General features: G+C 71.0%; 44 protein-coding genes and 3 pseudogenes. 27 read left to right on the top strand and 20 right to left on the bottom strand.

What is annotated here, in order from left to right; genetic code table 11:
* Window positions 1-148: 148 nt before the first annotated feature.
* The 4 genes from ACZ56E_RS28645 to ACZ56E_RS28630 form a co-directional block, all read right to left on the bottom strand.
* The gene (locus ACZ56E_RS28645) at window positions 149-658 is read right to left on the bottom strand and encodes a flavoprotein (protein ID WP_468562495.1); all 510 of its coding nucleotides are present in this window, start codon (window positions 656-658) and stop codon (window positions 149-151) included.
* A gap of 50 nt (window positions 659-708) precedes the next feature.
* Window positions 709-1944, bottom strand: a complete 1236-nt coding sequence (locus ACZ56E_RS28640) for a helix-turn-helix domain-containing protein (RefSeq protein WP_468562282.1) — start codon at window positions 1942-1944, stop codon at window positions 709-711.
* Window positions 1945-2242: 298 nt separating this feature from the next.
* The gene (locus ACZ56E_RS28635; protein WP_471218835.1) at window positions 2243-2677 is read right to left on the bottom strand and encodes a ComF family protein; all 435 of its coding nucleotides are present in this window, start codon (window positions 2675-2677) and stop codon (window positions 2243-2245) included.
* A 461-nt stretch (window positions 2678-3138) separates the two neighbouring features.
* Window positions 3139-4092 carry a DNA-processing protein DprA gene (locus ACZ56E_RS28630; RefSeq protein WP_468562280.1) on the bottom strand — a complete coding sequence of 318 codons (954 nt, stop codon included), beginning with the start codon at window positions 4090-4092 and terminating at the stop codon, window positions 3139-3141.
* Window positions 4093-4467: 375 nt separating this feature from the next.
* On the opposite strand from ACZ56E_RS28630, the gene rlmN reads away from it, so the two are divergent.
* From rlmN to ACZ56E_RS28605, 5 genes are all read left to right on the top strand, one after another.
* Window positions 4468-5574: a dual-specificity RNA methyltransferase RlmN gene (gene rlmN / locus ACZ56E_RS28625; protein ID WP_365364085.1), complete on the top strand. Its 1107-nt coding sequence runs from the start codon at window positions 4468-4470 to the stop codon at window positions 5572-5574.
* Window positions 5575-5811: 237 nt separating this feature from the next.
* Window positions 5812-6906 carry a thiamine ABC transporter substrate-binding protein gene (locus tag ACZ56E_RS28620; protein ID WP_471218537.1) on the top strand — a complete coding sequence of 365 codons (1095 nt, stop codon included), beginning with the start codon at window positions 5812-5814 and terminating at the stop codon, window positions 6904-6906.
* A complete protein-coding gene (locus tag ACZ56E_RS28615) occupies window positions 6882-8570 on the top strand; it encodes an ABC transporter permease (protein ID WP_471218535.1) in 1689 nt (562 codons plus the stop codon). Before ACZ56E_RS28620 ends, ACZ56E_RS28615 begins: the two co-directional genes overlap by 25 nt.
* Window positions 8570-9598, top strand: coding sequence for an ABC transporter ATP-binding protein (locus tag ACZ56E_RS28610; RefSeq protein WP_471218534.1), 1029 nt, complete (start codon window positions 8570-8572; stop codon window positions 9596-9598). Before ACZ56E_RS28615 ends, ACZ56E_RS28610 begins: the two co-directional genes overlap by 1 nt.
* 124 nt (window positions 9599-9722) lie before the next feature.
* Window positions 9723-10550: a maleylpyruvate isomerase family mycothiol-dependent enzyme gene (locus ACZ56E_RS28605; RefSeq protein ID WP_471218532.1), complete on the top strand. Its 828-nt coding sequence runs from the start codon at window positions 9723-9725 to the stop codon at window positions 10548-10550.
* A gap of 63 nt (window positions 10551-10613) precedes the next feature.
* Here ACZ56E_RS28605 and ACZ56E_RS28600 read toward each other — a convergent pair whose 3' ends face one another.
* The 6 genes and pseudogenes from ACZ56E_RS28600 to ACZ56E_RS28575 form a co-directional block, all read right to left on the bottom strand.
* Entirely contained in the window at window positions 10614-11819 is a 1206-nt protein-coding gene (locus ACZ56E_RS28600; RefSeq protein WP_471218530.1) for an LOG family protein, read from the bottom strand.
* Between the two features lie 36 nt (window positions 11820-11855).
* On the bottom strand, window positions 11856-12260 hold the full coding sequence (locus ACZ56E_RS28595) for a VOC family protein (RefSeq protein ID WP_468611415.1): 405 nt from the start codon (window positions 12258-12260) through the stop codon (window positions 11856-11858).
* Window positions 12261-12392: 132 nt separating this feature from the next.
* A complete protein-coding gene (locus tag ACZ56E_RS28590) occupies window positions 12393-13625 on the bottom strand; it encodes a hypothetical protein (RefSeq protein WP_471218529.1) in 1233 nt (410 codons plus the stop codon).
* A 299-nt stretch (window positions 13626-13924) separates the two neighbouring features.
* Window positions 13925-14647: pseudogene (locus tag ACZ56E_RS28585) on the bottom strand (ABC transporter ATP-binding protein); the annotation flags it as partial.
* Between the two features lie 198 nt (window positions 14648-14845).
* Window positions 14846-16225: an aspartate aminotransferase family protein gene (locus ACZ56E_RS28580; RefSeq protein WP_404754710.1), complete on the bottom strand. Its 1380-nt coding sequence runs from the start codon at window positions 16223-16225 to the stop codon at window positions 14846-14848.
* Entirely contained in the window at window positions 16210-16755 is a 546-nt protein-coding gene (locus ACZ56E_RS28575) for an Lrp/AsnC family transcriptional regulator (RefSeq protein ID WP_398308633.1), read from the bottom strand. The genes ACZ56E_RS28580 and ACZ56E_RS28575 overlap by 16 nt, the downstream gene beginning before the upstream one ends.
* Before the next feature lie 165 nt (window positions 16756-16920).
* Here ACZ56E_RS28575 and ACZ56E_RS28570 point away from each other — a divergent pair, with 165 nt between their 5' ends.
* The 3 genes from ACZ56E_RS28570 to ACZ56E_RS28560 all read left to right on the top strand — a co-directional run bounded on the left by ACZ56E_RS28570 (window position 16921) and on the right by ACZ56E_RS28560 (window position 22443).
* Window positions 16921-18360: a gamma-aminobutyraldehyde dehydrogenase gene (locus ACZ56E_RS28570; RefSeq protein WP_468611413.1), complete on the top strand. Its 1440-nt coding sequence runs from the start codon at window positions 16921-16923 to the stop codon at window positions 18358-18360.
* A gap of 171 nt (window positions 18361-18531) precedes the next feature.
* Window positions 18532-21135: an MXAN_6230/SCO0854 family RING domain-containing protein gene (locus ACZ56E_RS28565; protein WP_471218526.1), complete on the top strand. Its 2604-nt coding sequence runs from the start codon at window positions 18532-18534 to the stop codon at window positions 21133-21135.
* A gap of 144 nt (window positions 21136-21279) precedes the next feature.
* Complete coding sequence (locus tag ACZ56E_RS28560; protein WP_471218524.1) at window positions 21280-22443, top strand: polyamine ABC transporter substrate-binding protein; 1164 nt, start codon at window positions 21280-21282, stop codon at window positions 22441-22443.
* A gap of 13 nt (window positions 22444-22456) precedes the next feature.
* Here ACZ56E_RS28560 and ACZ56E_RS28555 read toward each other — a convergent pair whose 3' ends face one another.
* The 3 genes from ACZ56E_RS28555 to ACZ56E_RS28545 all read right to left on the bottom strand — a co-directional run bounded on the left by ACZ56E_RS28555 (window position 22457) and on the right by ACZ56E_RS28545 (window position 24657).
* Window positions 22457-22930, bottom strand: a complete 474-nt coding sequence (locus ACZ56E_RS28555; RefSeq protein ID WP_471218522.1) for a hypothetical protein — start codon at window positions 22928-22930, stop codon at window positions 22457-22459.
* Window positions 22931-22974: 44 nt separating this feature from the next.
* On the bottom strand, window positions 22975-24138 hold the full coding sequence (locus tag ACZ56E_RS28550; protein ID WP_471218520.1) for a serine hydrolase domain-containing protein: 1164 nt from the start codon (window positions 24136-24138) through the stop codon (window positions 22975-22977).
* A 147-nt stretch (window positions 24139-24285) separates the two neighbouring features.
* Window positions 24286-24657 carry a winged helix-turn-helix transcriptional regulator gene (locus ACZ56E_RS28545; RefSeq protein WP_471218518.1) on the bottom strand — a complete coding sequence of 124 codons (372 nt, stop codon included), beginning with the start codon at window positions 24655-24657 and terminating at the stop codon, window positions 24286-24288.
* Window positions 24658-24735: 78 nt separating this feature from the next.
* On the opposite strand from ACZ56E_RS28545, the gene ACZ56E_RS28540 reads away from it, so the two are divergent.
* Window positions 24736-25374, top strand: coding sequence for an NADPH-dependent F420 reductase (locus ACZ56E_RS28540; RefSeq protein WP_471218516.1), 639 nt, complete (start codon window positions 24736-24738; stop codon window positions 25372-25374).
* Between the two features lie 31 nt (window positions 25375-25405).
* Here ACZ56E_RS28540 and ACZ56E_RS28535 read toward each other — a convergent pair whose 3' ends face one another.
* Together ACZ56E_RS28535 and ACZ56E_RS28530 are read right to left on the bottom strand one after the other, a co-directional pair.
* Window positions 25406-26089 carry a glycerophosphodiester phosphodiesterase gene (locus ACZ56E_RS28535; RefSeq protein ID WP_471218514.1) on the bottom strand — a complete coding sequence of 228 codons (684 nt, stop codon included), beginning with the start codon at window positions 26087-26089 and terminating at the stop codon, window positions 25406-25408.
* A 21-nt stretch (window positions 26090-26110) separates the two neighbouring features.
* Window positions 26111-27264: pseudogene (locus ACZ56E_RS28530) on the bottom strand (adenosine deaminase); the annotation flags it as partial.
* A gap of 107 nt (window positions 27265-27371) precedes the next feature.
* Here ACZ56E_RS28530 and ACZ56E_RS28525 point away from each other — a divergent pair.
* Window positions 27372-28034: a DUF4190 domain-containing protein gene (locus ACZ56E_RS28525; protein ID WP_471218512.1), complete on the top strand. Its 663-nt coding sequence runs from the start codon at window positions 27372-27374 to the stop codon at window positions 28032-28034.
* A 141-nt stretch (window positions 28035-28175) separates the two neighbouring features.
* Here ACZ56E_RS28525 and ACZ56E_RS28520 read toward each other — a convergent pair whose 3' ends face one another.
* Window positions 28176-29495: an aminotransferase class I/II-fold pyridoxal phosphate-dependent enzyme gene (locus ACZ56E_RS28520; protein ID WP_471218510.1), complete on the bottom strand. Its 1320-nt coding sequence runs from the start codon at window positions 29493-29495 to the stop codon at window positions 28176-28178.
* A gap of 143 nt (window positions 29496-29638) precedes the next feature.
* On the opposite strand from ACZ56E_RS28520, the gene ACZ56E_RS28515 reads away from it, so the two are divergent.
* Window positions 29639-30880, top strand: a complete 1242-nt coding sequence (locus ACZ56E_RS28515; RefSeq protein ID WP_471218508.1) for an MFS transporter — start codon at window positions 29639-29641, stop codon at window positions 30878-30880.
* Window positions 30881-30892: 12 nt separating this feature from the next.
* Here the strand turns inward: ACZ56E_RS28515 and ACZ56E_RS28510 are convergent, their stop codons facing one another.
* Entirely contained in the window at window positions 30893-31450 is a 558-nt protein-coding gene (locus ACZ56E_RS28510; protein ID WP_471218506.1) for an NADAR family protein, read from the bottom strand.
* 207 nt (window positions 31451-31657) lie between these two features.
* On the opposite strand from ACZ56E_RS28510, the gene ACZ56E_RS28505 reads away from it, so the two are divergent.
* The 7 genes from ACZ56E_RS28505 to ACZ56E_RS28475 all read left to right on the top strand — a co-directional run bounded on the left by ACZ56E_RS28505 (window position 31658) and on the right by ACZ56E_RS28475 (window position 39659).
* Window positions 31658-33160, top strand: coding sequence for a gamma-aminobutyraldehyde dehydrogenase (locus ACZ56E_RS28505; RefSeq protein ID WP_471218504.1), 1503 nt, complete (start codon window positions 31658-31660; stop codon window positions 33158-33160).
* Between the two features lie 69 nt (window positions 33161-33229).
* Window positions 33230-34480 carry a polyamine ABC transporter substrate-binding protein gene (locus ACZ56E_RS28500; RefSeq protein WP_471218502.1) on the top strand — a complete coding sequence of 417 codons (1251 nt, stop codon included), beginning with the start codon at window positions 33230-33232 and terminating at the stop codon, window positions 34478-34480.
* Window positions 34481-34624: 144 nt separating this feature from the next.
* A complete protein-coding gene (locus ACZ56E_RS28495) occupies window positions 34625-35794 on the top strand; it encodes an ABC transporter ATP-binding protein (protein ID WP_471218500.1) in 1170 nt (389 codons plus the stop codon).
* Window positions 35791-36726, top strand: a complete 936-nt coding sequence (locus ACZ56E_RS28490; RefSeq protein ID WP_471218498.1) for an ABC transporter permease — start codon at window positions 35791-35793, stop codon at window positions 36724-36726. The genes ACZ56E_RS28495 and ACZ56E_RS28490 overlap by 4 nt, the downstream gene beginning before the upstream one ends.
* On the top strand, window positions 36726-37529 hold the full coding sequence (locus ACZ56E_RS28485) for an ABC transporter permease (RefSeq protein ID WP_471218496.1): 804 nt from the start codon (window positions 36726-36728) through the stop codon (window positions 37527-37529). The genes ACZ56E_RS28490 and ACZ56E_RS28485 overlap by 1 nt, the downstream gene beginning before the upstream one ends.
* A gap of 64 nt (window positions 37530-37593) precedes the next feature.
* Window positions 37594-39012, top strand: a complete 1419-nt coding sequence (locus ACZ56E_RS28480; protein WP_471218494.1) for an NAD(P)/FAD-dependent oxidoreductase — start codon at window positions 37594-37596, stop codon at window positions 39010-39012.
* A gap of 167 nt (window positions 39013-39179) precedes the next feature.
* The gene (locus ACZ56E_RS28475) at window positions 39180-39659 is read left to right on the top strand and encodes a hypothetical protein (RefSeq protein ID WP_468611390.1); all 480 of its coding nucleotides are present in this window, start codon (window positions 39180-39182) and stop codon (window positions 39657-39659) included.
* 43 nt (window positions 39660-39702) lie between these two features.
* Here ACZ56E_RS28475 and ACZ56E_RS28470 read toward each other — a convergent pair whose 3' ends face one another.
* Together ACZ56E_RS28470 and gabT are read right to left on the bottom strand one after the other, a co-directional pair.
* The gene (locus ACZ56E_RS28470; RefSeq protein WP_471218492.1) at window positions 39703-40365 is read right to left on the bottom strand and encodes a phosphatase PAP2 family protein; all 663 of its coding nucleotides are present in this window, start codon (window positions 40363-40365) and stop codon (window positions 39703-39705) included.
* Between the two features lie 495 nt (window positions 40366-40860).
* A complete protein-coding gene (gabT, locus tag ACZ56E_RS28465) occupies window positions 40861-42195 on the bottom strand; it encodes a 4-aminobutyrate--2-oxoglutarate transaminase (protein WP_471218490.1) in 1335 nt (444 codons plus the stop codon).
* A gap of 332 nt (window positions 42196-42527) precedes the next feature.
* On the opposite strand from gabT, the gene ACZ56E_RS28460 reads away from it, so the two are divergent.
* The 4 genes from ACZ56E_RS28460 to ACZ56E_RS28445 all read left to right on the top strand — a co-directional run bounded on the left by ACZ56E_RS28460 (window position 42528) and on the right by ACZ56E_RS28445 (window position 50684).
* Window positions 42528-44933, top strand: coding sequence for a type IV secretory system conjugative DNA transfer family protein (locus ACZ56E_RS28460; protein WP_471218488.1), 2406 nt, complete (start codon window positions 42528-42530; stop codon window positions 44931-44933).
* Between the two features lie 213 nt (window positions 44934-45146).
* Window positions 45147-46844, top strand: a complete 1698-nt coding sequence (locus ACZ56E_RS28455) for a PucR family transcriptional regulator ligand-binding domain-containing protein (protein ID WP_471218486.1) — start codon at window positions 45147-45149, stop codon at window positions 46842-46844.
* Between the two features lie 225 nt (window positions 46845-47069).
* Window positions 47070-48515, top strand: a complete 1446-nt coding sequence (locus ACZ56E_RS28450; RefSeq protein ID WP_471218484.1) for an aldehyde dehydrogenase family protein — start codon at window positions 47070-47072, stop codon at window positions 48513-48515.
* 225 nt (window positions 48516-48740) lie between these two features.
* The gene (locus tag ACZ56E_RS28445; protein WP_471218483.1) at window positions 48741-50684 is read left to right on the top strand and encodes an acyl-CoA dehydrogenase family protein; all 1944 of its coding nucleotides are present in this window, start codon (window positions 48741-48743) and stop codon (window positions 50682-50684) included.
* Between the two features lie 12 nt (window positions 50685-50696).
* Here ACZ56E_RS28445 and ACZ56E_RS28440 read toward each other — a convergent pair.
* Window positions 50697-50969: pseudogene (locus ACZ56E_RS28440) on the bottom strand (alpha/beta hydrolase fold domain-containing protein); the annotation flags it as partial.
* Between the two features lie 153 nt (window positions 50970-51122).
* On the opposite strand from ACZ56E_RS28440, the gene dxr reads away from it, so the two are divergent.
* From dxr to ACZ56E_RS28415, 5 genes are all read left to right on the top strand, one after another.
* Complete coding sequence (gene dxr / locus ACZ56E_RS28435) at window positions 51123-52400, top strand: 1-deoxy-D-xylulose-5-phosphate reductoisomerase (RefSeq protein WP_468611382.1); 1278 nt, start codon at window positions 51123-51125, stop codon at window positions 52398-52400.
* Entirely contained in the window at window positions 52397-53698 is a 1302-nt protein-coding gene (locus tag ACZ56E_RS28430; protein WP_471218480.1) for a M50 family metallopeptidase, read from the top strand. The genes dxr and ACZ56E_RS28430 overlap by 4 nt, the downstream gene beginning before the upstream one ends.
* Window positions 53699-53902: 204 nt before the next feature.
* Window positions 53903-55060, top strand: coding sequence for a flavodoxin-dependent (E)-4-hydroxy-3-methylbut-2-enyl-diphosphate synthase (ispG, locus tag ACZ56E_RS28425; protein WP_468611380.1), 1158 nt, complete (start codon window positions 53903-53905; stop codon window positions 55058-55060).
* 1056 nt (window positions 55061-56116) lie between these two features.
* Window positions 56117-56965: a GNAT family N-acetyltransferase gene (locus tag ACZ56E_RS28420; protein ID WP_471218478.1), complete on the top strand. Its 849-nt coding sequence runs from the start codon at window positions 56117-56119 to the stop codon at window positions 56963-56965.
* Window positions 56966-57048: 83 nt separating this feature from the next.
* Window positions 57049-57591: a GNAT family N-acetyltransferase gene (locus tag ACZ56E_RS28415; protein ID WP_471218476.1), complete on the top strand. Its 543-nt coding sequence runs from the start codon at window positions 57049-57051 to the stop codon at window positions 57589-57591.
* Window positions 57592-57671: the final 80 nt, after the last annotated feature.

The raw sequence follows: 57671 nt of genomic DNA, 5'->3' as shown, positions 1-57671 counted from the left end.
GCGAGTTCGGCGGGAGTGAGATTCCCTGCTTCGTTCCGTCGCTCGTTGGTCCCTGGCATGACACTGAGCATGTAGCCACAGACAGAAGAGGACCCGGACAGAGTGTCCGGGTCCTCTTTCCTTACAGGTCAGCAGCATTGACGAGTCGTCATCGAGCCACTTCGTCCACAGCCTTCAGCACAGCCGACCACGGCAGCTCCCGCCCTGATGGAGCGTCGCGCGGCTCGTACAGGGGCCATACGTCCGGCCCGTATACGAGGCGGACATCAGCCTCGCGCAGTGATTCGATGTGGCGTCGCCAAGCCGGGTGACGCACGTGCGCCGCGTTCACGCGAGGGAAGACGACGACCGGCAGGTCCACCGTTCCAATCGCCTCGCCCACCTGCGTCAGCGCCTGGTTGTCCATCAGGCCGCTAGCCAGCTTCGCGACCATGTTGGCCGATGCAGGAGCGACCACGTAGCAGTCGACGCGAGGGTGCGGGCGTGCCTCGCCGGGGAGCCGCGGTTCATCTCGTACAGGCAAGCCGGTCAGCTTCTCCAGCCGCTCAGCCTCGCCGTTCATCCGGAGCCAGCGCCCCGCGGTCGGCGTCAGCGTCACAGCCACTTGCCATCCGCTATCCAGCGCGGGTTCGACCAGGCCTGTACGCAGGGTCTCCACCCCGCCGGCCGCTGAACCCACCACTCCCAGCACCCCGCGCCTGCCTGAATTCACTGCACCGCCCTGCAACGCTGAGCCATCACGAACACTTCGGACGAACGCGAGCCGCCGCTGACAGGCGCCTGTTTGATCAGGTCCCGCAACGTCTCGCGCACCCTCGGATTGTTGCGTACGAGCTGCGGGGAGGTGCGTTCGGCCTTGCGTAGTTCCGCGAAGGCTTCGTCGCTGTGGCCGGCGAGTGAGAGGGCCCGCGAGTAGTCGATGCGATGGGAGACGCTGCGTTCCTGCGGCATGTGATCCACGTTGATCTGCCCGTGCTCCACCACGTACGAGATGTTGTCCAGGTCCAGCTCGATGGACAGGCGGTGCAGGAGCACGTTCGTGGGCCCGAACCCGGTCTGCCAGTAGTTCTCATCGGAGCCGAGATCCTCCGCCAGCAATTCGGCACGGCTCAGGAGCTCGGTCGCGGTCGGACGGTCCTGGTGCCTCGCGGCGGCGACGGCAGCCCGTAGGTGGATCATTCCGAGCAGGCTCAGGGCGGCCGGGTCGCTGGCTGCCACTTGAGACGCCAGCCACCTGGCTGTGGTGTTCCCGAGTTCCATGGCCGCCTCGTAGCGACCATTGGCAAGCAGTGCGTGTGTGCCGGACCGCGCAGCCGAAGCGAGAACCAGAGGATCGTCGGACTCGTCAGCCGCTCGCATCGCGCGTTCAGCGGCCAGCCACGAAACATCGGACTCACCGATCTTCGCGAGCGTTGTGGCCGCAAGGTGGTGGGCGCGGGCGGACACCGTCCAGCAGTCGCGCCGATCCTCGCCGCGGCGCCCGGCTCGGTCCTCCAGTTCCTGAGCGGCTTGGAGTAGGCCGGGAAGAGCCGCAATCACACTGCCGAGACGACCACCCTGGTAGTCGTTCCACGCTTGCTCCACCCTCACGGCCACGGACGCGGGCATCGGGAGCTGCACGTCAGCTTCCGGGCCGAAGAGCAGGCGAGAAAGTCGCCGCGGGCTCATGAGCGCGTCGCGCACCGCCGGGACGTCGTCCCGGTGCTGTTCGTCCTCCATGAGCACTGTCTGACCAAGCAGATCCCCGAGCGGGACGCGCAGGATGCGAGCCAGCTCCGTGAGCATGTCGATACGGGGTGCTTTCCTGCGGCCCGTCTCGATCTTCGCGAGCCAGTCGGTGCTGCGGCCCACCAGTCCGGCCAGCACCTCTTGCGTGTGCCCGCGGCGCTTCCGGTAGAACGCGATTCGTTCGCCGATGCTCAGGTGATCTCCGAGACCACGCATTGGGTGCGACCTCCGCTGGTGGTAGGGGCGCTTTCACGTTACTGACCGTGTTGGCCGATGGGCGAGAGGCGTCTGAACGCCGCTTGCAGCAGCTTGGAGGACCGAACAGGGCAGAACCCGGACAGACTGTCCGGGTTCTCAGCAAGGTGCAGAAGGCGAGCAAGCGATTAGTGAAACTCCTTCCGCCCGAGGCCCTGTGTACTAGGCAACCCCGCCCGTGTCTGCATGCGCGTACTTGGCCTGACGTCGGGCAGGAGGTGCGGAAACGCGCGAACATGCATGCGATCAAGGCAACTGGCTACCCGGACTGTTGGAAGGTTAGGTCGAAGGGATCTTCCATCTTGCGCTTATGTACAACGCAGTGGTTGAGTTCAAGGCCGCGGCCAGATAGTCCGGAAACGAAATCCCGAGAATTGCTCCAGTCGGCTCTCAACTGACGACCGAGAGTTAACCCGATGACTGACCTAGCGCCTTGCGCCTTCAGTGCGTGAGCTGCGCTCCCCATAGTTCCACCAGTGGTGAAGGTGTCGTCCAGAATAAGTATTCGCTTGCCCCTCACTGTGGGGCTAGCGGCGAATAGATTTGGGACTATCTGACTTCGCCTGGAGCCTGCCGGAGAGGCGTGCACTTTCGTGAGAGCGCCTTTGGTCCACTGGGCGGAGAAGTCGCTGACTCTATTTACCACTTCATCCAGATGGCTTATGCCATCTCGGGTAGAGGAGTGTGAAGGCATCACTATCTGGAGGTCGAACTTACCCCCATAGCGGTTTTCGATACATGATAAGTGCGTGTGCATGAAGTTCCAAAGTAATGAACCTAAAGGCACACGCAACCATGACTCGGCTGGCTCATTTTTTGCCCGCCATAGGACGCCCTCGAATCCGTCGTGTAGCGAGTAGCATATAGGGACGAGTCCGTCGAGAACTTTTGACAGGTTGAAGCGACAGGCGTGACAGAAATCATAAGGTGTTCCTAGTGGCCCAACCGGGGTGGGAGTTCTGCACAGGGAGCATGTGCCGCTATCGCTATCTAAAACGGATGGAGCCACCTGCTGCTCTTGCAGCCACCGCACCCATCCCGCAGTACCCCAACCCTCACCGCGTGGACGTACGAAACGACGGTATGACAACCCTCAACCCCCTGCCTGGACCCGACCCCAATGAAAGGTTAAGGGCATAGCCAGTCATGGGGCAATCAGTTGGCGTCGAGGAGGAGTTGAGTCGGGGTCATGGAGGTCGCAGTGGCGCCCACTGGGTCACGGAGAATATCGATCATTTGTTCGGATTCGCTCACGGCGGTTGCGCGCTGGGAGTCAATCATCTTGCGGGCCCAGGGCTGCTTGTCGACGAGAGACTGGAGCAGTAGGACGTGTCGCCCCTGTTCGCTCGCAATGCGCGCCTGCATCTTGGCCCCGGAAGTGCTTGATGCCTCGATTACTACGCTGCCCAGGCTAATCCCAGATGTGACGTGATTTCGGCGCGGGAAGGTGTCCCGGCCTGGAGGGCGCGATGGCCAGAACTGCGAAATTAGGAGCCCTCGGTCGGCTACCTCATCGGCCAAGCCTCGATTTTCCTTTGGGTAGCACTTCGTGATCCCGGTCCCCACAACCGCGATCGTCCGACGATCGAAGTGGAGGGCGGTTCGGTGTGCCTCTGTGTCTACACCGCGGGCCAGGCCGGAAGAAATAGCGAAACCGGCTTCGCTTAGCTCCCGTGCGACCCTCCGTGCACGCGATAGGCCGATGTCCGTTGCGTCGCGAGTTCCGACCACAGCCACTGATCGAGCATCTGCCTCGTAGTCGAGTTTTCCTCGATAGAAGAGGAACGGTGGGAGGTCTGGAACGGTTCGCAAATTTGCGGGATAATCTGCATCAAGAACGGTGACGAGTTGGGCGCCGACTTTTGCGGCTCGTTGCAACTCGTCGTCGATGCGTGTCAGGTGGGTGTCGAGGGGCTGTTCTAGAAGCGCTTGCCGAAGGATGGTCGTGGCCTTGCGAGCTGCGGGTGACTCTTCCGGAATGAATCCGTCGCACATGCTGTCAAGGTGACCGGTCAAGGCGCCCCTGGCGAGGACCGACCAGTCGACGCTCTTGCCCTCGGTGCGGAGAGAGCAAAGCGCTAAGAGGCGGTAGCGTGCTTCATCGATCATCGTCTTCTCCTTCTACTCAAAGATCACTGTTCGAAGGATCGATAGCTCAAAGTTTAGGGGGCCAGTGGGGCGAAGAGCCATAGATTCGCTTGACCTACTCACGTGAGTAGGCACTTTCGAGTGGTATCGGCCCTCCAGCATGCTGAGCCGGCGCCCGTCACCTCAGCTGAGACTCCTGTCACGGTGTGGAGCGCTGGCCTTCGTGCCAGGGGCTGAGTAGGCCCACAAGGCTTTTGGCCAGCTCAGCAAGCGAACGCCGGGCCGTCTGCGGGCCGTCGAAGGACAGCCAACAGTAGCCAGCAACGACCAAGGATGGCCGTCACCCGTGTGCAGTGACCTGGCCCGACTTCGGCCGTCTGCGACACTGGAAGGACCATGCCTGTACCCGGAGAACTCACTTTCGTCGCGCCCCGCGGTGCCAAGAAGCCCCCGCGGCATCTCGCCGACCTCACGCCCGCCGAGCGCAAGGAAGCCGTCGCCGCCATCGGCGAGAAGCCGTTCCGTGCCAAGCAGCTGTCGCAGCACTACTTCGCGCGGTACGCGCACGACCCGGCCGAGTGGACCGACATCCCCGCCGGTGCGCGCGACAAGCTCCGCGAGGCGCTGCTGCCCGATCTGATGTCCGTGGTGCGGCACATCAGCTGTGACGACGACACGACCCGCAAGACGCTGTGGCGGCTCTTCGACGGGACGCTCGTCGAGTCGGTCCTGATGCGGTACCCGGACCGGGTCACCATGTGCATCAGCTCGCAGGCCGGGTGCGGCATGAACTGCCCGTTCTGCGCCACCGGACAGGCCGGTCTCGACCGGAACCTGTCGACGGGCGAGATCGTGCACCAGATCGTCGACGGTATGCGCGCACTGCGCGACGGTGAGATCCCGGGTGGACCCGCCCGGCTGTCGAACATCGTCTTCATGGGCATGGGCGAGCCGCTCGCCAACTACAAGCGCGTGACCGGCGCCATCCGCCGCCTCACCGATCCGGAGCCGGACGGCCTCGGGCTCTCGCAGCGCGGGATCACGGTGTCGACGGTGGGGCTCGTGCCCGCCATCCACCGGTTCTCGGACGAGGGCTTCAAGTGCCGCCTCGCGATCTCGCTGCACGCGCCGGACGACGAGCTGCGCGACACCCTCGTGCCCGTCAACACGCGGTGGAAGGTGCGGGAGGTCCTCGACGCCGGCTGGGAGTACGCCGCGAAGTCGGGCCGTCGCCTCTCCATCGAGTACGCGCTGATCCGCGACATCAACGACCAGGCGTGGCGAGGTGACCGGCTCGGCCGGCTCCTCAAGGGCAAGCCGGTGCACGTGAACCTGATTCCGCTGAACCCCACGCCGGGCTCCAAGTGGACGGCGTCGCGGCCCGAGGACGAGAAGGCGTTCGTGGAGGCCATCGCCGCCCATGGTGTGCCGGTCACGATTCGGGACACCCGGGGTCAGGAGATCGACGGAGCGTGCGGCCAGCTCGCCGCGGCCGAGAGGTAGTCTGACGGGCGTACTCCCTCGTGGGAGTGCGTGCACACATCTGCATATTCCGACAGGGGAGCGCCACAGCGCTGAGAGTGCGGCACCTTGGACAGGTGGGCCGCAGACCCTCTGAACCTCGCCCAGGTCATTCTGGGTAGGAAGTTCGGGCATCACTCAAGCTGTAGCGCCCTGCCCGCGTGCCACCGGCCCGCGGGCGGGGCCGCGTCTCTTCCTGGTCACCCAGGAGGAAAACCAGTGAGCACCAGGGGCACCACCAAGAAGGTTTCGTTCATCGCCGTCGCGGTGGGCGTCGGGCTCGTCGCGGTCTCCGCGTGCGGCGGCTCCGACAGCGGTTCCGGAGGGTCCGACTCCAAGAGCGTGACGCTCGTCAGCCACGACTCCTTCAACGTCTCCAAGGACGTACTGAAGGACTTCGAGAAGCGGTCCGGCTACAAGGTCAAGGTCCTCAAGGACGGTGACGCGGGCGCCGCCGTGAACAAGGCGATCCTCTCCAAGGACAACCCGCAGGGCGACGTCTTCTTCGGCGTCGACAACACCCTTCTCTCGCGGACGCTCGACCACGGGCTCTTCCAGTCGTACGAGGCCAAGGGCGCGGAGAAGACCAAGCCGGAGTTCCGGGTCGACCGGGGCAAGCACCGGGTGACGCCCGTCGACAGCGGCGACATCTGCGTGAACTACGACAAGAAGTACTTCGCCGGCAAGAAGCTGGCGCCGCCCAAGTCCTTCGACGACCTGATCGAGCCGCGGTACAAGAACCTGCTCGTCACCGAGAACGCCTCGACCTCCTCGCCCGGCCTCGGCTTCCTGCTCGGCACCGCCGCGAAGTACGGCGACAAGGGCTGGGAGAGCTACTGGAAGAAGCTCAGGGCCAACGGCGTGAAGGTCGTCGACGGCTGGGAACAGGCCTACAACGAGGAGTTCTCCGGGTCCGCCGGCGGCAGGAAGGCCAAGGGCGACCGGCCGCTCGTCGTCTCCTACGCCTCCTCGCCGCCCGTCGAGGTCCTCTACGGCGAGCCGCGGCCGAAGCAGGCACCGACCGGCGTCGCGACCGGCACCTGCTTCCGCCAGGTCGAGTACGCGGGCCTGCTGAGCAACGCGAAGAACACGAAGGGCGGCAAGGCGCTCCTCGACTTCCTCGCGGGCAAGGAGTTCCAGGAGGACATGCCGCTGAACATGTTCGTGAACCCGGTGCGCGAGGGCATCAAGCTGCCCGAGCTGTTCACGGAGCACGGCGTGACCGTCGACAAGCCGCAGACCATGGACCCGAAGAAGATCGCCGACAACCGCGAGCCGTGGATCAAGTCGTGGACCTCGCTCGTACTGAAGTGAAGGGGCGCCCCGTGAAGGGGCGCTCGCGCGGAAACGCGGCGCGGCTCGGCCTGCTGGCCCTGCCCGTCGCGTTCTTCGCGCTCTTCTTCGCCTATCCGGTCTCGGCGATCGTCGCGCGCGGGCTGCACGTCGACGGCGCCTGGCAGTTCGGCCGGATCGCGGATGTGCTCGGGCAGTCCGACATCCGGCACGTGCTGTGGTTCACCACCTGGCAGGCGCTCGCGTCGACCGCTCTCACGCTGCTGATCGCGCTCCCCGGCGCGTATGTCTTCGCGCGCTTCGAGTTCCCCGGAAAGGGGCTGCTGCGGGCCGTCGTCACCGTGCCGTTCGTGCTGCCGACCGTCGTCGTCGGGACGGCCTTCCTGGCGCTGATCGGGCGGGGCGGGCTCTTCGACGAGCTGTGGGGCGTACGCCTCGACACCACCGTCTGGGCGATCCTCCTCGCGCACGTCTTCTTCAACTACGCGGTCGTCGTACGCACCGTCGGCGGGCTCTGGTCGCAGCTCGACCCGCGGCAGGAGGAGGCCGCGCGGATGCTCGGCGCGTCCCGCTGGACGGCCTGGCGGACCGTGACGCTGCCGGCGCTCGGCCCGGCGGTGGCCGCCGCCGCGCTCATGGTCTTCCTCTTCACCTTCACCTCCTTCGGCGTCGTGCAGATCCTCGGCGGACCCGCATACTCCACGCTCGAAGTGGAGATCTACCGGCAGACCGCGCAACTGCTCGACCTGCCCACGGCCGCGGTCCTGACCCTCGTGCAGTTCGCCGCGGTCGGACTGATCCTCGCCGTCCACGCGTGGACGGCGCGGCGGCGCGAGAGCGCGCTGCGGCTCGTCGACGCCTCGGCGGTGGCGCGCAGGCCGCGCGGCGCCGGGCAGTGGATGCTGCTCGGCCTCGTCATGGCGACGGTCGCCCTGCTGATACTGCTTCCGCTCGCGGTTCTGGTCCAGCGCTCGTTCGACGGTCCCGACGGCTTCGGGATCACCTACTACAAGGAGCTGACCTCGGCGGACGGCGGCGCCTTCCTCGTGCCGCCGATCGAGGCGGTCTGGAACTCGCTGCGGTACGCGGTCGTGGCCACGGCCATCGCCGTCGTCGTCGGTGGGCTCGCCGCCGCCGCGCTCACCCGCCGTGCGGGCCGGCTCGTCCGCGGTTTCGACGCGCTGCTGATGCTGCCGCTCGGGGTGTCGGCGGTGACCGTCGGCTTCGGCTTCCTGATCACCCTCGACGAGCCGCCGCTCGACCTGCGGTCGTCCTGGATCCTGGTGCCGCTCGCCCAGGCGCTGGTCGGCGTGCCCTTCGTCGTACGCACCATGCTGCCCGTCCTGCGCGCGGTGGACGGACGGCTCCGCGAGGCGGCGGCCGTGCTCGGCGCGTCGCCGCTGCGGGCCTGGCGGGAGGTGGACCTGCCGATGGTGCGGCGGGCGCTGCTGATCGCCGCCGGGTTCGCCTTCGCCGTGTCGCTCGGCGAGTTCGGGGCGACCGTCTTCATCGCGCGGCCCGACAACCCGACGCTGCCGGTCGCCGTGGCGCGGCTGCTCGGCCGGGCCGGTGACCTCAACTACGGGCAGGCGATGGCCCTCTCGACGATCCTCATGGTGGTGTGCGCGGTGTCTCTGCTGCTCCTGGAACGCGTCCGGACCGAGCGGACCACGGGGGACTTCTGATGACGAACCCCTTGCTGAGTCTGCGGGGCGCGACGGTCCGCTTCGGGGCGCGTGCGGTGCTCGACGCCGTCGACCTCGACGTCGGCGAGCACGAGATCGTCTGCGTGCTCGGGCCGAGCGGCAGCGGCAAGTCGACGCTGCTGCGGGCGGTGGCCGGGCTGCAGGGGCTCGACGCGGGGCAGGTGCTGCTGGGCGGCCGCGACCAGCGCGGGGTGCCCGCCCACAAGCGGGGCGTCGGCCTGATGTTCCAGGACCACCAGCTCTTCCCGCAGTGCGACGTGGCGGGCAACGTGGCCTTCGGGCTCCGTATGCACGGCGCCTCGCGCGGTGAACAGGCCGACCGCGTCGCCGAGTTGCTGGAGCTCGTCGGTCTGCCGAAGGCGCAGCGGCGCGCGGTGGCCTCGCTGTCCGGCGGCGAGCAGCAGCGGGTCGCGCTGGCGCGTGCGCTCGCGCCCCGCCCGAGCCTGCTCATGCTCGACGAGCCGCTCGGACAGCTCGACCGCTCGCTGCGGGAGCGCCTCGTCGTCGAACTCCGCGAACTCTTCGACGAGTTGGGCACCACCGTGCTCGCCGTCACGCACGACCAGGGCGAGGCCTTCGCGCTCGCCGACCGCGTCGTCGTCATGCGGGACGGGCGGATCGCCCAGTCCGGCACGCCCCTTGAGGTGTGGCGGCGCCCGGCGGACGAGTTCGTGGCCCGTTTCCTCGGCTTCGACAACATCGTCCGGGGGGTGGTGACGGGCGGGGCCGCCGACACGGTGTGGGGCAAGATCCCGGTCCCCGAGGGCGCCCCGGCCGGGCAGCGGAAGGTCCTGGTGCGGCCCGCCGGAGTGCGGCTCGTCCCCGCCGCCGAGGGGCTGCCGTGCGCGGTGACGGCGCGCACCTTCCGCGGCACCCACGTCGCCGTGCACCTCCAGCCGAAGGAAGGGCCGCGCCTGGAGGCGGCGTGCGCGCTGCGCCGGGCGCCGGAGGTGGGGGAGACCGTGGGTGTCGCGTTCGACGCGGCGGATGTGGTGGTGCTCGGCTGAGAGGCCGGGGCGCGGGGGTTGGGGGTTTCAGGAGCTGGGCGCCGGGGGCCTGGGAGCTTCAGGCGCAGGGAGCCGGGGGTGAAATGCAGGTGCCGCCCCTGCGATGTCGATCTACTGTTCGACCATGACGACACTCAGCCACGAGCGCTACTGCGACGAAGTCGCCCGGCAGATCGACCTCTTGAGGGCCACGCTGACCGGCGCCGACCTCTCGGTCACCGTGCCGACCTGCCCCGACTGGACGCTGGCCCAGCTCGTGCGGCACACGGGCGGCGCGGTGCGCTGGAGCGAGCGCCTGGTCGCGACACGGGCCGAGAAGGATATTCCGGAGGAGGACATCCCGGAGCTCGACGGTCCGGGTGTCCCCGGCGGTCCGGAGGCCGACGACCCGGTCGCCCTCGACGCCTGGCTGGCCCGGACCGCCGAGCTCGGCGCGAACACCTTCCGCGCCGCGGGCGCCGACGCCCCCGTGTGGTCGTGGTCCGGCGACCATCGCGCTGGCTTCTGGGCCCGCCGCATGACGCACGAGCTGGTGATCCATCGCGCGGACGCGGCCATCGCCGCCGGGGTCGCGTACGAGGTCGAGCCGGACGTCGCCGCCGACGCGATCGACGAATGGCTGGACCTCGTCGCACTCGCGCAGCGCACCGATCCGGAGGACGGCGCGGCGGAGCTCAAGGGTGGGGGACGCAGCATCCACCTGCACGCGACCGACGCCCCGGACGGCATCGAGGGCCCCGACGGCCTCGGCGCCGAGTGGCTGATCGAGTTCGGCGACGAGGGCTTCACCTGGCGGCGCGGCCACGCGAAGGCGACGGTCGCGCTGCGCGGCCCGCTCACGGAGGTGCTGCTCGCCTTCTACCGCCGACGCCCGCTGGACAGCGGACGCGTGGAGGTCCTGGGCGAGCGGGCGCTGCTGGACTTCTGGCTGGAGCGGGCGTCGTTCGTGTGACGGCCGGTCATGGCCGTGCGGCAGGTGTCGTTCGAGTGGCAGGTGTCGTTCGGGTGGCGGCGGTCAGGGCCGGGCGGTGGGCGTAGGCGTCGCGCCCAGGGTTCGCAGGGCGGCCGGGGCCTCGTCCACTTGGTCCACCAGGGCGATCCGCGACTCCATCGGCCTGCCGTGCGCCAGTGACTGGAGCAGGGGCCACACCGGGAGGTGTTCCGTCCAGTGGGCGCGGTCGACGAGGACCATGGGGGTGGGTTCGCCGCGCGACTCGTAGTAGTTGGGGGTGGCGTTGTCGAAGACCTCCTGGACCGTGCCGGCGGCGCCGGGGAGGAAGACGACGCCCGCGTTCGACCGGGCGAGCAGGCCGTCCTCGCGGGTGGCGTTGGCGAAGTACTTGGCCAGGTGGGAGGCGAACGCGTTCGGCGGCTCGTGGCCGTAGAACCAGGTCGGGATGCCCACCGAGGCGCCGCCGTCCGGCCAGCGCTCGCGGACCGCGAAGGCCGCCCGCGCCCACTCGGTGACCGACGGCGTGAACGACGGGGCCTTCGCGAGGAGTGCCAGGGCCTCGTCCAGCGCGGTGTCGTCGAGGGGGGCCGTGTAGGCGCCGAGGTTCGCCGCCTCCATCGCGCCCGGGCCGCCGCCCGTCGCGACCGTGAAGCCCGCGCGGGCCAGCGCGCGGCCGAGCCGCGCCGCTCCCGCGTAGGACTCCGTGCCGCGGGCCATCGCGTGGCCGCCCATGACGCCCACCACGCGGGCGCCGACGAGGAGTTCGTCGAGGGCGTCGGAGATGGAGTCGTCGTGGATGGCGCGCAGCATCGACGACAGGACGTCGCCGTCGGCCTTGGTCCGCTGGAACCAGTGGTACGCGTGGGCGTCCGGCGTCGACTCGTACCCGCCGTCGGCGAGGCCCGTGAACAGGTCCTCGGGGGAGTACAGCAGTCCGCGGTACGGATTGAACGGCAGACCGGGGACCGGCGGGAAGACCAGCGCGCCACCGGCCCGCACCTTCGCCGCCGCGTCCTCCCGCATCGGGCAGCCGAGGAAGACGGCGCCCGACACGTCGGCCGCGAGGAGCGCGGAGGTGCGCTCCGTGAGGTCTATGGCCTGGACGCGGCGGCCCGCGAGGGTCCCGCGGCCGAGGACCTCGTCGAACTCGGCGAGGGTCTCGATCTCACGGTCGGTCTCGTGGTCGACCTGGTGGTCGAGCTCACGGGCGATGTCGCGGCCCTCGCCGGGGGGTTCCGGGGCGGACGCGCGTTCGGGAGTCGGCTGCATCCGCCCATGCTAAGCAGGGCACCCACCGGGGCTCGCTCAGCCCTGGACCTCCGAGGGGTCCATCCACATGACCTCCCAGGAGTGGCCGTCCAGGTCGTCGAAGCCGCGGCCGTACATCGTGCCGTAGTCCTGGACCTTGCCGGCCTTGCCGCCGGCGGCGATGGCCTTGTCGACGAGCTCGTCGACCTTCTCGCGGCTCTCGGCGCTCAGACAGATCAGCGTCTCGCTGGTCTTCGTGGAGTCCGCGATCTCCTTCTCCGTGAAGTTCGCGTAGTGCTCCTTGCTCAGCATCATCGCGACGATGGTGTCGCTGATGACCACGGACGCGCAGTCGTCGGTCGAGAACTGTGGATTGATCGTGTAGCCGAGCTCGGTGAAGAACTTCTTCGACGCGGCGACGTCGGACACGGCCAGGTTCACGAAGATCATCTGCTGGTACATGAGTGTCTCTCCCAGTGAGTGCGTGTGCCTTACGGAGGGTTAGACATCCGTTCGACACAGAACTCATCGTCCGCCGCGAACTTTTGCCCGCGAATTTTTCGAGCGAGCTTTTGAACCCCTGCGGCAGGGGACTCAGCGCGCCAGCGGCAGCGCGGCCAGCTCGGCGACGAGCCAGGTCAGCGGGCCGAAGACGGCGAACAGCGCGCCCGCGCGCAGCGCCGCCGAACCGCGCAGCACCGTCGCGGGGGCCCCGAGCCGCAGCAGTGCGGCCGTCGTCTCCGAGCGGTCCTGTCTGGCCTCGACGGCCGCCGTGGCCAGCGTCAGCACGGCGCACCCCGCGACGAGCAGCCCGCCGAGCGCGGTGAGCGGGCCGACCTCGGGGCGCGGGCCCGCGTACAGCACGATCGAGGCGTACGCGGCCGAGGCCACCGCGCACAGCACACCGAGCGGTCGGCCGACGCGCCGCGCCTCCTCTTGGAGGACGCGCCCGGCGAGCAGACGCATCGCGCCGGGCCGCACCGCCTGAAGCAGCCGGCCGCAGAGGTAGGTGAGGCCCGGGCCGGCGAGCATGAGGCCGAGCGCGGTCAGCGCCCAGCCCGCGAGGACGCCCACCGGGTTGCCGTCGGCGCCGACGCCCGGCATGGGGACGCCGGAGCCAGGGCCGCCGCCGGAGCCGCTCGCGTACGTCTCCACGGCGAGGCCCGCCGCGAGGAGTGCGACACCCCAGGGGAGGCCGCTCGGCGGCGGGGCCGGGGCGTCCGGGTCCGTGTCGCCCACGGGCTCGGAGCCGGGCTCCTTCTCCGTGGCGTCACCCGTGGCCTTGCCGGTTGCCTTCCCCGTGGCCTTCCCTGTGGCCTTCGCGGGGCGCGGCCGCAGCGCGAGGGCGCTCGCCGCCGACGCGGTGATCGGTACCACGGCGAGCAGGGTGAGGGTCCCGGCGAGCGGCAACGGCCGCTCGGAGGCGAGCAGTTCGGCGGCGGCCCCGTCGAAGGGCAGCCCCGAGACGTCGCCGCGCAGGTGCAGGAAGAAGAGCAGCGCCACCATGGAGCCGAGTACGCAGGCCACGGCCGTGGAGATCGTGGCGAGCACCATCAGGCGGGTGGGGCCGAGGCCCACCGCGGAGAGTCCGCTGCGCGGCCGGGTGGCGGGGTCGGTACGGGCCACGGCGACGGTGAAGTACACGGTGGCGGTGATCGGGGCGAGGCACCACGCGAGGCGCAGCACGGCTCCGGCGCCGGGGTGCTCCAGCGCGTACGCCATGGTGCACAGCAGCAGGAAGCCGGTGCCGGCGGACGCGGCGGCGACGAGGAGGCGCCGCAGCTGGACGAGCGGGTGCGCGCCGCGGGCTAGACGGAGAGCGAGCACGCGGCCCGGCCTTCCGCGTTGACGACGGAGGAGGCGCTGACAGCGCCGGTGGCCCCGAGGGCGCTCGTGGTGCTGGCGGGAGGTGGGGTGCCCGGGGCGCCCGGGGCGCTAGCGGTGCCCGCGGTGCCCGCGGTGCTCACGGTGCCCGCGGTGCTCACGGTGCCCGCGGTGCTGACGGTACGGGAGGAGACGGCCGGCGCCTCCGTGCTCGGCGTGCTCGGCGCGCTCGGCGCTTCCGCCGTGTGCGACGTGCTCACCTCGACCGGCGCCTCAGGCGAGCCCGAACCCGCACCCGCACCCGAACCGGCACCCGCACCCACCCCCTCCCCAGCCGGCAGATGAACCGTATGCACGCGTCGCCCGTCCAGCAGCGTCACGGTCCGGTCCGCGAGGGCGGCGACCTCCGCGTCGTGTGTGGCGAGGACGACGGTGATGCCGTGCGAGCGGGCCGCCGTCGTCAGGGTGCGCAGCGCGTGCGCGCGGTCGGCGCGGTGCAGGGGAGCGGTCGGCTCGTCCGCGAAGAGCACGGACGGCGTGGTGACCAGGGCGCGGGCGATGGCGACGCGCTGGCGCTCGGCCTGCAGCAGGGCGTGCGGGCGCTTACGGGCGCACGCGCCGATGTCGAGGCGGTCCAGCCACTCGTGGGCGGTGGACTTGGAGACCCGGCGGGAGGTGCCGCGCAGCATCAGCGGCAGGGCGACGTTCTCCCAGGCGGTGAGTTCGGGGACGAGACGCGGCGCGGGGTCGATCCAGCCGAAGCGGTCGCGGCGCAGCCGTTCACGCACGAGGGGGCGCATCGTGTGGACGGGGGTGCTGTTGAACCACACTTCGCCCTGCTGAGGGAGCAGCATCCCGGACAGGCACCGCAGGAGTGTCGTTTTGCCGCAGCCGCGCGGGCCGTTGACGGCGAGGATCTCGCCCTCGCGGACACCGAGCGAGACGCCGGTGAGGGCGGGGGAGCCGTTGTGTGTGACGTGCAGTGCGCGTGCCCACAGCACGTCGTTGTCCGGCGGGGCCACCATGGCGTACACCTCGGTTCAGATCAGTTTGCCTCCCCCGTACGGGGGAACGAAGGCGGGGCCGATCGGTCACTGGGCACGCTAGGGATTCCGGTGCGCTCGCCCGGAAAGGACGCGGCCCGGGGGCGCCCGTTCTCACTCGAACGGGTGCCCCCGGGGCCGGTGTTGATCACTCGATCATACGACGGGCCTGACGGCCGGTCAGAGCTTCGTCCACGCCTCCGTGAGCACCTGGCGCAGGATGCCCTCGATCTCGTCGAAGGTCTCCTGCGTGGAGATCAGCGGCGGGGCGAGCTGGACGACCGGGTCGCCGCGGTCGTCGGCACGGCAGTACAGGCCGTTGTCGTACAGCGCCTTGGAGAGGAAGCCGTACAGGACGCGCTCGGTCTCCTCGTCGTTGAACGACTCCTTGGTGTCCTTGTCCTTCACCAGCTCGATGCCGTAGAAGAAGCCGTTGCCCCGGACGTCGCCGACGATCGGCAGGTCGAGGAGCTTGCGCAGGGTCTGGTAGAAGGCGTCCTCGTTGTCGAGGACGTGCTGGTTGAGACCCTCCTTCTCGAAGATGTCGAGGTTGGCGATGCCGACCGCCGCGGACACGGGGTGGCCGCCGAAGGTGTAGCCGTGCAGGAAGGTGTTGTCGCCCTTGTAGAACGGCTCGGCGAGCTTGTCCGAGATGATGCACGCGCCGATCGGGGAGTAGCCCGAGGTCATGCCCTTGGCGCAGGTGATCATGTCCGGTACGTAACCGAACTTGTCGCAGGCGAACATCGTGCCGAGACGGCCGAAGGCGCAGATGACCTCGTCGGAGACGAGCAGCACGTCGTACTTGTCGCAGATCTCGCGCACGCGCTGGAAGTAGCCGGGCGGGGGCGGGAAGCAGCCGCCCGCGTTCTGCACCGGCTCCAGGAAGACGGCGGCGACCGTCTCCGGACCCTCGAAGAGGATCTCCTGCTCGATCTGGTCGGCGGCCCAGCGGCCGAAGGCCTCGGGGTCGTCGCCGTGGATCGGGGCGCGGTAGATGTTGGTGTTCGGTACCTTGTGCGCGCCCGGGACGAGCGGCTCGAAGGGGGCCTTCAGGGCCGGCAGGCCGGTGATGGACAGGGCGCCCTGCGGGGTGCCGTGGTAGGCGACCGCGCGCGAGATGACCTTGTACTTCGTGTGGTTGCCGGTGAGCTTGTGGTACTGCTTCGCCAGCTTCCACGCGGTCTCGACGGCCTCGCCGCCACCGGTGGTGAAGAAGACCTTGTTGAGGTCGCCCGGCGCGTAGTTCGCGAGGCGCTCGGCGAGCTCGACGGCCTTCGGGTGGGCGTAGCTCCACACGGGGAAGAAGGCCAGCTCCTGGGCCTGCTTGTAGGCGGTCTCGGCGAGCTCGTGACGGCCGTGGCCCGCGTTGACGACGAAGAGGCCGGAGAGGCCGTCCAGGTACTTCTTGCCCTTGTCGTCGTAGATGTAGGTGCCCTCGCCACGCACGATGGTGGGAACGGGCGCGTTCTCGTACGACGACATGCGGGTGAAGTGCATCCACAGGTGGTCGTAGGCGGTCTGGCTGAGGTCCTTGCTCACGGCTATCGGGTTCCCCACATATAGGTCTGCTTCTTGAGCTTGAGGTAGACGAAGCTCTCGGTGGAGCGCACGCCGGGGAGGGCGCGGATGCGCTTGTTGATGACTTCGAGCAGGTGGTCGTCGTCTTCGCAGACGATCTCCACGAGGAGGTCGTGCGAGCCCGCGGTCATCACCACGTACTCCGCCTCCGGCATGGCGGCCACGGCGTCCGCGACCGGGTCCACATCGCCCTCGACATCGATGCCGACCATCGCCTGCCTGCGGAATCCCACGGTGAGCGGGTCCGTGACGGCGACGATCTGCATCACGCCCTGGTCGAGCAGCTTCTGGACGCGCTGGCGCACGGCCGCCTCGGAGAGGCCCACGGCCTTGCCGATGGCGGCGTACGGACGGCGTCCGTCCTCCTGGAGCTGTTCGATGATCGCCAGTGAGACGGCGTCCACGGGCGGGGTGCCGTTCCCACTGCCGCTCCCGCCCGGATTACCGGTGCGTGAGCCGCGAGGGCTGCTGGGGTCTGCGCTGCGACTTGCCACGACCTCACTGTGCACGACGTCTCGTCACTTCCGCAAGGCCAGATCGATGAAATTCGTTGTCTACGACTCCGATCCTCACGGATTCCGCAGTTCTGGGCCGCTGGGTATGTTGAAAGCGTCGGTACAGCGACTAGGGTGGGTGTCTCATCCACTGGACATCTGACTTGGAGGGCCGCGGAAGTGACCACCGAGCTGCGCCGTCTGCGCAACTACATCAACGGAGAATTCCGGGACGCGGCCGACGGACGGACCACCGAGGTCATCAATCCGGCGACCGGCGAGGCGTACGCCACCGCGCCGCTCTCGGGCCAGGCCGACGTCGACGCCGCCATGAAGGCCGCCGCCGACGCGTTCCCCGCCTGGCGGGACCTGACGCCCGCCGAGCGGCAGAAGGCCCTGCTCAAGATCGCCGACGCGTTCGAGGAGCGGGCCGAGGAGCTCATCGCGGCCGAGGTCGAGAACACGGGCAAGCCGATCGGACTCACCCGGTCCGAGGAGATCCCGCCCATGGTCGACCAGATCCGCTTCTTCGCGGGCGCGGCCCGGATGCTGGAGGGGCGCGCCGCGGGCGAGTACATGGAGGGTCTGACCTCCATCATCCGCCGCGAGCCGATCGGTGTCTGCGCGCAGGTCGCGCCGTGGAACTACCCGATGATGATGGGCGTGTGGAAGTTCGCCCCGGCGCTCGCGGCGGGTAACACGGTCGTCCTGAAGCCGTCCGACACCACCCCCGCGTCGACCGTCCTGATGGCCGAGATCATCGGCTCCATCGTGCCGCCCGGCGTCTTCAACGTCGTGACGGGCGACCGCGACACCGGCCGGCTGATGGTCGAGCACAAGACCCCGGCGATGGCCTCCATCACCGGCTCCGTGCGCGCCGGCATGCAGGTCGCCGAGTCCGCGTCCAAGGACCTCAAGCGGGTCCACCTGGAGCTCGGCGGCAAGGCCCCGGTCGTGGTCTTCGAGGACACCGACATCGCCAAGGCCGTCGAGGACATCTCGATGGCGGGCTTCTTCAACGCCGGCCAGGACTGCACGGCCGCCACGCGCGTGCTCGTCCACGAGTCCATCCACGACGAGTTCGTGACGGCGCTCGCCAAGGCCGCCGCCGACACGAAGACCGGCCAGCCGGACGACGAGGACGTGCTCTACGGCCCCCTCAACAACGCCAACCAGCTGAAGCAGGTCTCCGGCTTCATCGACCGGCTGCCCGCGCACGCGCGCGTGGAGGCCGGTGGCCAGCGGGTCGGCGAGAAGGGCTACTTCTTCGCGCCGACCGTCGTCTCCGGCCTCAAGCAGGACGACGAGATCATCCAGAACGAGGTCTTCGGCCCGGTCATCACCGTCCAGTCCTTCACGGACGAGGCGCAGGCCGTCGAGTACGCGAACGGCGTCGAGTACGCGCTCGCCTCCTCCGTCTGGACGAAGGACCACGCGCGCGCGATGCGCATGTCCAAGGTCCTCGACTTCGGCTGCGTCTGGATCAACACGCACATCCCGCTCGTCGCCGAGATGCCGCACGGCGGCTTCAAGAAGTCCGGCTACGGCAAGGACCTCTCGGCGTACGGCTTCGACGACTACACGCGCATCAAGCACGTGATGACCTCGATCGAGGGCTAGTACCTCTGTGGCCTGGGCCAATTGAGATGCCGGGCCCCACCGCCCCCGCGTACCGTTGCGTACGCGGGGGCGGCTCCGTGGTGTGCTTCCTTCTTTTTCTTCTCTGCAAAAGATCCGTAGCGCACCCACTCCCCGCCCCCGCTTTTCTCTGCACCACGGGGGTGGGACCTGATGACGACGACAACGACCGACGAGCTCGCCGCGCTGCTGCTGCGCCGTCGGCAGAGCGTGTACGTCCCCGAAGGCATCGGACGGTCCGCGGCGACCGACGCCGCGGTCGTCGTCCTCGAAGCCGAACTCGCCGACCGCGGGCACCTCCTGACCGCCCCGCTGCGCCGCGCCCTGACCGCGCTCTCCGTGGACGACCTCGCCGCGACCGGGCGCGAACTGCTCGCCGACGTCGACGCGCTGATGGGCTCCGACCGGCACCACGCCCCGCTGTTCGCGCGGTTCCCCGCGGAGACCGCCTACCAGCCCGCGTACGACCGCTACACCACCGTCGTCGCTCAGTACCTCGCCGCCCAGCCGCACCAGCCCTGCATGAACTGCGCGGGCACCAAGGCACGCGTGCGCGCGCTCGACCCCTGCGCCCACCTGCTGTGCGACGCCTGCCTCGGCGGCAAGAGGACCGTCTGGTACTGCTGCGACCAGTGCTGCGAGTGGTACACCTGCCCGATCTGCGAGCAGCGCTACGAGACCGACGGCCCCACCGACCCCTGGCTCGACACCGGCGCCGGTCTCGGCGGCGACGGCGGCCCCGTCCTGCGCGCCCTGCGCCTCGGCGCCCCCGGCGACGCCGCCGCCGAGCTCACCGCGCTGCTCGCCCGTCGCACGCCCCTGAACCCGCAGGACCACGACGACCTCGTCCTGCTCCTCGGCCGCCTGGACCCGGCGACCGCGGCGGACCGGCTCCCGGCCGCCATCCCGCTGCGCGAGAGCAAGGCCCTCGCCCTCGCGCCGCTGCTCGACATCCCCGACGCGCGCCCCCTGGTCGCGCGGTACGCCGACACGGCCACCGACGTGCTGCGCCTGCTCGTCGTACGTTCCGGGGGCGACCCCGACCTGCTCGAACTCCCGCGCCTGCGCGGCCTCCCGCGTCCCGTCCGCCGGGAACTCCTCGCCCTCCTCGACGGGTTCGACCTCCGCCGCCTGGCCGAGGACATGGCCCGCCACCCGCGCGCGTGGCAGCGGGTCGGCGAAATACTGCACCCCTTCGAACAGGCCCACCGGCACGCGCGCGTGGCGCTCGCCTTCGCCGCCCTGCGCGGGACACGCGTGCGCGACGGGGCGCTCGGCGAGGTGCTGCTCGCCGAGGCCGCCCGGCACGACGCCGTGCGCCTCACCGGTGACCGGCTGCGCGTCGTCACCTGGCAGGGACGCGTCGAAGAGGCCCTCGCGCACTGGGACGTCGAAGCGGCGGTACGACTCCTGCGCGAGCGCCCCGGTGAGCTCCTGCGCCGGCTCGACCTGCTGCTCGCCCGCTCCGGCTCGACGACCCTCCCCGGCACGGTGGGCGACGCGCTCGCCGACGCCCTGCCGCGCTCCGGCCCCGGGCCGCTGCTCGGCGCGTATGGCCGCATGAAGATCCGCGCCGTGCCGGGGTACCGCCGCGTCTTCTTCCCGCGCGGGCGCGTCACCAAGGCGTACGCGGTCGAGGACCACCGGCCGCCGCTGCCGCCCCGCGTCGCGGGCCGCGCCGGCGAGCTCATCGCGGCGGAGGCCGTCCGGCGCCTCGCCGCCCGCGAGGGGGAGCGGTACGAAGTGGCCGTCCTGGACGCCGCGCTCGCCGACCTGCCCGTGCCGTTCGCCGAACGCGCGTCCGCCGCCTCGCTCGTCGCCGTGCCGCGCGGCAGCTCCCTGCCCATGCCCGCGGACAGCGAGACCGTGCGGCTCTTCCTGCACTGGACCCAGCCCAAGGGCACGCGCGTCGACCTCGACCTGTCCGTCGCGCTCTACGACGACCAGTGGCGCTTGGTCGGCCTCTGCGACTACACGCAGCTGGAGCACGCGGGCGGCGCCGCCCGGCACTCCGGCGACCTGACCTCCGCGCCCGCACCGCACGGCGCCACCGAGTACCTGGACCTCGACCTGCCCCGGCTCGTGAGCACCGGGGTGCGGTTCGTCGTGCCCGCGGTCCTCTCGTACAACGACGTGCCCTTCGACGAACTGCCCGACGCCTTCGCCGGGTTCATGGCGGTGCAGGACAAGGAGCGGGCCGTCTACGACCCGCGGACCGTGCGGCAGCGCTTCGACCTCGGGGGCGACGCGAAGCTGCGCGTGCCGATGATCGTCGACCTCCGGACGCGGCACGCCTGGTGGGCGGACGTCACCCTCGCCACCACGGGCGCCGGCCACGACGTGTGGCGCTACCGCAAGCAGATCGGCCGCATGGGCAACGATCTGCTCGCCACCTTCGAGCCCCGCGGCCGGGCCACCCTGTGGGACCTCGCCTGCTGGACGGCGGCGGCCCGCACCGACGGCGAGGTGTACGTGCGCGGCCGCGGCCACGTCCTGTGGGGCTACCGCCGGGCCGATGACGAGCCGCGCGCCGACTTCGCGCTGCGCGTACGGGACGGCTGGGAGCCGGACTCCCTGTGCGCGGAGCCGGAGTTGACGGACCGCGCCGCCCTGCTCGCGCTGGTGGACGGCGACCTGCCCGGCGCGGCGGGCGCCGCATCCGGCACGGCGTACCGCCTGTACCCGGGGCCGGTCGACGCCGCGCCCCTGGAGCGGGTCACCGCGGGCGACCTGGCGGCCTGGCTCGACCCCGCGTGACGCGCCCCGACTGATCGACAAGGTGTCGGCTCCTCGCCGCGGGGCTCGACGCTGCGTCCATTGCCGCGCCCGCGCGCCGAGGCGCATGCTGCCGGGGTGCGAGCGAACCCCAGAGCCTCCTCGGCCCGACCGACAGCCCGTCCGATGCACCGCCGTTCCTTCATGCGCGCCCTGGGCGGCGGTGCGGCCGCCGGTGTGCTCGCGGGGTGCGGGGTGCCCGCCGCGTACATCGAGCCGGGGGAGCGGGCCGCGGACGACCGCTCCCGCAAGGACAAGAAGCTGGCCTTCGCCAACTGGCCGCTCTACATAGACACCGATGACAAGGACAAGACGAAGCGCCCCTCGCTGGACGCCTTCGAGAAGCGGACGGGGATAGACGTCCGCTACACGGAGGAGATCAACGACAACGACGAGTTCTTCGGCAAGATCAGCCCGTCCCTGATGAACCACCAGGAGACCGGCCGGGACCTCATCGTCATCAGCGACTGGATGTGCGCACGCTTCGTACGGCTCGGCTGGGTGCAGGAGATGGACCGCGCACGTCAGCCCAACGTCACCAAGTACCTCGACCCGCTCCTGCGGTCACCGCACTTCGACCCGGGCCGGAAGTACACCGTCCCCTGGCAGTCGGGCATCACCGGCATCGCGTACAACAAGCGGAAGCTCGGCCGGGAGATCAAGCAGGTCTCCGACCTGTGGGCGGACGACCTCAAGGGCCGGGTCACCCTCCTCTCCGGCCTCGACGAGGCGTTCGCGCTGCTGCTCCAGGGCGACGGCGTCGACATCAGGAAGTGGACGGCGGACGACTTCCACCGGATGTGCGACAGGGTCGAGAAGATGGTGGACAGCCACCACATCCGCCGCTTCACCGGCAACGACTACATCAAGGACCTCTCCAGCGGCGACGTCCTGGCCTGTCAGGCCTACAGCGGCGACGTCATCCAGCTCCAGGCGGACGACCCGGACATCGAGTTCGTCGTCCCCGAGGAGGGCGCGGAGCTGTGGGCCGAGTCCCTGATGGTCCCCAACCTGGCCCGCCACAAGCGGAATGCCGAGCGGCTCATCGACCACTACTACGAACCCGAGGTGGCGGCGGAGCTCGCCGCCTGGGTCAACTACGTCTGCCCCGTCCCGGCCGCCCGCGACGTCCTCGCCTCCGCCAAGGACAAGGAACTCGCCGCCCTCGCCGAGGACCCGCTGATCTTCCCGGACGACGCGATGCGCGAACGGCTCGCCATCGCACGCGACATCACGTCGAAGGAGCGCACGGAGTTCGCGAAGCGGTGGAATGCGCTGGCGGGGTTGTGAGCGCGGGCCGGTGCTACCCGGAGCGGCGGCGTCCGCGCAGGGCCTTGCGGAGGTCCTCGGCCGCGTAGGTGACGTGCAGCCGCCAGACCTCCAGCTTGTTCTCCACTCTCGACGCGGCCTTCCGCCACTTGAACCACGGTGGCAGCTGACGGAACGGCACGAACGTCAGTGTGTCGTCGACGGCGGTCTCGGCGAAGCCGCCGTGGCCCTCCGCCCGCAGGGCGGCGTACAGCTCCGGGGTCAGTTCACCGTTGAGGCGCGCCGCGTGGCCCGCCGCGGTGAACGCGAACCCGCGCTGGCCGGGGTCCGCCAGCCGCATCGCCTTGATGATGCGCGGTGAGACCTCGGCCAGCGTGCAATTGAGGGCGAGTCCGATGACCGCTGTACCGAGACGCGGGTCGCCGCGTTCGTAGGCCGCGTCCCAGTCGGCCGGATCGTCGATGCGCAGCAGCCCTTCGCCGCTCTCCCAGTCCCACGAGCACACCATGTCCGACCTCGAGTCTCTGTTCGTTCGTCGCCCGGCGCGCGGGCTCAGCGGAGTGCGGCCGCGACTATGCGCTGGGCCACCGGGTGAATGTCCTTGCCCTTCGCGTCGGTGGCGTTGACCGAGTACACGAGGGTACGTGAGCCGTTCTCCGTGGAGGCGATGATGTTCGTGTAGCCGTAGCGAGAGCCGGTCTTGAACCACAGCACCTTGTCGCCGACCTCCGTGCGCTGCAGACCTGCTCCGAAGGCGGGTTCGGGGGTGCCCGGTGCGAGGCGGGGCAGCGTGAACATCTCCTTGAGCTGCGGCTGCGGCACGACCTTCCCCGCGAACAGGGCCTGCGTGAACCTCTCCAGGTCGGCCGTCGAGGAGATCATGTCGCCGGCCGCGAAACGGTCGTACTGGTTCCACTCGGTGACGTCCACGAGGCGCGTGGTGCCGTCCGCCTGCTCCCGCTTCTGGTAGCCGCGGTTGTGCGGGCCGCGGATGCGGGGGTCGGTACCGGGAAAGTACGTGTCGCGCAGCTGGAGCGGCCGGAAGATCCGCTGGGCGGCCTGGTGGGCGTACGAGTCGTCCGTGACCTTCTCGATCAGCAGGCCGAGCACGGTGTAATGGATGTTGCGGTAGTGCTGCTCGTCGCCCGGGTCGTGCGCCGGGCCCTTGGCGATGGCGGAGGCGACGACGGTCCGTGGGTCCAACGTGTCGTAGCGGTGGGCGAATTCGTCGTCGAAGCCGTCGCCCGCCTCGAGACCGCTGGTGTAGTTGAGGAGACTGCGTACGGGGATGGGCTTGAACTTCTCCGTGAACAGGCCCGGCAGGTAGTGCTGGACGGGCCTGTCGAGGTCGATCCGGCCCTCGGCGGCCAGCTGCAGCACGACGGCCGCCGTCACGATCTTGGTCGTCGACCCGGCCCGGAATCGGCCGTGCGGGTCGGCCTTCCGGCGCGTGTCCAGGTCGTGCACGCCCGAACTGCCGCGCCAGGTGCCGTCCGTGCCGCCGACCCGGACGAGCGCGGCGGTCGCATCGGCGTTCGGCAACCCTTTGATCGCGTCGCGCAGGGCCTTGCTGTCGGGTCTGTTCGCCGTGGTGTCGGCCGAGGCGGTGAGGGTGGTGGCGGGGGCATGCGCGGGGTGCGCGAGCGCGGGGGCGGCCGCGGCGCCGGTCAGGCCGAGGACGAGGGCGGCGGCGAGAGCGGCACGGGCGGGTGACATCACGGCGACTCCTGGGGCGGTCGTGGTGGACTGACGCCATCCTGGTGGCCGCGGAGGCAGGGCGGATCGTCGGCGGGGAGAAGCTGGACCCTGGAGACCGTCGGGGGCGACAGGCCGTGACATCAGGGGCGTCGGCCGGGTTTACCCCTAGGGGGATCGCTCGTGGTCGGCGTCGGCCCGCTCCTGTGCCGCCATGACCGCGTCTCCGTGCTCGTACGCCCATGCCCCGAAGCCCTCGATGGGTCCGAGCAACGTCCGGCCGAGCGCGGTCAGTTCGTACTCGACGCGCGGCGGTGACTCGGCGTACGACTCCCGGGCCACCAGGCCGTTGTACTCGAGGCGTCGCAGTGTCTCCGTGAGGATCTTGGGGCTGATGCCGCCGATGCGCTCGCGCAGCTCGCGCGGGCGGCGCGGGCCGTGCCGCAGGGACCACAGCACCACGGCGTTCCAGGTGTTGGCGAGCAGGTCGAACGCGAGGCGGGCGCGGCAGTCGGCGAGGAGGTCGTGTTCGGCGGTCACTTACCGAATGGTGCCCGAGCGGCTTCCTACTGTCGTCCTTGATTCCGGTGACCGAGCCGGACGACGAGGGGAAGCGGCATGCGGATCGGCATCATCGGCACGGGTGGCATGGCGGACGCGCTCGGCACGCGGTGGGTGCGGGCGGGTCACGAGGTCATGGTCGGCGGGCGCGACGAGGGCGCGGCGGCCTCGCTCGCCGCCCGGATCGGTGCCGTGCGGCACGGCGCGGTCCGGGCGGCGGCGGAGTTCGGTGAGGCGGTACTGCTCGCGCTGCCGTACGCGGCCGGGGTCCCGGTGGCGGCAGGGGTGGCAGCCGCCCTTCGGGGGCGGGTGCTGATCGACTGTTCCAATCCGGTGGGTCCGGGCTTCGCCCTTCTCACGGAGGCGGACGGCGGTCCCTCGGCGGCCCGCCGCCTCGCCGACGCGGCGCCGGGCGCGCACGTGGTCAAGGCGTTCAACCTCTGCCACGTGGACGTGTGGCGGATGGACCCGCCCGTGTTCGACGGGCGCCCGCTGGCGGTTCCGGTCTGCGGTGACGACGAGGGCGCGCGAGCTGTCGTACACGCGTTGGTGCGGGACCTCGGCTGCCGCCCGCTCGCCGCCGGCGGCCTCGAGCGGGCGGGACTGCTGGAGGCGACGGCGGCGCTGGTGATCGGCCTCTGGGTGGGGGAGGGGGCGGACGCGCAGGCGATGCTGCCGCCCCTCCGGTCTGCCTGAGCCGAACCGGAGCCGGTTATGGCGGCGTGCCTCAGGCGGGGGCGTGCAGGGTGCGCAGGACGTCGATGCGGTTGGTGGTGATCGCGTCGACGCCCGCGTCGAGGAGGCGGCGCATCGAGCGGCGGGTGTCCGGCGTCCAGGCCGAGACGAGCAGACCCTGGCGGTGCACCTGGAACACCAGGTCGCGGTCGACCAGCGGGAAGCGGTAGTTGAGCCAGCGCGGCTTGACCGCGTCCAGCAGGACCGGGCGGGGCGGGGCCAGGGTCGTCCAGGTCAGGGCGATCTCCGCGGCGGGATCGGCTTCGCGGACGGCCAGCATCGTCTGCCCGCCCGCGCAGTAGTACACGCGCTCGGCCGCCCCGTGGTCCGCGACGACTCCCACGACCGTGCGCACGTCGTCGTACGACGCACCCGGCAGGTCGATCATGAGCCGGTGCCCCTCCGTCGCCGCGAGGGCGGCTGCGAGCGTCGGCACGCCGCCTTCGGTGAGGCCGTGGACCTCGGCGGCGGAGAGGGCGGCGAGCGGGCGCTCGTACCCCCAGAGCCGCTTGAGCGTGTCGTCGTGCAGCAGCACGGGCACGCCGTCGCGGCTCAGGCGGACGTCGATCTCCACCGCGTCCGCGCCCCGTTCGATCGCGGAGCGCAGGGACGGGATCGTGTTCTCGCGGACGCGGTAGGGATCGCCTCGGTGGGCCACTGCAGTCACGGTGCGCATGGGCCCATTGTGGTCACGGGATCACGGCGCGAGCCACGTCTCCGTGTACGTGTCGATCTCGGCGGCGATCCTCGCCTTGCCCGCCGGGTCCAGGAAGGACGCCTCGACGGCGTTCTTCGCGAGGGCCGCGATGCCGCGCTCGTCGAGGTCGAGGAGGCGCGCGGCGACGGCGTACTCGGTGTTCAGGTCGGTGCCGAACATGGGCGGGTCGTCGGAGTTGATGGTGACGATCACGCCGGCGTCCACGAACTGCTTGATCGGGTGCTCGTCGAGGGTGCGGACCGCGCGGGTCGCGATGTTCGAGGTCGGGCAGACCTCCAGCGGGATGCGGTGCTCGGCGAGGTGGGCGAGCAGCTTCGGGTCCTGCGCGGCGGTGGTGCCGTGGCCGATGCGCTCGGCCCGCAGGTGGGTGAGGGCGTCCCAGACCGTCTCGGGGCCCGTGGTCTCGCCGGCGTGCGGCACCGAGTGCAGGCCCGCCTCGATGGCCCGGTCGAAGTACGGCTTGAACTGCGGGCGCGGCACGCCGATCTCGGGCCCGCCGAGCCCGAAGGAGACCAGGCCCTCGGGGCGCAGCTTGTCGGTGACGGCCAGCCGGAGCGTCTCCTCGGCCGACGTGAGCCCGGCCTCGCCGGGGATGTCGAAGCACCAGCGCAGTACGGTGCCGAACTCGCGCTCGGCGGCCTTGCGGGCGTCCTCGATGGCGTCCATGAAGGCGCGGTCGTCGATGCCGCGGCGGACGGAGGAGTACGGGGTGATGGTCAGCTCGGCGTAGCGCACGTTCTGCCGCGCCATGTCGCGGGCCACCTCGTAGGTGAGGAGGCGCACGTCGTCCGCGGTGCGGATCAGGTCCACGACGGAGAGGTAGACCTGGATGAAGTGCGCGAAGTCCGTGAACGTGAAGTAGTCGGCGAGCGCCTCGGGGTCGGTCGGCACCGCGGAGTCGGGGTGCCGGGCGGCCAGCTCGGAGACGATGCGGGGGGAGGCCGACCCGACGTGGTGCACGTGCAGCTCCGCCTTGGGCAGTCCGGCGATGAACGCGTGCGGGAATGTCTGCGGGGCGCCGGGTGTCGCGGGTGCGGGTGCGGGGGCGGTCTGCTGCTCGGTCACGGTTTCCTCCCCAGGAACGGGTTTGATCGGCTGATCGGTGGGTCGGGCTCATCGTAGGCGGCGGTTTGTGAGGGCGGTCGGGGGCGGCGGTCGGGGTTGGCTGCCGGGGGTTGGCGGTCGGCCGGGTAAAGCGAGGGCCGTAGCATGACGGAACGTACGAAAGAGGTGACCCGTCATGTCCGCGAAGTCCGAGGACGACGCCGTGCCCGGTGAGGGCGGCGCAGGCGGCGCAGGCGGCGCGGGGGCGCCGGGGGAGCGCGAGCGTGATCCGTGGGCGCCGCCGCCGGAGGATGCGGTGCCGCCGGAGCGGCGGGGGTCGTCTTCGGTGCACGACCGGTGGACGGGCGCACCGGCGCCGGGAGTGGTGCCGCCTCCGCCTCCGCAGGTGGGAGGGCCTGGCCCCTTCGCGGCGCCCGGGGAGCCGGTGCCGCCGCCTCCGATCTCGCCGGAGGGGCCGGGGCAGCAGCAGGGTTACCCGGGCTACGCGGGTTATCCGGCTCAGCCCGGCTATCCGGGCTACGCGGGTTATCCGGGCCAGCCGGGTGGTCAGGGTGGGCCCGGGTACAGCGGATACGGCTGGCCCGCCATGCCGATGGCGCCCGCGAACGGCATGGGCGTGGCCGGGCTCGTCCTCGGGATTGTCGCGGCCGCCGGCTTCTGCCTGTGGCCGCTGGCGATCGTCCTCGGCATCCTCGCGGTGATCTTCGGCGCGCTGGGGCGCGGGAAGGCGCGGCGCGGCGAGGCGACGAACGGGGGGCAGGCCCTCGCGGGGATCATCTGCGGGGCGGTGGGCAGCGCCCTTGGCGTGGCGCTGCTGGTGATCCTGCTCGTGGTGTAGGCCGGGTCGCTCGGTCTGGGGCGTGTGTCTCGTGCGGGCGGGTGGGGGTTGCTCGCGCAGTTCCCCGCGCCCCTGGGTAAGACCGCTGTCCCCCACCCGCATGCGTGACCTCGGCCCGGTCGCCCAGCCCCCTGGGTGCCCTCACCCCCCATACGTGGCCTCGGACTCGTCGAGTACGGCGGAGAAGTCCGCCGCCAAGCGGGACGCGTCCGGTGCCTTCAGGGCGGATGTGGTGATGCGCACGGCCGTGGGTGCGGCGATGCGGAAGCGGGCGCCCGCTGCCACCCACCAGCCCCGCGAGCGCAGCCCGTTGACGACCGCGGACTCGTCCCGCACCGGTACCCATACGTTTAGTCCGCTGGCCCCCCGCGCCGCGATGCCGTGCCCCGCGAGTTCACGGATCAGGGTTTCGCGCCGTTCCGCGTAGGCGCCCTCCGCCCGGGCCACCACCTCGCGTGCCGCGGGGTCCGTCATCGTGCGCTCGACCGTCTCCTGCAGTACGTGGCTGACCCACCCCGAGGTGAGCAGCATCCGCCCCTCGTGGCGGGCCAGCGTGGTGGCGTCGCACGCGAGGGCCGCCCACCGCAGGTCGATGCTCAGGTGCTTGGAGACGGTGCGCACCTGCGCCCAGCGGGGGAGTCCGCCGGTCGCCAGTGAGTGCGGGCCCGCCCCCGCCACCTCGGCGTTGTGGTCGTCCTCGATGACGAGCACGTCCGGGTAGCCGTCGAGGACCGCGAGCAGCGCCTCGCGCCGCGCCGCCGTGAAGTGGCCGCCCATCGGGTTCTGCCCCCGCGGGCTGCACACCACGGCCCTGGCGCCCGCCCGCAGTGCTCCGCGCAGCGCTTCCGGCCTGATGCCCTCGTCGTCCACGGCCACGGGTGTCATGCGAAGCCCCAACGCCGGTACGAGGTCGAGGAGGTGGTGGAAACCGGGGTCCTCCACGGCCACCGTGTCGCCGGGCTTCAGCTCCACCGAGAGGAGCCGGGCCATGCAGTCCAGCGCTCCGTGCGCGAAGGTCACCCGGCTGTCGGGCACCCCGTCCCGCGCGAACCACTCCCTGGCCACTTCCTCGAGCCCCGCGAGGCGCGGCGACGCGCGGTGCGAACCGCTGACCGGCTCCACCCGGGCAGGCGGCATCAGGACCGGGAGCAGGGAGGAATCCGGATGTCCGCCCGCCAGGTCGCACACCCCTCGCGGTGCCCTGGGCGGCCTGCGGGACCCGACCGCCGGGGCCTGTGCCACGACGGTGCCGCCCCGGCCGCGCGTCACCACGATGCCGCGCTGCCGCAACTCCTTGTAGGCCGTCGCCACCGTGCCGGCGCTGACCCCCAGCTCGTCGGCGAGCCTGCGCACCGGAGGCAGCGCGGCGCCCGGCGCCAACCCGCCGTCGGCCACGGCCTGTTCGACCGACGCGGTGATTCCCTTGGCGGTCGACCCGCTGATCGCATATTGTGCTGCCACAGAGGTAAGTATGTATCGGTACAAAGTGTCGGTCAAGTTCGCAGCCGGCCAAGTCCAGGTCGAGTCAAGGGGGATGGGTGAGCCTCAGCCGTCGACGAACCGCGCTGTACGCACGCATACCAGGGGGTGCCGACGGCCGTCGCATGCTCTGGATCGCCCTGATCAACAAGGCGGGCACCGGCCTCTGGATGGGCGCGGCCGCTCTCTACTTCACGCTCGTCACCGGACTGTCCGTCGCCGAGGTCGGCGTCCTCTTAGGCGTCTCGGGCGCCGTCGGCATCGCGGGCGCGCCGCTCGCGGGCCACCTCGCCGACCGCTTCCCGGTCACCCGCATCATCATCGGCGCCCAACTCCAGCAGGCCGTCGCGCTGTTGGCGCTGCTCACGACGGACAACTTCGCGCTGCTCCTGCTCTACTCGGCCGTCAACAGCCTCGCAGACCGCGGTGCCAACGTACTCACCAAGCTGTACGCCGCCCGCATCGCGGGCCCGGACCGCACCACGTACCAAGCCGTGCAGCGCACCGTCTCCAACGCGGGCTGGGCCGTCGGCGGCCTCGCCGGGGCCCTCGCGCTCGCCGTCGGCACCACCCACGCCTACCAGGCACTGCTCATCGGCAACGTGGTCAGCTTCCTCGTCGCCGCCGCCCTCACCCTGCGCTGCGCCGAACCGCCTTCGCCGTCCCGCCTGGTCACCGACTCCTCGGCGACCGCGCCGGCCGCCCCGCCGTCCAACCCCTGGCGCGACCGTCCCTATCTGCTCTTCACGGTGACCGAGGCGGCCCTCTTCCTCGACGACGCGGTGCTCCAGGTCGGCATCCCCCTGTGGATCGTCCACGCCACCGACGCCCCGCACGGTCTTGCACCGCTCCTCATGGTGCTCAACTGCGTGCTGGTCGTCTGCTGCCAGGTCCCGCTGTCCCGGTTCGGCAGCACCCCGGAGCGGGCCCGCGCGCTCCTCGTCCCCCTGGCGGCCTGCTTCGTCGTCGGGTGTGCCGCCCTGACCGTCTCCGTGCTCGGCGGCACATGGCTCGCCGTCGCCGCCCTCACCCTCGCGGCGGTCGCGCTCACCTTCGCGGAGATACTGCACGCCATCGCCTCCTGGGAGCTCTCGATCGCGCTCGCCCCCGACGACGCCCAGGGCGCCTACCTCGGGGTGCACGGCCTCTCCTCGTCGGCCCAGCGCAGCGGCGGACCGCTCCTGGTCACCGCCGTGATCGCGGCGGGCCCGCTCGCCTGGCCGGTCCTCGGCGCGGGCGTGATCGTGACGGTGGCGGCGCAGAGCCGTCTCGTACGGAAGCGGTTGAGCCGTCAGACCCCTGCAACGGACCGAGCCGCGGCCGGCGATCCAGTGGCGGGTGAGACTCCGGCACCCCGGACCACCTGAGGCGCCCGCCCGTCAGAGGCGGGAGCGCGCCTCCATCAGTGCGAAGCCCAGCAGATTGGGTCCCCGCCACTTCGTGGGGTCCTCCGCTCGCGGGTCGTCGGCCGCCAGGCCGATGCCCCAGACGCGGTCCAGGGGGCTCGCCTCGACCAGGACGCGCTGCCCCGTCCCGGCGAGGAAGTCCCGGAGCGCGGGGTCCGAGGTGAACTTGTGCGTGCTGCCCGCGACCACGATGTCGAACCGCTCGCGCGCCCATATCGCCTCGTCGAAGCCGCGCACGAGCCGCCCCGCCTTCTTCGCCTCCGCGGGGGTCCGGGCCGCGAGGGCCGCCCGCTCCGCCTCCGCGTCGTCGAAGAGGCGGGCCTTGGCCGCCATCATCCAGTGCTCCGCCGTCGCGTACTCCACGCCGTCCACGGTGAAGGGCGAGGGCCACCACTGGCTGAGGCAGCTCGGGCCCAGCGAGCCGTCCCGGCGCGGGGTGTGGCCCCAGAAGTGCAGATACTTCACCTTCTCGCCCGCGCGCACCGCGCCGGCCAGCGCTTCCGCCGAGCGGACCGAGTCGATCTTCGTCATGCACGCGAGTCTGACACGCACCACTGACACTCCGTCCTTGGTTTTCCGGGCCGACTCGACACCTGGTCGACAGATTCCGTCGCGTAACCAAAAGGCAACAACGGAATCACTTGTTGGACTATCACTGCTCTGTCAGGATCGGCACTCAAATCGATCTGGAGCTACGCCGACCCCCGCGGGACGGGGAGGGCGGCGGAGGAGAGCGTCATGCACAACTTCCAGGCGCAGGACCACTTCGCGGACGGTGCGCAGTACATCGCCGGGCGGCTGACCAAGGGGACGTCGGGCCGGACCCACGCGGTCGTGGACCCCGCCACCGCCGACGAGGTCTACACGTACGAGCTCGCCGGAAGTGACGACGTGGACGCCGCCGTCGCCGCGGCCGCCGAGGCCTTCCCCGGCTGGGCGGGCGCCACCCCGGGCGAGCGCTCGGACGCCATGCACCGCTTCGCGGGCGTCCTGGCCGACCGCGCCGAGGAATTCGCGCAGGCCGAGTCGTTGCAGTGCGGCAAGCCGATCAAGCTGAGCCGGGAGTTCGACGTCCCCGGGACCGTCGACAACACCGCCTTCTTCGCGGGCGCGGCCCGGCACCTCCAGGGCCAGTCGGCCGGTGAGTACACCGGCGACCACACCTCGTACGTACGCCGTGAGCCGATCGGTGTCGTCGGGTCCATCGCGCCCTGGAACTACCCCCTCCAGATGGCCGCCTGGAAGGTCCTCCCGGCGATCGCGGCGGGGAACACCATCGTCCTCAAGCCCGCCGAGCTCACCCCCTTCACCTCGCTCCTCTTCGCGCAGGCGGCGACCGAGGCCGGCATCCCCGACGGTGTCGTCAACATCGTCACGGGCGCGGGGAAGGACGCCGGTGAGCACCTGGTCGGCCACCCCGACGTCGCCATGACCTCCTTCACCGGATCCACCGGCGTCGGCAAGCGCGTCGCCGAGATCGCGACCGCCACCGTCAAGCGACTGCACCTTGAGCTCGGCGGAAAGGCACCCTTCGTGGTGTTCGACGACGCCGATCTCGACGCCGCCGTGCACGGCGCGGTCGCCGGTTCGCTCATCAACTCCGGACAGGACTGCACGGCCGCCACGCGCGCGTACGTGCAGCGGCCGCTCTACGAAGCCTTCGTGCAGGGCGTCGCCGACCTCATGGAGAGTGTGCGGCTCGGCGATCCGTTCGACCCGAGCACCGACATGGGGCCGCTCATCTCGCACGTGCACCGCGACCGCGTCGCCGGGTTCGTCGACCGGGCCCGGTCCTACGCGCGCGTGGTCACCGGTGGCGAGGCGCTCCAGCACCCCGGCGCGTTCTACAAGCCCACGCTGATCGCCGACGCCGCGCAGGACAGCGAGATCGTGCAGTCGGAGATCTTCGGGCCCGTGCTCGTCGTGCTCCCCTTCGACAGCGACGACGAGGGCATCCGGCTCGCCAACGACACTCCGTACGGCCTCGCCGCCTCCGCCTGGAGCCGCGACGTGTACCGCACCGGCCGCGCGACCCGCGAGATCAAGGCCGGCTGCGTGTGGGTCAACGACCACATCCCGATCCTCAGCGAGATGCCGCACGGCGGATACAAGGCATCCGGCTACGGAAAGGACATGTCCGCGTACTCGTTCGAGGAATACACGCAAATCAAGCACGTCATGTTCGACAACACGGCGGTGGTCCGCAAGGACTGGCACCGCACGATCTTCGGGGACCGGTAGTCACGTCACCACGTCGTCACAGGCCGCACGACCGGCGGCCGCCTTCCTTCCGAAAGGGCAACCACGCGCATGGAGCAGTACGAGCCAAACCCCTTCACCCCGGCCCAGCTGGCCGCCATGCAGCGCAGCCTCAGGAACGGCAGGACCTCCCTGAGCCGCCGCGGCGTGCTGCGCGCCGCGACGAGCGGCGCGCTCGCCGTCGGCGGACTCGGGGCGCTGAGCGCCTGCGGCATCCCCGCGGCGGGCAAGGGCCAGGGTGACGTCTCGTCCGAGGACCACTCGGCACAGGAGAAGAGGATCGCCTTCTCCAACTGGACCGAGTACATGGACGTCGACGAGAAGGACAAGAACCGGCGGCCCACCCTCGGCGCGTTCACGAAGCGCACCGGGATCGAGGTCAAGTACACCGAGGACATCAACGACAACGTCGAGTTCTTCGGGAAGCTCAAACCTCAGCTCGCGGCGGGCCAGGAGACCGGGCGCGACCTCATCTGCGTCACGGACTGGCTGGCCGCCCGACTCATCCGCTTCGGGTGGGTCCAGAAACTGGACCCGGCCAACCTGCCCCATGCGTACGCCAACCTGTCCGCCCAGTTCCGCAACCCCGACTGGGACCCCGGGCGTGCCTACTCGTACCCCTGGACCGGTATCTCCACGGTCATCGCGTACAACAAGAAGGCGACCGGCGGGAAGAAGATCACCTCGGTGTCGCAGCTGCTCGACGACCCCAAGCTCAAGGGGCGCGTCGGGTTCCTCTCCGAGATGCGCGACACCGTCGGCATGACACTCCTCGACCTGGGCAAGGACCCCGGGGACTTCACCGACGACGACTTCGACGCGGCCATCGCCCGCCTCCAGAAGGCCGTCGACAAGAAGCAGATCCGCCGCTTCACCGGCAACGACTACACCTCGGACCTCGCCAAGGGAGACATGGCCGCCTGCCTCGGCTGGGCCGGCGACATCGTGCAGCTGCAGGCCGACAACCCGGACGTCGACTTCCACATCCCCGACCAGGGCTACATCACGTCCACGGACAATCTCCTCGTCCCGAACAAGGCGCGGCACAAGAAGAACGCCGAGCGGCTCATCGACTACTACTACGAGCCGGAGCCCGCGGCCCGCCTCGCGGCGTACATCAACTACGTCTGCCCGGTCGACGGGGTGAAGGACGCGCTCGCGAAGATCGACAAGGACGCGGCGTCGAATCCGCTGATCATCCCCGACAGGGAGATGAAGGAGAAGTCGCGGGCGTTCCGGTCGCTGACGCCGAAGGAAGAGACCGCGTACGAACAGAAGTTCGCGCGGCTCACAGGTACGTGACGCGGCGCTGTACCGCAGTCACTTTGCTCTGCGCGCCGCGTGTGGCTGGTCGCGCCCACGCGGCGGAGCCGCACATGTCACAGCCCCGCGCCCCTGAATGACACGGGACGCCTCCGCCCCCTCCACTTCTCCCTGGACCTCACCATGACCTCTGCTCAAGAAGCCGGCGGCGACGTTCGGCTCACCGGGATCAGCAAGACCTACGGCTCCTTCACCGCCGTGCACCCGCTCGACCTCACCGTCCCGCAGGGCTCCTTCTTCGCACTGCTCGGCGCGTCCGGCTGCGGCAAGACCACCACGCTCCGCATGATCGCGGGCCTGGAGGAGCCGAGCTCCGGCACGGTCCGCCTCGGCGACCAGGACGTGACGGCCCTGCCGCCGTACAAGCGGCCCGTGAACACCGTCTTCCAGTCGTACGCCCTCTTCCCGCACCTCGACATCTTCGAGAACGTCGCCTTCGGACTGCGCCGGCGCGGCATCAAGTCGGTGAAGAAGCAGGTCGGCGAGATGCTCGACCTGGTGCAGCTCGGCGAGCAGGCCCGCAAGAAGCCCCACCAGCTCTCCGGCGGCCAGCAGCAGCGCGTCGCCGTCGCCCGCGCGCTCATCAACCACCCCAAGGTGCTCCTCCTCGACGAGCCCCTCGGCGCCCTCGACCTCAAGCTGCGCCGGCAGATGCAGCTGGAACTCAAGCGCATCCAGACCGAGGTCGGCATCACCTTCGTGCACGTCACGCACGACCAGGAGGAGGCCATGACCATGGCCGACACCGTCGCCGTGATGAACGGCGGCCGCGTCGAGCAGCTCGGCGCCCCCGCCGACCTCTACGAGAACCCGCGCACCACCTTCGTCGCCAACTTCCTCGGCACCTCGAACTTCATCGAGGCCGAGATCCAGGGCGGCACCCCGACGTCCGGCGACGACCTGGTCGTCAAGGCGGGCGACTGCAAACTGACGCTGCCCGCCGCCCGATGTACCGGCCCCACCGCCACCGGCGGCAAGATCCTGGTCGGCGTACGGCCCGAGAAGATCTCCCTCACGCACGCCGACGACGCGGGGCAGATCCCGGACGGACGCAACCGCATCACCGGACGCATCGCCGACAGCAGTTTCATCGGCGTATCGACGCAGTACGTCGTCACGAGCCCCGTCTGCCCGTCCTTCGAGGTGTACGCGCAGAACATCGAGCGCGACGGCCGCCTCACCCCGGGCGCCGAGGTCGTCCTGCACTGGAACCCCGCGCACACCTTCGGCCTCGACGCCGCCCAGGACGTCGCAGCGGGCGTCGAGAAGGTCGAGGAGGACGCCTCCGCATGACGACCGTGACCGACGCACCACCGCCGAAGGCGCCCGCCCCCGAGGAGCCACCCGCCCGCACGCCGCGCAAGCGCGGGCGGCTCGTCCCCTACTGGCTGCTGCTCCCCGGCATCCTCTGGCTCGTCGTCTTCTTCGCGCTGCCGCTCGTCTACCAGGCGTCGACCTCCGTACAGACCGGCTCCCTCGAAGAGGGCTTCAAGGTCACCTGGCACTTCGCCACCTACTGGGACGCGCTCACCGACTACTGGCCGCAGTTCCTGCGCTCGGTGCTCTACGCAGGTGCCGCCACGATCCTGTGCCTGCTGCTCGGCTATCCGCTCGCCTACCTCATCGCGTTCCGCGCGGGCCGCTGGCGCAACATCATCCTGGTCCTGGTCATCGCGCCGTTCTTCACCAGCTTCCTCATCCGTACGCTGGCGTGGAAGACGATCCTCGCGGACGGCGGGCCCGTCGTCGGCGCCCTGAACTCGCTGCACGTCCTCGACGTCACCAGCTGGCTCGGCGTCACCGACGGCGACCGGGTCCTGGCCACGCCGCTCGCCGTGATCTGCGGACTCACGTACAACTTCCTGCCGTTCATGATCCTGCCGCTCTACACCTCGCTGGAGCGCATCGACGGCCGGCTGCACGAGGCCGCGGGCGACCTCTACGCCAAGCCGTCCACCACTTTCCGCAAGGTGACGTTCCCGCTCTCCATGCCGGGCGTCGTCTCCGGCACGCTGCTCACCTTCATCCCGGCGGCGGGCGACTACGTGAACGCGGACCTGCTCGGCTCCACCGACACCCGCATGGTCGGAAACGTCATCCAGACGCAGTTCCTGCGCATTCTGGACTACCCGACGGCCGCGGCGCTCTCCTTCATTCTCATGGCCGCCATCCTGTTCATGGTGACCTTCTACATCCGCAAGTCGGGGACGGAGGATCTCGTCTGATGGCCGCCCTCTTCCGCTGGCTCCGGCGCAATGTCGTCGTCATCGCGGGCCTGCTGACGCTCGCGTACCTGCTCCTTCCGAACATCGTCGTGACGGTGTTCTCCTTCAACAAGCCGAAGGGGCGCTTCAATTACTCCTGGCAGGAATTCTCACTCGACGCGTGGCGTGACCCGTGCGGTGTCGCCGACATGTGCGGATCGCTCTCGCTGAGCCTGCAGATCGCCACCTGGGCGACGATCGGCGCGACCGTGCTCGGCACGATGATCGCCTTCGCGCTGGTGCGCTACCGGTTCCGCGCGCGCGGCGCCATCAACTCGCTGATCTTCCTGCCGATGGCGATGCCCGAGGTCGTCATGGCCGCCTCGCTGCTCACGCTCTTCCTCAACATGGGCGCGCAGCTCGGCTTCTGGACCGTCCTCATCGCCCACATCATGTTCTGCCTCAGCTTCGTGGTGACCGCCGTCAAGGCGCGCGTCATGTCGATGGACCCGCGCCTGGAACAGGCCGCGCAGGACCTTTACGCCGGACCCGTGCAGACGTTCCTGAGAGTCACGCTGCCCATCGCGGCACCGGGCATCGCGGCGGGCGCGCTGCTCGCCTTCGCGCTCTCCTTCGACGACTTCATCATCACGAATTTCAACGCGGGCTCGACTGTGACGTTCCCCATGTTCGTCTGGGGATCCGCACAGCGCGGCACGCCCGTTCAGATCAATGTGATCGGTACGGCGATGTTCCTCGTCGCCGTGCTCCTCGTGCTCGCCGGAATGCTGGTCGGCAAGCGCCGCAACAAGCAGTCCCAGTAATCCCCGGGATTCCTGAGCAACCCCATCTCCGAGCAATCCCGCAATTTCTGAAGGAGTGGAAATCATGGCCCCTAGCGCCATGACCCGTTTCACCAAGTCCCTCTCCGACGCCCGGCCGGTGTCCTTCTGGCTGGACGACCCCGGCAGGCCCGCCCCGGAGCCCGCCCTCACCGGCGACGACCGCTGCGACCTCCTCGTCGTCGGCGGCGGCTACAGCGGCCTGTGGACCGCGCTCATCGCCAAGGAGCGCGACCCGCGCCGCGACGTCGTCCTCGTCGAGGGCCGCGAGGCGGGCTGGGCCGCCTCCGGCCGCAACGGCGGCTTCTGCGCCGCCTCCCTCACGCACGGCATCGGCAACGGCCTGTCCCGCTGGCCCGGCGAGATCGCGAAGCTGGAGGAGCTCGGCGCCCGCAACCTCGACGAGATCGAGGCGGCCGTCAAGCGCTACTCCATCGACTGCGACTTCGAGCGCACCGGCGAGATCGACGTCGCCACCGAGCCGCACCAGCTGGCCGAACTCCACGAGATGTACGACGAGATGGCCGAGCACGGCCTGGCCGGCGGTGCCGAACTCCTCGACGCGGACGCGCTGCGCGAGCAGGTCGACTCGCCCACGTTCCTCGGCGGCCTCTGGGACCGTGACGGCGTCGCCATGCTGCACCCGGCGAAGCTGGCGTGGGGCCTCAAGCGCGTCTGCCTGGAGAAGGGCGTCCGGATCTATGAGCACACGCCCGCCCTCGACCTGGCCTCCGCCGGCGCCGGAATGGCGATCCGCACGCCGTACGGCAGGGTCTTCGCCCGCCAGGTCGCGCTCGCCACGAACATCTTCCCGTCCCTGGTCAAGCGCCTGCGCCCGTACACCGTCCCGGTCTACGACTACGCGCTGATGACCGAGCCGCTGACGGACGACCAGCTGGCGTCGGTCGGCTGGCGCAACCGCCAGGGCCTCGGCGACAGCGCCAACCAGTTCCACTACTTCCGGCTCTCCGCCGACAACCGCATCCTGTGGGGCGGTTACGACGCGATCTACCCGTTCGGCGGGAAGGTGCGGGCCGAGTACGACGACCGCCCGGAGACGTACGCGAAGCTCGCCGGGCACTTCTTCACCTGCTTCCCGCAGCTGGAGGGGGTGCGCTTCACGCACGCGTGGGGCGGCGCGATCGACACGTGCTCGCGCTTCTCGGCGTTCTTCGGCACGGCCCACAAGGGCCGCGTCGCGTACGCGGCGGGCTACACGGGCCTGGGCGTCGGAGCCACCCGGTTCGGCGCCGACGTCATGCTGGACCTGCTCGCCGGCGAACGGACGGAGCGTACGGACCTGGAGATGGTCCGCACGAAGCCCCTGCCGTTCCCGCCGGAGCCGTTCGCGTGGACCGGCGTCGCGCTGACCAAGTGGTCGCTCGCCAGGTCCGACGCCAACGGCGGCAAGCGGAACCTCTGGCTCAAGACGATGGACAAGTTGGGCCTGGGCTTCGACAGCTGAGCCCGCGCCGCCCGGCTGAGCGGGGCGTGATCAACCGGCGCACGCCCCGCTGTCCTCCTGTGCCCCTTTCACCACCGACCGGTGGCGGGAACCCGCGTAATGCCCGGCCCCCGGGCCCCTCTCACCTGTGACGCGCACTGTTGCCCCACAGGAGAGGAAGGTCCGGTATGACTGGCTCGGGTGTCTCAGGAGCGAAGTCGGCGGTCGAGTGGCTGGTGTCGGTGGCACCGAACCCGGAGGCCTGCCGCTTCGACTGGGAGCGCAACCCCCTCGGCGTCACACTCCTGCCCGCCGGGCGGCGCTGGGACGTGCTGATCCTGCCCGGCGGCCTCGGCCATCCCACGCTCGACGTGCTGACCCGCTGCGTGGATCGCCCCGGCCCCGTGCTCGCCGACTTCGGCGACGAACGCATGGGGTTCTTCGTGCCCGCGGGCACGGTCACCCGCTGGCTCGGCACGGGGGTGCGGGGCGCGGGCCGCGGCACCTGGATCGTGGTGCCCTACCCGGGGCGGGCGTCGGGCGGCGTCCGCTGGCTGGTCGCGCCGGACGGCTCCGGCACGCTGAACGACCCGGCGCTGCTCGAACTCGCGATGCACGAGGCGGCGGCGCGGCTGGCGCGGGGGGACGCGCAGGACGAGGATGCGTGACCGCGAAGACGTATGCAGGAGCTGGGAGTTTTCGAAGAACTATTCAGGAGCCGGGAGTTCTCGAAGGGCTTCGACGCGTACTTCGGCTGATCACCAGCACCATGACCTGCAACAGCAGGGCGGACAGACACCAGCTCGCCACCACGTCCAGCGGCCAGTGATAACCCCTCCGCACCAGCCCGAACCCGACCCCGGCGTTCAGCAGGACGCACCCGATGACCAGTTCGCGGCGGCCGTACGCGCCACGCAGCAGCGGCAGCAGAAGCAGGACCGCCGCGCCATAGGCGACCGCGGCCGTCGCCGTGTGACCCGAGGGGAAGTAGCCGCCGTGGCCGTCCGTGCCGGGCGGCCCCGGGCGGTCGATCAGCGCCTTGAGCGGGGCGACGAGGGCGGGCACCGCGGCCATGGCGACGGCGGCGGCCGCGGCGGGCAGCCACCAGCGGAACGTACCGGCACGGCGGCCGCGCCAGGCGGTGTGGGCGAGGACGGCGAGGAGGACCGGCACGGCGACCGTGGCGTTGCCGAGGTCGGCGAGGAACTCCGCCGCACGGTCGGGGAAGCGGCTGTCGGCGAGCGCGCGTCCGGCCCGTTCGTCGGCGCGGCGCAGCGGCCCTCCGGCGGCCACCGGCCAGGTGAGGAGCGCGAAGAGCAGAGCGCACAGGGAGAGCGAGAGGGCAGGCCGCCGCGGGACCGGTGATGCAGACATGGGCCATAGCCTCGCAGCAAGCGCCTCGACGCGTCACAGTCGCACTGGTGCAGGAAAGCGCCAGGAAAGCGCCAGGAAATGCCGAAGGACCGGCGCAAGGGGGGGAGTGCGCCGGCCCTTCGGTCGGTCGGCCGCCCGGACGGTCCGAGGGGGCCTGCTCACGCGGGCCCGTCGGGGGGAGTCTCCGAGACGGCCACCGGATCGGTGGTCCGCGCGCCCCGGGGGGTTTGGGGCGAGCGGCCGTCCGATCGGTGAGGAGTTCCGGAGCCAGCGGCTCCGGGGTGTGCGCTGGGCACGACCAGGGCGGGGCTGGGGAGGCTCCGCCGTGGTGTCGCCCACAGTCCCCTGTGGGCGGGTGTCTCTCTCAACTGCAGAAACCGTACGGCAGGCGGTTGCGGGCCGACAGGCGGTTCAACAACCCGTCATGGGGCCCGCACACCTTCTTCACACGCCCCGACGGTCGGGGCCCGAAGGTCACGCCGCGTACCGGGACGCTCAGACGCCGGCGAACGCGCCCTCGATGATGTCCAGGCCCTCGTTCAGCAGGTCCTCGCCGATGACCAGCGGCGGCAGGAAGCGCAGGACGTTGCCGTAGGTGCCGCAGGTCAGGACCAGGAGGCCCTCCGCGTGGCAGGCCTTGGCCAGGGCGGCGGTCGCCTCGGGGTTCGGCTCCTTCGTCGTACGGTCCTTGACGAGCTCGATGGCGATCATCGCGCCGCGGCCGCGGATGTCGCCGATGATGTCGAACTTCTCGGCCATGGCGGAGAGACGGCCCTTCATGACCGACTCGATGTTCTTCGCCTTGGCGTTGAGGTCGAGCTCCTTCATCGTCTCGATGGCGCCGAGCGCACCGGCGCAGGCCACCGGGTTGCCGCCGTAGGTGCCGCCGAGGCCGCCCGCGTGCGGGGCGTCCATGATCTCGGCGCGGCCCGTGACGGCGGCGAGCGGCAGACCGCCCGCGATGCCCTTGGCGGTGGTGATCAGGTCGGGGACGATGCCCTCGTCCTCACAGGCGAACCACTGGCCGGTGCGGCAGAAGCCGGACTGGATCTCGTCCGCGACGAAGACGATGCCCTTGTCGTTCGCGAACTTCACGATCTCCGGCAGGAAGCCCTTCGAGGGCTCGATGAAGCCGCCCTCGCCGAGCACGGGCTCGATGATGATCGCGGCGACGTTCTCCGCGCCGACCTGCTTGTTGATCATGTCGATGGCCTGCTTGGCGGCCTCGGGGCCGGCGTTCTCTGCACCGGTCGGCCAGCGGTAGCCGTAGGCGACCGGGACGCGGTAGACCTCGGGGGCGAACGGACCGAAGCCGTGCTTGTACGGCATGTTCTTGGCGGTCAGCGCCATCGTGAGGTTGGTGCGGCCGTGGTAACCGTGGTCGAAGACGACGACGGCCTGGCGCTTGGTGTACGCGCGGGCGATCTTGACGGCGTTCTCGACGGCCTCGGCGCCGGAGTTGAACAGCGCCGACTTCTTCTCGTGGTCACCCGGCGTCAGCTCGGCGAGCGCCTCGGCGACGGCCACGTAACCCTCGTACGGCGTGACCATGAAACAGGTGTGCGTGAAGTCCTGGAGCTGGGCGGACGCCCGGCGCACCACGGCCTCGGCGGAGGCGCCCACGGACGTCACGGCGATGCCGGAGCCGAAGTCGATCAGACGGTTGCCGTCGACGTCCTCGATGATGCCGCCGCCCGCGCGCGCGGTGAAGACGGGCAGCACGGAGCCCACGCCACCGGCGACCACGGCGGTACGGCGGGCCTGCAGCTCCTGCGACTTCGGACCGGGGATGGCGGTGACGACGCGGCGCTCCTGCGGAAGGGCGGTCATGAGGGGCTCCTGTTGCTGACGGGGGTGGGGCGACGATACGGACGCTCTACTGCTTTCTTCGCAGGTTAGGGGCGGCGCCAGGGGGTGGGCATGCTCCACACGGGAGTCGTTCGGCGCGGCGGTTGTCCGCGGTGGACATAGGCGATCGTCCGTGGGGGACACAGCGGCCGGCCGTGGTGGACATAGCGGGCGGTTTTGGCCCGCGCCGCCCGCGGGCCGCCCTGAGCTGCCGCGTTCCCCGGGATCCCGGGCGCGTATCCGATGAACTCCCCTTGTACGGGCACTAGATTGGCCCGCGAACCAGGAGAGCGGCAGGCCAGGGGGCAAGAATCATGGATTCCGACGGCACGCAGGACGCGCGGGGCACGCATGCCACTCCCGTGCCGCGCCCGGCGGAGAGCTCGCCGCGCCTGCCCGCGGGCCCGCCTGCCGCGCCGCCGGTGCCGCGCCGTCCGCCCTCGCACCTCTCGGACATCGCCGACTGGCTGAGCGCGCCGCGCCCGAAGGCCGCCCTCGGCATCTGGCGGTTCCGGCACGTCCCGCCGCCCCCGGAGGGCCAGGACGGCCGGCGGATGGACCGGGCCCTGGTGGCCGGACTGCTGATCTCGCTGGCGCTCGGCCTGTTCGTCTGGTCGGTGTGGCGGCGGGGAGCCCTGCCCTATCAGGCGACGCTCATCAAGCTGTTCATCCCGGACGAGTGGTTCTACATGGGGACCCTCCAGCCGAAGGAGCAGCACTGGCAGGGCGACGAATACCTGACGGTCGTCGACGGGGTCTTCTTCGGCCTCGTGGTGTACGGCGTCGGCCGCCTCGGCAACTGGACCGAGGCGTTCAGACATGTCATCGCCCGCAGGGAACAGCCCGTCCGGCTGATCCGCTCGGTCCTCGGCGCCCTGATCGTGCTGATGTTCGTCTGGCCCGACGCTTTTCCCGGCGTCTCCTGGGACGCGCTCCCGATCGCCACGCCCGTGATGTCCCTGACCGCGCTCTGCACGGGCGGCTACGAGGTCTTCGAGGCCGAGACCGTCACCTACGGGCTGTACGCGGTGATCACCGCGGCGGTCCTGTGGCCCTTCGCGCGGCTCGGCGACTGGTGGGGCGTCGCGCGCGAGTGGACCCGGCCGAAGCAGAACCCGCAGCTGCCGCCGCGTCCGGCGGGACCCGCCCCGGTGGCGCCCCGCTCCCAGTGGCCCGAGCTGCGAGGGGCCGGCCGCCACCAGGAGGCCGACGTGCTCTCGGCCGAGGTCCTCGCCGGGCGGATGAACGACGTCGACTGCGTCCGGGTGCGCCGGGCCTGGCGCGAGGCACAGCGGAACCCCGCGCTGCTCGACGCGTTCACCGAGACCGTGCTGCGGCGGGGTGGGGCCGCCTGGACGCACCCCTCCGGCGCCAGGGACCTGCCGTCCCGGACCGCGCCCCACGACCTGCTCGTCGGGCAGGTGCGCATCGGCCGGTGCGTGCCCGAGGACCGCAACCCGTGGGAGCGCCGCGGCGCGGGCATCGCCCTGGAGGCGGCGGCGCTCGGCACCTCGCTCCTGGCGGTCGGCCCGTCCGGGGCGGGCAAGACCGAACGCCTTGTCCGGCCCGTGGTGGAGTCCCTGGCCCTCCAGGCGCTCACCGGCCGCTGCGCGGTCGTCGTGGTGTGCCCCGCGGGCGCGCCGCTCGGCGACGACGACGGGTACGACGTCGTCGTCAGGCTCGGCGACCCCGCCTCGACCCACGACTTCGACCTCTACGCCGGCGCGACGGACCCTGACGAAGCCGCGTCCTTCCTGGCCGAAGGGCTCGTCGGCGACCTCGAAACGGTGGACAGCCGGCGCGCCGCGACGACCCTGGCGCAGGTGCTCGGCCCCTACTGGACCGCGTACGGCCGCTTCCCCTCCGTACCCGTGCTGCGCGAGCTGCTCGAAGGCGTGCCCTCGGCGGTGGCGGAACTGCGCACCGCCCTCGCCGCCGACGACCACGCCGTGATGCGGCGCGAACTCGACGCGCGCGTCCGCCAGCAGGGCAGCCCCGCCGACCCCGGCCCGGCCCTCGCCGACCGGCTCGCCCTCCTCGACCGGCCCGCGTTCGCCGGCTTCTTCGGCGCGGGCACCGAAAGCCCCTTCTCGCTGCGCGCCGTCGCGCACCACCCCATGCGGGTCCGCGTCGACCTGCCCGAGCGGGGCCACGCGGAGGCGTCCCGGCTGATCGCACGCCTCGTCCTCGCCCAGTTCAACGCCGTGGCGCACACCCGCGACGACCGCGAGCACTTCATCTGCCTCGTCCTCGACGACGCCACGCGCACCGTCACGAACGAGACGATCCGCGGCGTCCAGCGCCTGCGGTCGGCGAACGCGGGGGTGGTGCTCGCGCTGCGCACCGTCAGTGACGTACCGGAGGCCCTGCAGGGGCCGCTGTACGCGACCGTCGGCTGCCGTATGGCGTTCTCGGGCGTGTCGACCTGGGACGGTAGACGCTTTGCGGAGGCCTGGGGCAAGCAGTGGGTCGAGACACGGGAGGTCGCCGAGCACGCGGTCTTCGCGGACCAGCCGATGACCCGCGCGCTGCACGCCCTGCGCAAACTCGTGACCGGCAAGGCGGTGACGAGGGACGCCGTCACCGTCCGCCAGGTCGAGCGCGAGCGCTGGTCGGCGTCCGAGCTGGCGCACGGGGTGCCGGCGGGACACGCGGTGCTCTCCCTGACCGATGTACGCGGCGAGTACGCGCCCCCGCTCCTGGTGGACCTGCGGTCCTGAGGCGGCGGGGAGGAGGCCCCGGGCCCGCGCGGAGCGGGCCTGAAAGGGCCTGGACGGGGCACCCGGAGAGTCCGGCACCAGGCGACCCCCGGCGGACCCGCGCGTACGAAGTGTCCGGTCTCGACCGCACCGTACAGTGAGGCAGAATCGACACAGGTCGTTCATACGGACCGGCCAAAAGATCCACATCCCTGCCGCAGACCTGAAGGTCCCATGCCGCCCACGCTCGCCTCGCTCGTCCACCACTCCGCGCTCAAGCTGACCGTGCGCGCGGGCGAGGACCGCCTGGACGCCCCCGTGCGCTGGGCGCACGCCAGCGAACTCGCCGACCCGGTGCCCTACATGGAGGGCGGCGAGCTCCTCCTGATCACCGCGCTGAAGCTGGACGCGGAGGACCCGGAGGCCATGCGGCGCTACGTGAAGCGGCTCGCGGGCGCGGGCGTCGTCGGCCTCGGCTTCGCCGTCGGCGTGCACTACCCCGACATCCCCAAGGCGCTCGTCGACGCCGCGACCGACGCCGACCTCCCGCTCATCGAGGTGCCGCGGCGCACCCCCTTCCTCGCCATCAGCAAGGCCGTCTCCGCGGCCATCGCCGCCGAGCAGTACCGCGCCGTGACGGCCGGCTTCGCCGCCCAGCGCGAGCTGACCAGGCAGGCGCTGAGCGACGGCCCCGAAGGGCTGCTCCTGTCGCTCGCCGGACAGGTCGACGGCTGGGCCGCGCTGTACGACGCGTCCGGCGCCGTCGTCGCCGCCGCACCCGAGTGGGCCGCGCGCCGGGCCGCCCGGCTCACCGCCGACGTCGAACGCCTGCGGGAGCGCCCGGCGCCCGCCAGCTCCGTCGTCGCGGGCGCCGAGGACCGCATCGAGCTGCACTCGCTCGGCACGGGGCGCAGGCCGCGCGCCGCGCTCGCCGTCGGCACGGCGTCGACCCTCGGCACCGCCGAGCGGTACGCGGTGCACTCCGCCATCGCGCTGCTCACCCTCACCACGGAACGGTCCCGTTCGCTGCACGCCGCCGAGCAGCGGATCGGCGCGGCCGTGCTGCGCATGCTGCTCGCCGGGGAGCCCGACCACGCGCGGACCGTCGCGGGCGACCTGTACGGCGGGCTCCTGGACGCGCCGTTCCGCCTCGTCGTCGCGGAGGTGGCATCCGCGTCGGCGGCGCGGGTGCGGGCGGGCGCCGCGGAGGCCGCTGACGGCGGCGGCACGGAGGTCGCGCCGGGCACCGCCTCCGCCGCCGTCCTCGCCGCGGTGGCCGACGCGTCGGGCGGCGGCGACCCGCTCGCCGGGCTCGTCGACGTCGTCGAGGCCGCGGCCGCGCGCTCCGGCGAGGCGCTGCTCGTCGTCCCGTACGGGGAACGGCTCGTGCTGCTCGTCCGGGACGGTGGCGCGGGAGCGCGGGCCTGCGCGGAGTACGCGGCCGCGCTGGAGGCGGGCCGGGGCGCCGCGGGGCGCGAGGCCACCGCCTCCGGCGAGGAGGCCGAGCTGGTGATGGGACTCTCCGCGCCGGCCGGACCGATCGCCGCGGCCACGGCCTACAAGCAGTCCGAACAGGCGCTGTCCGTCGCGCGGCGGCGCGGGCGCGCACTCGTCGAGCACGAGGAGCTGGCCGCAGGATCCGTCCTCCCCCTCCTCGCGGACGACGCGGTGCGGGCCTTCGCGGACGGCCTGCTGCGGGCGCTGCACGAACACGACGCGACCGGCCGCGGCGACCTCGTCGCCTCGCTCCGGGCCTGGCTCTCCCGCCACGGCCAGTGGGACGCGGCAGCCGCCGACCTCGGCGTCCACCGCCACACCCTCCGCTACCGCATGCGCAGGGTCGAAGAAATCCTCGGCCGCTCCCTGGACGACCCGGACGTCCGCATGGAGCTGTGGCTCTCCCTGAAGGCAACATCAATGGGCTCGGACTGAACGCGATACGTGATCGTCGCCGGGCTCACCGGGTGGGCTCAGGGGCGCGAGGAACTGCGCGACCAGCCCCAACGCACCCGCACGTGAGAGAACCCCCGCCCCATACAAACCGGTGCAGGCCCCCAGGCCAGTACTCCGCGCCGGACAAACGTCAGCGCGTTCCCCTGCCCCTACGGTGAGGGACGTACCCCCAGACACACCACCGCGGAAGGGCCGGGAATCGACATGACTTCCATCCACGCCTTCTGGCTCGCCGGTCGCCAGACCACCGGCGAGACCACCCTCGACGTCACCTCGCCCTGGGACGGACGGCTCGTCGGCAAGGCCGCCGTCCCGACCGACGCCCAGGTCGAGGAGGCCGTCGCCGCCGCGTACGCCGTGCGCGACGAGTTCGCCGCGACCCCGGCCCACGTCCGCGCCGCCGCCCTCGACCACGTGAGCCGCAGGCTCGTCGAGCGCACCGAGGAGATCGCCCAGCTGATCTCCGGCGAGAACGGCAAGCCCATCAAGTGGGCCCGCGGCGAGGTCGGCCGCGCGGTCTCCGTCTTCCGGTTCGCCGCGGAGGAGGCCCGCCGCTTCAACGGCGGCGAGGCCCAGCGCCTGGACACCGACGCCGGCGGCCAGGGCCGCCTCGCGCTCACCCGCCGCTTCCCCAAGGGCGTCGTCCTCGGCATCGCGCCGTTCAACTTCCCGCTGAACCTCTGCGCGCACAAGATCGCCCCGGCCATCGCCGTCGGCGCGCCGATCATCCTGAAGCCCGCCCCCGCGACGCCGCTCTCCGGCCTGATCCTCGGCGAGCTGCTCGCCGAGACCGAGCTGCCCGCCGGCTCCTGGTCGGTCCTGCCGGTCGCCAACGACAAGATGCCCGCCCTCGTCCAGGACGAGCGGCTGCCGGTGATCTCCTTCACGGGCTCCGACAAGGTCGGCTACGCGATCATGGACTCGGTGCCGCGCAAGCACTGCACCCTGGAGCTGGGCGGCAACGGCGCGGCCGTCGTCCTCGCCGACTACTCCTCCGACGAGGACCTCGACTGGGCCGCCTCGCGCATCGCGACGTTCTCCAACTACCAGGGCGGCCAGTCCTGCATCTCCGTGCAGCGGGTCATCGCGGACGCGTCCGTGTACGACCGGCTGGTGCCGCGCGTGCTCAAGGCCGTCGAGGCCCAGGTCACCGGCGACCCGTCCGACCCGGCCACCGAGGTCGGCCCGCTGGTCAACGAGGACGCCGCCAAGCGCGTGGAGTCCTGGGTCGACGAGGCGGCGAAGGCGGGCGCCAAGGTGCTCACCGGCGGCAAGCGCGACGGCGCCTCCTACGCGCCGACCGTGCTCGCCGACGTACCGGCCGACGTCACGATCGCCTGCGAGGAGGTCTTCGGCCCGGTCCTCACGCTCCGGAAGGTGAACGGCGAGGAGGAGGCGTTCGCCGCCGTGAACGACTCCAAGTACGGCCTTCAGGCGGGCGTCTTCACGCACGACCTGCAGACCGCCTTCCGCGCCCACCGCGCCCTCGAGGTCGGCGGCGTCGTCATCGGCGACGCCCCGTCCTACCGCGCCGACCAGATGCCGTACGGCGGCGTCAAGCAGTCCGGCGTGGGCCGCGAGGGCGTCCGCTTCGCGATGGACGACTACACCTACGAGCGCGTCATGGTCCTGACGGGCCTCGCCCTGTAGGACCACGTCCCGCAAAGGACGACGGCCGGAGCCCACTGTGCGGGGGCTCCGGCCGTTCTCGTACGCGACGGTATGCGCCGAACGACGCGCGAGGACTGGTGGGGCCGTGATGAATCGGGTACCAACGATGGGTACCGACGATCCAGTAGCACCAGTCAGTAACCGACCGGGCAGGACCGGGCCGAGCGGCCCGGCTGCCCCGCTTCGCGGCGAGGTGAGCTCCTCATGTCCGCACCAACCCCCAAACCGTCAGTGAGTGAACGCGAGGCCCGGCAGGTCGCCGAGGCCGCCCGTGAGCAGGACTGGCGCAAGCCCAGTTTCGCCAAGGAACTCTTCCTCGGCCGCTTCCGGCTCGACCTGATCCACCCGCACCCCATGCCGCCCGACGAGGACGCGCAGCGCGGCGAGGAGTTCCTGGCCAAGCTGCGCGACTTCTGCGAGACGAAGGTCGACCCGGCCCGCATCGAGCGCGAGGCGAAGATCCCCGACGAGGTGCTCAACGGCCTCAAGGAGCTCGGCGCGCTCGGCATGAAGATCGACACGAAGTACGGCGGGCTCGGCCTCACGCAGGTCTACTACAACAAGGCCCTGGCCCTGGCCGGCTCCGCGAGCCCCGCGATCGGCGCGCTGCTCTCGGCGCACCAGTCGATCGGCGTGCCGCAGCCCCTGAAGATCTTCGGCACGCAGGAGCAGAAGGACGCCTTCCTGCCGCGGTGCGCCCGCACCGACATCACCGCGTTCCTGCTCACCGAGCCGGACGTCGGCTCCGACCCGGCGCGGCTCGCGACCCTGGCGGTGCCCGACGGCGACGACTACATCCTCGACGGCGTGAAGCTGTGGACCACCAACGGCGTCGTCGCCGACCTGCTCGTCGTCATGGCGCGGGTGCCGAAGTCGGAGGGGCACAAGGGCGGCATCACGGCGTTCGTCGTCGAGGCGGCGTCCGAGGGCGTCACCGTCGAGAACCGCAACGCGTTCATGGGCCTGCGCGGCCTGGAGAACGGCGTGACCCGCTTCCACCAGGTCCGTGTCCCGGCCGCCAACCGCATCGGCCAGGAGGGCGCGGGCCTGAAGATCGCCCTCACCACCCTCAACACCGGCCGGCTCTCGCTGCCCGCGATGTGCGTCGGCGCGGGGAAGTGGTGCCTGAAGATCGCCCGCGAGTGGTCGGCCGCGCGGGAGCAGTGGGGCAAGCCCGTGGCGTTCCACGAGGCGGTCGGCTCGAAGATCTCCTTCATCGCGGCGACGACGTTCGCGCTGGAAGCAGTCCTGGACCTCTCCTCGCAGATGGCCGACGAGGACCGCAACGACATCCGCATCGAGGCGGCCCTCGCCAAGCTGTACGGCTCCGAGATGGCCTGGCTGATGGCCGACGAGCTCGTCCAGATCCGCGGCGGCCGCGGCTTCGAGACCGCGGAGTCCCTCGCGGCCCGCGGCGAGCGCGCCGTCCCCGCCGAGCAGATCCTGCGCGACCTGCGCATCAACCGCATCTTCGAGGGCTCCACCGAGATCATGCACCTGCTGATCGCCCGCGAGGCCGTCGACGCCCACCTGAAGGTGGCGGGCGACCTCATCGACCCCGAGAAGACCCTGTCGGACAAGGCGAAGGCGGGCGCGCGGGCGGGCGGCTTCTACGCCCGCTGGCTGCCGAAGCTGGTCACGGGGCCCGGACAGCTCCCGCGCTCGTACGCGGAGTTCCACCCGGCGGGCCACGCCGACCTCTCCGGCCATCTGCGCTACGTCGAGCGCGGCGCCCGCAAACTGGCCCGCTCCACCTTCTATGCCATGTCCCGCTGGCAGGGGAAGATGGAGACCAAGCAGGGCTTCCTCGGCCGCGTCGTCGACATCGGGGCGGAACTCTTCGCGATGAGCGCGGCCTGTGTCCGCGCCGAGCTCCTGCGCACCACCGAGGACCACGGCCGCGAGGCGTACCAACTGGCCGACGTCTTCTGCCGCCAGGCCCGCATCCGGGCCGACGAACTCTTCGACCGGCTGTGGACCAACACCGACGACCTGGACCGCAAGGTGGTCAAGGGCGTCCTCTCGGGGACGTACACCTGGCTCGAACACGGCGTGGTCGACCCGTCCGGCGACGGTCCTTGGATCGCGGACACCAAGCTGCCGGACACCCCCCGGCCGGACGTCCGGAGGGTGATCAAGGAGGGGTGATCGCGGCGGGGCTCACCCGGCCAGGGCGCGGCGCAGGGCCGCGCCGAGTTCGGCGACCTGCCGCTGCGACACGTCGGCGGAGAGGATCGCCTGCGAGCCGTGGAAGGTACCGGGCCACTGGTGCAACTCGACGGAGACGCCCGCCCGCAGCAGGCGCAGCGCGTAGGCGATGTCCTCGTCGCGGTTCGGGTCGAGCTCGGCGGTGGCGATGTGGGCGGGCGGCAGGCCGGACAGATCCTCGGCCCGCGCCGGGGCGGCGTACGGCGTGGCGGCCTGCCCGCCCAGGTCGCGGCGCGCGGGGTCACCCGCCGTCCGTCGCGCGTCCCGCCCCGAACGTGCACCGATCGGCGCCCGGCGGGCGGCGGCCGGCCGTGCCACATCCGCGCCAACCGGGCACGCCCTGTCGGGCGGGGAGCGGGTTGCGGACACAATAGGGGGATGAGCGACAGCCCATCCCCCCTCGCCGACCCGCATCTCGTCTTCGACCCCGTCTCCAGCGCGGACGGGGCAGGACCGCGGGACATCGTGATCCTCGGCTCCACGGGCTCGATCGGCACCCAGGCCATCGACCTCGTCCTGCGCAACCCCGACCGCTTCCGCGTCACGGCGCTCTCCGCCGCCGGCGGCCGTGTCGGCCTCCTCGCCGAGCAGGCCCGGCAGCTGCGGGTGCGGACCGTCGCGGTCGCCCGCGAGGACGCCGTACCGGCGCTGCGGGAAGCCCTCCGGGGGCAGTACGCGGAGGGGGAGCCGCTCCCCGAGATCCTGGCCGGACCCGACGCGGCCACCCAGCTCGCCGCCTCCGACTGCCACACGGTCCTCAACGGCATCACCGGCTCCATCGGCCTCGCCCCGACGCTCGCCGCCCTCGAAGCGGGCCGCACCCTGGCGCTCGCCAACAAGGAATCCCTCATCGTCGGCGGCCCCCTGGTGAAGGCGATCGCCAAGCCCGGCCAGATCATCCCGGTCGACTCCGAGCACGCGGCCCTCTTCCAGGCGCTGGCCGCGGGCACGCGCGCGGACGTACGCAAACTCGTCGTCACCGCCTCCGGAGGCCCCTTCCGGGGACGTACGAAGGCCGATCTCGCGCACGTCACCCCCGAGGACGCGCTGGCGCACCCCACCTGGGCCATGGGCCCGGTGATCACGGTGAACTCCGCGACGCTGGTCAACAAGGGCCTGGAGGTCATCGAGGCGCACCTCCTCTACGACATCCCCTTCGACCGCATCGAGGTCGTCGTGCACCCGCAGTCGTACGTGCACTCCATGGTGGAGTTCACCGACGGCTCGACCCTCGCCCAGGCCACCCCGCCCGACATGCGGGGCCCGATCGCCATCGGCATCGGCTGGCCCGAACGAGTGCCGGACGCGGCGCCCGCATTCGACTGGACCAAGGCGTCGAGCTGGGAGTTCTTCCCCCTCGACAACGACGCCTTCCCGTCGGTCGGCCTCGCCCGGCACGTCGGGGAGCTCGCGGGCACGGCCCCGGCGGTGTTCAATGCCGCCAACGAGGAGTGCGTGGACGCGTTCCTGAGGGGCGCCCTGCCCTTCAACGGCATCATGGAGACCGTGACGAGGGTCGTGGAGGAACACGGCGCCCCCGTCACCGGTGCGTCGGGAACCTCCCTGACCGTCTCCGACGTCCTCGAGGCGGAGACCTGGGCGCGTGCTCGGGCACGCGAACTGGCAGCAAAGACGACCGCGGAGGCTCGTGCATGACGACCTTGATGATGATCCTCGGGATAGTCGTCTTCGTGATCGGGCTGCTCTTCTCGATCGCCTGGCACGAGCTGGGGCACCTGTCGACCGCCAAGATGTTCGGCATCCGCGTGCCGCAGTACATGGTCGGCTTCGGCCCGACCCTCTTCTCGCGCAAGAGGGGCGACACCGAGTACGGCATCAAGGCCATCCCCCTCGGCGGCTACATCCGCATGATCGGCATGTTCCCGCCGGGCGCCGACGGCCGCATAGAGGCACGGTCGACGTCCCCTTGGCGCGGCATGATCGAGGACGCCCGCTCGGCGGCCTTCGAGGAGCTCAAGCCCGGCGACGAGACCCGCCTCTTCTACACGCGCAAGCCGTGGAAGCGCGTGATCGTGATGTTCGCCGGTCCCTTCATGAACCTCATCCTCGCCGTGGCGATCTTCCTCGGCGTGATGATGACGTTCGGCATCAGCAGCCAGACGACCCAGGTCGGCAAGGTCTCCGACTGCGTCATCCAGCAGAGCGAGAACCGCGCCAAGTGCGAGAAGGGCGACAAGGCCGCGCCCGCCAAGGCGGCGGGCCTGAAGCCGGGCGACAAGATCGTCGCGTTCCAGGGCCAGTCCGTCGACGAGTGGTCCGCGCTCCAGTCGAAGATCCGCGAGACCATCGGCCCGGCCACCCTCACGGTCGAGCGCGACGGCAAGCGGATCGACCTGCACGCGAACCTGATCAAGAACCAGGTCACCAAGACCGACGGCGACGGTGCCTACGTGGAGGGCAAGTACGTCTACGCGGGCTTCCTCGGCTTCACCCCCGCCACCGGCATCGTGCAGCAGTCCTTCGGCGACTCCGTCGACCGCATGGGCGACATGATGGAGAGCGGCGTCGAGTCGATCATCGCCCTGCCGTCCAAGGTCCCCGACCTGTGGAACGCGGCGTTCGGTGACGCCGAGCGCAAGCAGGACTCCCCGATGGGCGTGGTCGGCGCGGCCCGGGTGGGCGGCGACGTGTTCACGCTGGACATCCCGCCGGAGAACCAGATCGCGATGATGCTGTTCCTCATCGCGGGCTTCAACCTCTCCCTGTTCCTGTTCAACATGCTGCCGCTGCTCCCGCTCGACGGCGGGCACATCGCCGGAGCCCTGTGGGAGGCCCTGCGCCGCAACGCGGCGAAGGTCATGCGCCGTCCCGACCCGGGCCCGTTCGACGTCGCCAAGCTGATGCCGGTCGCCTACGTGGTGGCGGGGATCTTCATCTGCTTCACGATCCTGGTCCTCATCGCGGACGTGGTGAATCCGGTGAGAATTTCCTGATTACGAGAAGTTTGCGGCGGCCCGGCACCTAATGTGTCGGGCCGCCCACCATTGGGTGGACTTCCGGACGGGATGTGCTCGGGCCCGGCAGGGTGCCGTAATCTCGAAGCCCGGAGCCCGTCGATGCCGGGACCCGGTCACACCTTGTGATCCACACCTTGTGACCCACGCCTTGTGATCCACACTCTTGGGGATGCTCGCCAGATGACTGCCGTATCGCTCGGAATCCCGTCCGTTCCGACCAAGCTCGCCGACCGAAGGGTGAGCCGGAAGATCCAGGTCGGCACGGTGGCCGTGGGCGGCGACGCCCCGGTCTCGGTGCAGTCCATGACGACGACGCGTACCTCGGACATCGGCGCCACGCTGCAGCAGATCGCCGAACTGACCGCATCCGGCTGCCAGATCGTGCGCGTCGCCTGCCCCACGCAGGACGACGCGGACGCGCTCGCCACGATCGCGCGCAAGTCGCAGATCCCGGTGATCGCCGACATCCACTTCCAGCCGAAGTACGTCTTCGCGGCGATCGACGCCGGCTGCGCGGCGGTCCGCGTCAACCCGGGCAACATCAAGCAGTTCGACGACAAGGTCAAGGAGATCGCGCGGGCCGCCAAGGACGCGGGCACGCCGATCCGCATCGGTGTGAACGCGGGCTCGCTGGACGCGCGGCTGCTGAAGAAGTACGGCAAGGCGACGCCCGAGGCGCTCGTCGAGTCGGCGCTGTGGGAGGCGTCACTCTTCGAGGAGCACGACTTCCGCGACATCAAGATCTCGGTCAAGCACAACGACCCGGTGGTCATGGTCAACGCCTACCGCCAGCTCGCCGCCCAGTGCGACTACCCCCTCCACCTCGGGGTGACCGAGGCGGGCCCCGCCTTCCAGGGCACGATCAAGTCGGCGGTCGCCTTCGGCGCGCTGCTTTCGGAGGGCATCGGCGACACGATCCGCGTCTCCCTGTCGGCGCCGCCGGCGGAGGAGATCAAGGTCGGCATCCAGATCCTCGAATCGCTGAACCTGCGCCAGCGCCGCCTGGAGATCGTGTCCTGCCCGTCCTGCGGCCGCGCCCAGGTCGACGTCTACAAGCTCGCCGAAGAGGTCACCGCGGGCCTGGAGGGCATGGAGGTGCCGCTCCGCGTCGCGGTCATGGGCTGTGTGGTGAACGGGCCGGGTGAGGCCCGTGAGGCCGACCTCGGCGTCGCCTCCGGTAACGGCAAGGGCCAGATCTTCGTCAAGGGCGAGGTCATCAAGACCGTTCCCGAGTCGAAGATCGTGGAGACCCTCATCGATGAGGCGATGAAGATTGCGGAGCAGATGGAGAAGGACGGGGTGGCCTCCGGCGAGCCGACGGTAGCCATCGCAGGCTGACCTTCGCCTCTCCACCGCTCCCTGTGCCCCGCCGCTCCCGAAGCGCCGGGGCACACGCATAGCCCCCCCCACGCCCCAAGCCCAAACCGGCATGGCGGCCCCCCACCGGCCTCGTCCCGCTGCCACCAGCACACTGCCCGCCGCCACACCGGCCCCCGGCCGCCAGTGCCGACCCCATGGACCCCGGTACGCCACCCCACGCAGGCATACGGGGCACCCGGCCCCACCAGCCCCGGCCCGCCACCCCAGCACCCGGCACCGCGCAGCCCCGGCCCGTCGCTGCGCGCCGGTATGCCCCGTACCCGGCACCGTCCAGCCCCGGCCCGCCGCTGCGCGGCGGTTCCCCCACCCACCCGCCCTTTCCCCCATGCGCGCCGGTAAGTGGGGCCCCCGGCGCCGCCCCGCTCGGGCCCGCCGCTGCGCGCCGGTATGCCCAGCACCCAGCACCGCCCACCTCCGGCCCGCCGCTGCGCGGCGGTTTCCCCACCCGCCCGCCCTCTTCCCCAGCCCCTACAGCAACGGAACGGTGCGGGGCAAACGGGTGGGTGGGTGGGCAGACCCCGCCGCGAAGCGGCGAAAAGGCGCTCCCCCCACCGGGGGGGGGAGGCCGAGGGACGGCCCGGGTCACGAAGCGGCGAAAGGCGCCCCCCCCACCGGGGCACCGGGGGCGGGAAGCGGAGGGACGGCCCGGGCCGCGAAGCGGCGAAAGGCGCCCCCCACTGGGGCACCGGGGCGGGAAGCGGAGGGCTGACCCGGGTCGCGAAGCGGCGAGCGAGAAGGCGCCTGCCTCGCACCGGGGGATAGCCGCGGTACGGCCCCAGCCGTGAAGCGGCGAGAGTCGCCCCCTCCCCGCCGTGCAGCGGCGAACAGGTGCCGGCCCCCGGGAGCCGCCACGAGCCGCCCTCCCCGCCGCGCAGCGGCGAAAAGATGCCCGCGCCACCCGGGGGCAGCCACCCGTGCCCGGGAAATCGTGGGGACAAAAGCCACCCCCCGCACAAGGCGCCCCCGCCAGGTACAGTGCGGAGATCAGCAGACCGTATGGTGAGGCCCCCGCACGTGTTGACTCAGACCACTACCCGGGTCCTCGAACCGAGTGACCTCGACGCCGCGCTCGCCGTGCTCGACCGCGAGCCCGTCGCGAACGCCTTCGTGACCGCTCGCGTCCAGGTGGCAGGCCTCGACCCCTGGCGCCTCGGCGGCGAGATGTGGGGCTGGTACGAGCACGGCATGCTGGAGTCCCTCTGCTACGCGGGCGCCAACCTCGTCCCCATCTGCGCGACCCCGCGAGCCGTCCGAGGCTTCGCCGACCGCGCCCGCAGGGCCGGCCGCCGCTGCTCGTCCATCGTCGGCCCCGCCGCCTCGACGGCCCAGCTGTGGCGGCTCCTGGAGCCGTCCTGGGGTCCCGCCCGCGAGGTCCGCGCCCAGCAGCCCCTGATGGTCACCGACCGGCTCCCGGACGACGTCGTCCCCGATCCGTACGTCCGTCGTGTCCGTAAGGACGAGATGGACACGATCATGCCGGCGTGCATCGCCATGTTCACCGAGGAGGTCGGGGTCTCGCCGATGGCGGGCGACGGCGGGCTCCTCTATCAGGCCCGGGTCGCCGAACTGGTCGGCTCGGGCCGTTCGTTCGCCCGCCTCGACCGGGACGGCAAGGTCGTCTTCAAGGCGGAGATCGGCGCCGCCACGGCGAAGGCCTGCCAGATCCAGGGCGTCTGGGTGGCCCCCGAGTACCGCGGCCGCGGCCTCGCCGCCCCCGGCATGGCGGCCGTCCTGCGCTACGCCCTCGCGGACATCGCCCCCGTCGCCAGCCTCTACGTGAACGACTTCAACACCGCCGCCAGGTCGGCGTACCGCAGGGTGGGCTTCCGCGAGGTCGGATCGTTCATGAGCGTCCTGTTCTGACTGTCCTGTTCTGACTTCAGCGTCCACGCGATCCGGCATGAGCGTCCTGTTCTGAACAGGACCCCGCAAAGTAGGGTCGCCCCATGACAGACGATGTCGTGATCGCTCCGATCGACCTCGCCGCGCGCGTGGACGACGCGCTGGACGTGCAGGCCCACGCCTTCGGACTGAGCGAGGACGAGGTGGCCGTGCGGCGCCAGATCGTCCTGCGGCACCTCACGTATCCCCGCGCCCGCGCGTTCGGCGCGACCACCCCCGACGACCGGCTCGTCGGCTTCGTCTACGGCATGCCCAACAGCCGGGGCCACTGGTGGTCGACGGTCGTCGAGCCGTATCTGCGCAGCCAGGAACTGGACGGCTGGCTGGACGACTCCTTCGTCATCACCGAGCTGCACGTGCACCCGGGCCACCAGAACCGCGGCATCGGGCGCGCGCTCATCACCACCATCACCGAAGGCGTCCCCGAGCCCCGCTCGATCCTCTCCGCGATCGACGTGGAGAGCCCCGCCCGCGGCCTGTACCGGTCCCTCGGCTACACCGATCTGGCCCGCCGTGTCCTGTTCCCCAGCGCCCCCATGCCGTACGCCGTGATGGGCGCCCCGCTGCCCCTGCCGAAACGGGTCTGAGCCGTAACCGATTTCCGCCCGCGCCCGGCGCCCGGCTAACCTCCTGCACACCACCCTTACGCAGCAGGTACGCAGCAGGA

The sequence above is a fragment of the Streptomyces sp. NPDC039480 genome, assembly GCF_055597165.1.
The sequence above is the reverse complement of the archived record's forward strand: the minus strand, read 5'-3'. Positions and strand labels throughout refer to the sequence as shown.

What these genes read in the sequence shown, in the direction of transcription:
- ACZ56E_RS28640 (WP_468562282.1), bottom strand. Translation starts at nt 1,944, where the DNA reads ATGCGTGGTCTCGGAGATCACCTGAGCATCGGCGAACGAATCGCGTTC.
- ACZ56E_RS28635 (WP_471218835.1), bottom strand. Translation starts at nt 2,677, where the DNA reads ATGCCTTCACACTCCTCTACCCGAGATGGCATAAGCCATCTGGATGAA.
- ACZ56E_RS28630 (WP_468562280.1), bottom strand. Translation starts at nt 4,092, where the DNA reads ATGATCGATGAAGCACGCTACCGCCTCTTAGCGCTTTGCTCTCTCCGC.
- rlmN (WP_365364085.1), top strand. Translation starts at nt 4,468, where the DNA reads ATGCCTGTACCCGGAGAACTCACTTTCGTCGCGCCCCGCGGTGCCAAG.
- ACZ56E_RS28610 (WP_471218534.1), top strand. Translation starts at nt 8,570, where the DNA reads ATGACGAACCCCTTGCTGAGTCTGCGGGGCGCGACGGTCCGCTTCGGG.
- ACZ56E_RS28605 (WP_471218532.1), top strand. Translation starts at nt 9,723, where the DNA reads ATGACGACACTCAGCCACGAGCGCTACTGCGACGAAGTCGCCCGGCAG.
- ACZ56E_RS28600 (WP_471218530.1), bottom strand. Translation starts at nt 11,819, where the DNA reads ATGCAGCCGACTCCCGAACGCGCGTCCGCCCCGGAACCCCCCGGCGAG.
- ACZ56E_RS28595 (WP_468611415.1), bottom strand. Translation starts at nt 12,260, where the DNA reads ATGTACCAGCAGATGATCTTCGTGAACCTGGCCGTGTCCGACGTCGCC.
- ACZ56E_RS28565 (WP_471218526.1), top strand. Translation starts at nt 18,532, where the DNA reads ATGACGACGACAACGACCGACGAGCTCGCCGCGCTGCTGCTGCGCCGT.
- ACZ56E_RS28560 (WP_471218524.1), top strand. Translation starts at nt 21,280, where the DNA reads ATGCACCGCCGTTCCTTCATGCGCGCCCTGGGCGGCGGTGCGGCCGCC.
- ACZ56E_RS28555 (WP_471218522.1), bottom strand. Translation starts at nt 22,930, where the DNA reads ATGGTGTGCTCGTGGGACTGGGAGAGCGGCGAAGGGCTGCTGCGCATC.
- ACZ56E_RS28550 (WP_471218520.1), bottom strand. Translation starts at nt 24,138, where the DNA reads ATGTCACCCGCCCGTGCCGCTCTCGCCGCCGCCCTCGTCCTCGGCCTG.
- ACZ56E_RS28540 (WP_471218516.1), top strand. Translation starts at nt 24,736, where the DNA reads ATGCGGATCGGCATCATCGGCACGGGTGGCATGGCGGACGCGCTCGGC.
- ACZ56E_RS28535 (WP_471218514.1), bottom strand. Translation starts at nt 26,089, where the DNA reads ATGCGCACCGTGACTGCAGTGGCCCACCGAGGCGATCCCTACCGCGTC.
- ACZ56E_RS28525 (WP_471218512.1), top strand. Translation starts at nt 27,372, where the DNA reads ATGTCCGCGAAGTCCGAGGACGACGCCGTGCCCGGTGAGGGCGGCGCA.
- ACZ56E_RS28515 (WP_471218508.1), top strand. Translation starts at nt 29,639, where the DNA reads ATGCTCTGGATCGCCCTGATCAACAAGGCGGGCACCGGCCTCTGGATG.
- ACZ56E_RS28510 (WP_471218506.1), bottom strand. Translation starts at nt 31,450, where the DNA reads ATGACGAAGATCGACTCGGTCCGCTCGGCGGAAGCGCTGGCCGGCGCG.
- ACZ56E_RS28505 (WP_471218504.1), top strand. Translation starts at nt 31,658, where the DNA reads ATGCACAACTTCCAGGCGCAGGACCACTTCGCGGACGGTGCGCAGTAC.
- ACZ56E_RS28500 (WP_471218502.1), top strand. Translation starts at nt 33,230, where the DNA reads ATGGAGCAGTACGAGCCAAACCCCTTCACCCCGGCCCAGCTGGCCGCC.
- ACZ56E_RS28495 (WP_471218500.1), top strand. Translation starts at nt 34,625, where the DNA reads ATGACCTCTGCTCAAGAAGCCGGCGGCGACGTTCGGCTCACCGGGATC.
- ACZ56E_RS28490 (WP_471218498.1), top strand. Translation starts at nt 35,791, where the DNA reads ATGACGACCGTGACCGACGCACCACCGCCGAAGGCGCCCGCCCCCGAG.
- ACZ56E_RS28485 (WP_471218496.1), top strand. Translation starts at nt 36,726, where the DNA reads ATGGCCGCCCTCTTCCGCTGGCTCCGGCGCAATGTCGTCGTCATCGCG.
- ACZ56E_RS28480 (WP_471218494.1), top strand. Translation starts at nt 37,594, where the DNA reads ATGGCCCCTAGCGCCATGACCCGTTTCACCAAGTCCCTCTCCGACGCC.
- ACZ56E_RS28475 (WP_468611390.1), top strand. Translation starts at nt 39,180, where the DNA reads ATGACTGGCTCGGGTGTCTCAGGAGCGAAGTCGGCGGTCGAGTGGCTG.
- ACZ56E_RS28470 (WP_471218492.1), bottom strand. Translation starts at nt 40,365, where the DNA reads ATGTCTGCATCACCGGTCCCGCGGCGGCCTGCCCTCTCGCTCTCCCTG.
- gabT (WP_471218490.1), bottom strand. Translation starts at nt 42,195, where the DNA reads ATGACCGCCCTTCCGCAGGAGCGCCGCGTCGTCACCGCCATCCCCGGT.
- ACZ56E_RS28460 (WP_471218488.1), top strand. Translation starts at nt 42,528, where the DNA reads ATGGATTCCGACGGCACGCAGGACGCGCGGGGCACGCATGCCACTCCC.
- ACZ56E_RS28455 (WP_471218486.1), top strand. Translation starts at nt 45,147, where the DNA reads ATGCCGCCCACGCTCGCCTCGCTCGTCCACCACTCCGCGCTCAAGCTG.
- ACZ56E_RS28450 (WP_471218484.1), top strand. Translation starts at nt 47,070, where the DNA reads ATGACTTCCATCCACGCCTTCTGGCTCGCCGGTCGCCAGACCACCGGC.
- ACZ56E_RS28445 (WP_471218483.1), top strand. Translation starts at nt 48,741, where the DNA reads ATGTCCGCACCAACCCCCAAACCGTCAGTGAGTGAACGCGAGGCCCGG.
- dxr (WP_468611382.1), top strand. Translation starts at nt 51,123, where the DNA reads ATGAGCGACAGCCCATCCCCCCTCGCCGACCCGCATCTCGTCTTCGAC.
- ACZ56E_RS28430 (WP_471218480.1), top strand. Translation starts at nt 52,397, where the DNA reads ATGACGACCTTGATGATGATCCTCGGGATAGTCGTCTTCGTGATCGGG.
- ispG (WP_468611380.1), top strand. Translation starts at nt 53,903, where the DNA reads ATGACTGCCGTATCGCTCGGAATCCCGTCCGTTCCGACCAAGCTCGCC.
- ACZ56E_RS28415 (WP_471218476.1), top strand. Translation starts at nt 57,049, where the DNA reads ATGACAGACGATGTCGTGATCGCTCCGATCGACCTCGCCGCGCGCGTG.